The sequence below is a fragment of the Blastomonas sp. genome, assembly GCF_030373265.1.
Classification (GTDB): Bacteria; Pseudomonadota; Alphaproteobacteria; order Sphingomonadales; family Sphingomonadaceae; genus Blastomonas.
The window spans coordinates 57,672-114,089 of the sequence record NZ_JAUCZC010000010.1 but is presented as its reverse complement, the minus strand read 5'-3'; the positions used below and the strand labels follow the sequence as shown (position 1 = coordinate 114,089).

The 56,418-nt window shown below is 62.4% G+C and carries 56 protein-coding genes and 1 tRNA gene (2 of these 57 running past the window's edge); 23 read left to right on the top strand and 34 right to left on the bottom strand.

Annotated elements, in window-relative coordinates:
- The 10 genes from QUV11_RS08255 to QUV11_RS08210 all read left to right on the top strand — a co-directional run.
- On the top strand, window positions 1-150 hold the end of the coding sequence (locus tag QUV11_RS08255) for a curli assembly protein CsgF (protein ID WP_300881506.1). It extends 300 nt beyond the left edge of the window; the window shows 150 of its 450 coding nt (coding positions 301-450); its start codon lies off the left edge, out of view; it ends in the stop codon at window positions 148-150.
- A 29-nt stretch (window positions 151-179) separates the two neighbouring features.
- Window positions 180-1,142, top strand: a complete 963-nt coding sequence (locus tag QUV11_RS08250) for a CsgG/HfaB family protein (protein ID WP_300881504.1) — start codon at window positions 180-182, stop codon at window positions 1,140-1,142.
- A 293-nt stretch (window positions 1,143-1,435) separates the two neighbouring features.
- Window positions 1,436-3,073 carry a Curlin associated protein gene (locus tag QUV11_RS08245; RefSeq protein ID WP_300881502.1) on the top strand — a complete coding sequence of 546 codons (1,638 nt, stop codon included), beginning with the start codon at window positions 1,436-1,438 and terminating at the stop codon, window positions 3,071-3,073.
- Window positions 3,074-3,140: 67 nt separating this feature from the next.
- Window positions 3,141-5,495, top strand: coding sequence for a hypothetical protein (locus QUV11_RS08240; protein WP_300881500.1), 2,355 nt, complete (start codon window positions 3,141-3,143; stop codon window positions 5,493-5,495).
- Between the two features lie 69 nt (window positions 5,496-5,564).
- Window positions 5,565-7,241 carry a hypothetical protein gene (locus QUV11_RS08235; RefSeq protein ID WP_300881498.1) on the top strand — a complete coding sequence of 559 codons (1,677 nt, stop codon included), beginning with the start codon at window positions 5,565-5,567 and terminating at the stop codon, window positions 7,239-7,241.
- Between the two features lie 82 nt (window positions 7,242-7,323).
- Window positions 7,324-8,019 (top strand): hypothetical protein, encoded by a 696-nt coding sequence (locus QUV11_RS08230; protein ID WP_300881496.1) that lies wholly within the window; start codon window positions 7,324-7,326, stop codon window positions 8,017-8,019.
- Complete coding sequence (locus QUV11_RS08225; protein WP_300881494.1) at window positions 8,019-8,768, top strand: hypothetical protein; 750 nt, start codon at window positions 8,019-8,021, stop codon at window positions 8,766-8,768. Before QUV11_RS08230 ends, QUV11_RS08225 begins: the two co-directional genes overlap by 1 nt.
- Window positions 8,749-9,156: a hypothetical protein gene (locus QUV11_RS08220; protein ID WP_300881492.1), complete on the top strand. Its 408-nt coding sequence runs from the start codon at window positions 8,749-8,751 to the stop codon at window positions 9,154-9,156. Before QUV11_RS08225 ends, QUV11_RS08220 begins: the two co-directional genes overlap by 20 nt.
- Window positions 9,110-10,246 carry a hypothetical protein gene (locus QUV11_RS08215; protein WP_300881490.1) on the top strand — a complete coding sequence of 379 codons (1,137 nt, stop codon included), beginning with the start codon at window positions 9,110-9,112 and terminating at the stop codon, window positions 10,244-10,246. Before QUV11_RS08220 ends, QUV11_RS08215 begins: the two co-directional genes overlap by 47 nt.
- A gap of 113 nt (window positions 10,247-10,359) precedes the next feature.
- A complete protein-coding gene (locus tag QUV11_RS08210; RefSeq protein WP_300881489.1) occupies window positions 10,360-11,265 on the top strand; it encodes a haloalkane dehalogenase in 906 nt (301 codons plus the stop codon).
- Between the two features lie 7 nt (window positions 11,266-11,272).
- On the opposite strand, the gene QUV11_RS08205 is transcribed toward QUV11_RS08210, so the two are convergent.
- The 7 genes from QUV11_RS08205 to QUV11_RS08175 form a co-directional block, all read right to left on the bottom strand.
- A complete protein-coding gene (locus QUV11_RS08205) occupies window positions 11,273-11,476 on the bottom strand; it encodes a hypothetical protein (RefSeq protein ID WP_300881487.1) in 204 nt (67 codons plus the stop codon).
- On the bottom strand, window positions 11,476-11,655 hold the full coding sequence (locus tag QUV11_RS08200; RefSeq protein WP_300881485.1) for a DUF4169 family protein: 180 nt from the start codon (window positions 11,653-11,655) through the stop codon (window positions 11,476-11,478). Before QUV11_RS08200 ends, QUV11_RS08205 begins: the two co-directional genes overlap by 1 nt.
- A gap of 2 nt (window positions 11,656-11,657) precedes the next feature.
- Window positions 11,658-11,921: a hypothetical protein gene (locus QUV11_RS08195; RefSeq protein ID WP_300881483.1), complete on the bottom strand. Its 264-nt coding sequence runs from the start codon at window positions 11,919-11,921 to the stop codon at window positions 11,658-11,660.
- Window positions 11,922-11,932: 11 nt separating this feature from the next.
- Entirely contained in the window at window positions 11,933-12,481 is a 549-nt protein-coding gene (locus QUV11_RS08190) for a VOC family protein (RefSeq protein ID WP_300881481.1), read from the bottom strand.
- Window positions 12,478-13,581 (bottom strand): 4-hydroxyphenylpyruvate dioxygenase, encoded by a 1,104-nt coding sequence (gene hppD / locus QUV11_RS08185; protein WP_300881480.1) that lies wholly within the window; start codon window positions 13,579-13,581, stop codon window positions 12,478-12,480. The genes QUV11_RS08190 and hppD overlap by 4 nt, the downstream gene beginning before the upstream one ends.
- Before the next feature lie 162 nt (window positions 13,582-13,743).
- Window positions 13,744-13,820: transfer RNA gene (locus QUV11_RS08180), tRNA-Arg, on the bottom strand.
- Window positions 13,821-13,885: 65 nt separating this feature from the next.
- Window positions 13,886-14,317 (bottom strand): (deoxy)nucleoside triphosphate pyrophosphohydrolase, encoded by a 432-nt coding sequence (locus tag QUV11_RS08175; RefSeq protein WP_300881479.1) that lies wholly within the window; start codon window positions 14,315-14,317, stop codon window positions 13,886-13,888.
- On the opposite strand from QUV11_RS08175, the gene QUV11_RS17185 reads away from it, so the two are divergent.
- Both QUV11_RS17185 and QUV11_RS08165 read left to right on the top strand, forming a co-directional pair.
- Window positions 14,220-14,582, top strand: a complete 363-nt coding sequence (locus QUV11_RS17185) for a Flp family type IVb pilin (protein WP_367279847.1) — start codon at window positions 14,220-14,222, stop codon at window positions 14,580-14,582. The genes QUV11_RS08175 and QUV11_RS17185 overlap by 98 nt on opposite strands.
- A gap of 129 nt (window positions 14,583-14,711) precedes the next feature.
- Complete coding sequence (locus tag QUV11_RS08165; protein ID WP_300881477.1) at window positions 14,712-14,891, top strand: Flp family type IVb pilin; 180 nt, start codon at window positions 14,712-14,714, stop codon at window positions 14,889-14,891.
- 72 nt (window positions 14,892-14,963) lie between these two features.
- Here QUV11_RS08165 and QUV11_RS08160 read toward each other — a convergent pair whose 3' ends face one another.
- From QUV11_RS08160 to QUV11_RS08140, 5 genes are all read right to left on the bottom strand, one after another.
- Window positions 14,964-16,445, bottom strand: a complete 1,482-nt coding sequence (locus QUV11_RS08160; protein ID WP_300881476.1) for a M48 family metalloprotease — start codon at window positions 16,443-16,445, stop codon at window positions 14,964-14,966.
- A 128-nt stretch (window positions 16,446-16,573) separates the two neighbouring features.
- Window positions 16,574-17,521, bottom strand: coding sequence for an acetyl-CoA carboxylase carboxyltransferase subunit alpha (locus QUV11_RS08155; protein WP_300881514.1), 948 nt, complete (start codon window positions 17,519-17,521; stop codon window positions 16,574-16,576).
- An 18-nt stretch (window positions 17,522-17,539) separates the two neighbouring features.
- Window positions 17,540-18,463, bottom strand: a complete 924-nt coding sequence (locus QUV11_RS08150) for a tyrosine recombinase (protein WP_300881475.1) — start codon at window positions 18,461-18,463, stop codon at window positions 17,540-17,542.
- 3 nt (window positions 18,464-18,466) lie between these two features.
- Window positions 18,467-20,293, bottom strand: a complete 1,827-nt coding sequence (locus tag QUV11_RS08145) for a hypothetical protein (protein WP_300881474.1) — start codon at window positions 20,291-20,293, stop codon at window positions 18,467-18,469.
- Between the two features lie 5 nt (window positions 20,294-20,298).
- Window positions 20,299-20,502: a hypothetical protein gene (locus tag QUV11_RS08140; RefSeq protein WP_300881473.1), complete on the bottom strand. Its 204-nt coding sequence runs from the start codon at window positions 20,500-20,502 to the stop codon at window positions 20,299-20,301.
- Window positions 20,503-20,574: 72 nt separating this feature from the next.
- Here QUV11_RS08140 and QUV11_RS08135 point away from each other — a divergent pair, with 72 nt between their 5' ends.
- From QUV11_RS08135 to QUV11_RS08120, 4 genes are all read left to right on the top strand, one after another.
- Complete coding sequence (locus QUV11_RS08135) at window positions 20,575-21,147, top strand: shikimate kinase (RefSeq protein ID WP_300881472.1); 573 nt, start codon at window positions 20,575-20,577, stop codon at window positions 21,145-21,147.
- The gene (gene aroB, locus QUV11_RS08130; protein WP_300881471.1) at window positions 21,135-22,247 is read left to right on the top strand and encodes a 3-dehydroquinate synthase; all 1,113 of its coding nucleotides are present in this window, start codon (window positions 21,135-21,137) and stop codon (window positions 22,245-22,247) included. The genes QUV11_RS08135 and aroB overlap by 13 nt, the downstream gene beginning before the upstream one ends.
- Window positions 22,248-22,381: 134 nt before the next feature.
- Window positions 22,382-23,074 (top strand): hypothetical protein, encoded by a 693-nt coding sequence (locus QUV11_RS08125; RefSeq protein WP_300881470.1) that lies wholly within the window; start codon window positions 22,382-22,384, stop codon window positions 23,072-23,074.
- Between the two features lie 117 nt (window positions 23,075-23,191).
- Entirely contained in the window at window positions 23,192-24,034 is an 843-nt protein-coding gene (locus QUV11_RS08120; RefSeq protein ID WP_300881469.1) for a MoxR family ATPase, read from the top strand.
- Window position 24,035: 1 nt separating this feature from the next.
- Here QUV11_RS08120 and QUV11_RS08115 read toward each other — a convergent pair whose 3' ends face one another.
- Window positions 24,036-24,947: a hypothetical protein gene (locus QUV11_RS08115; RefSeq protein ID WP_300881468.1), complete on the bottom strand. Its 912-nt coding sequence runs from the start codon at window positions 24,945-24,947 to the stop codon at window positions 24,036-24,038.
- Window positions 24,948-25,139: 192 nt separating this feature from the next.
- A complete protein-coding gene (locus tag QUV11_RS08110) occupies window positions 25,140-26,540 on the bottom strand; it encodes a methyl-accepting chemotaxis protein (protein WP_300881467.1) in 1,401 nt (466 codons plus the stop codon).
- A 159-nt stretch (window positions 26,541-26,699) separates the two neighbouring features.
- On the opposite strand from QUV11_RS08110, the gene QUV11_RS08105 reads away from it, so the two are divergent.
- Entirely contained in the window at window positions 26,700-27,887 is a 1,188-nt protein-coding gene (locus QUV11_RS08105) for a VWA domain-containing protein (protein WP_300881466.1), read from the top strand.
- 21 nt (window positions 27,888-27,908) lie between these two features.
- On the opposite strand, the gene pip is transcribed toward QUV11_RS08105, so the two are convergent.
- From pip to QUV11_RS08090, 3 genes are all read right to left on the bottom strand, one after another.
- Window positions 27,909-28,856 carry a prolyl aminopeptidase gene (gene pip / locus QUV11_RS08100; protein WP_300881465.1) on the bottom strand — a complete coding sequence of 316 codons (948 nt, stop codon included), beginning with the start codon at window positions 28,854-28,856 and terminating at the stop codon, window positions 27,909-27,911.
- Window positions 28,857-28,870: 14 nt separating this feature from the next.
- A complete protein-coding gene (locus tag QUV11_RS08095; RefSeq protein ID WP_300881464.1) occupies window positions 28,871-29,206 on the bottom strand; it encodes a hypothetical protein in 336 nt (111 codons plus the stop codon).
- A gap of 101 nt (window positions 29,207-29,307) precedes the next feature.
- On the bottom strand, window positions 29,308-30,612 hold the full coding sequence (locus QUV11_RS08090; RefSeq protein WP_300881463.1) for an amidohydrolase family protein: 1,305 nt from the start codon (window positions 30,610-30,612) through the stop codon (window positions 29,308-29,310).
- Window positions 30,613-30,758: 146 nt separating this feature from the next.
- Between QUV11_RS08090 and QUV11_RS08085 the strand changes: the two genes are divergently transcribed.
- Both QUV11_RS08085 and QUV11_RS08080 read left to right on the top strand, forming a co-directional pair.
- On the top strand, window positions 30,759-31,550 hold the full coding sequence (locus QUV11_RS08085; protein WP_300881462.1) for a DUF4019 domain-containing protein: 792 nt from the start codon (window positions 30,759-30,761) through the stop codon (window positions 31,548-31,550).
- Window positions 31,551-31,702: 152 nt separating this feature from the next.
- The gene (locus QUV11_RS08080) at window positions 31,703-33,073 is read left to right on the top strand and encodes a transglycosylase domain-containing protein (protein WP_300881461.1); all 1,371 of its coding nucleotides are present in this window, start codon (window positions 31,703-31,705) and stop codon (window positions 33,071-33,073) included.
- A 15-nt stretch (window positions 33,074-33,088) separates the two neighbouring features.
- Here the strand turns inward: QUV11_RS08080 and lpdA are convergent, their stop codons facing one another.
- The 4 genes from lpdA to QUV11_RS08060 form a co-directional block, all read right to left on the bottom strand.
- On the bottom strand, window positions 33,089-34,483 hold the full coding sequence (gene lpdA / locus QUV11_RS08075; RefSeq protein WP_289619824.1) for a dihydrolipoyl dehydrogenase: 1,395 nt from the start codon (window positions 34,481-34,483) through the stop codon (window positions 33,089-33,091).
- A complete protein-coding gene (locus QUV11_RS08070; RefSeq protein ID WP_300881460.1) occupies window positions 34,476-34,883 on the bottom strand; it encodes a hypothetical protein in 408 nt (135 codons plus the stop codon). The genes lpdA and QUV11_RS08070 overlap by 8 nt, the downstream gene beginning before the upstream one ends.
- Window positions 34,880-35,347: an endonuclease domain-containing protein gene (locus tag QUV11_RS08065; protein ID WP_289619822.1), complete on the bottom strand. Its 468-nt coding sequence runs from the start codon at window positions 35,345-35,347 to the stop codon at window positions 34,880-34,882. The genes QUV11_RS08070 and QUV11_RS08065 overlap by 4 nt, the downstream gene beginning before the upstream one ends.
- A gap of 95 nt (window positions 35,348-35,442) precedes the next feature.
- Entirely contained in the window at window positions 35,443-36,744 is a 1,302-nt protein-coding gene (locus tag QUV11_RS08060; RefSeq protein WP_300881459.1) for a pyruvate dehydrogenase complex dihydrolipoamide acetyltransferase, read from the bottom strand.
- A 146-nt stretch (window positions 36,745-36,890) separates the two neighbouring features.
- Here QUV11_RS08060 and QUV11_RS08055 point away from each other — a divergent pair, with 146 nt between their 5' ends.
- Window positions 36,891-37,346, top strand: coding sequence for a universal stress protein (locus tag QUV11_RS08055; protein WP_300881458.1), 456 nt, complete (start codon window positions 36,891-36,893; stop codon window positions 37,344-37,346).
- 6 nt (window positions 37,347-37,352) lie between these two features.
- On the opposite strand, the gene rnr is transcribed toward QUV11_RS08055, so the two are convergent.
- The 3 genes from rnr to phaR all read right to left on the bottom strand — a co-directional run bounded on the left by rnr (window position 37,353) and on the right by phaR (window position 41,887).
- The gene (gene rnr / locus QUV11_RS08050; protein WP_300881457.1) at window positions 37,353-39,596 is read right to left on the bottom strand and encodes a ribonuclease R; all 2,244 of its coding nucleotides are present in this window, start codon (window positions 39,594-39,596) and stop codon (window positions 37,353-37,355) included.
- 61 nt (window positions 39,597-39,657) lie between these two features.
- Window positions 39,658-41,190: a proline--tRNA ligase gene (gene proS / locus QUV11_RS08045; RefSeq protein WP_300881456.1), complete on the bottom strand. Its 1,533-nt coding sequence runs from the start codon at window positions 41,188-41,190 to the stop codon at window positions 39,658-39,660.
- Window positions 41,191-41,287: 97 nt separating this feature from the next.
- Window positions 41,288-41,887, bottom strand: a complete 600-nt coding sequence (phaR, locus tag QUV11_RS08040; RefSeq protein WP_300881455.1) for a polyhydroxyalkanoate synthesis repressor PhaR — start codon at window positions 41,885-41,887, stop codon at window positions 41,288-41,290.
- On the opposite strand from phaR, the gene QUV11_RS08035 reads away from it, so the two are divergent.
- The gene (locus QUV11_RS08035) at window positions 41,844-43,001 is read left to right on the top strand and encodes an alpha/beta fold hydrolase (protein ID WP_300881512.1); all 1,158 of its coding nucleotides are present in this window, start codon (window positions 41,844-41,846) and stop codon (window positions 42,999-43,001) included. The genes phaR and QUV11_RS08035 overlap by 44 nt on opposite strands.
- A gap of 50 nt (window positions 43,002-43,051) precedes the next feature.
- A complete protein-coding gene (locus QUV11_RS08030; protein WP_300881454.1) occupies window positions 43,052-44,224 on the top strand; it encodes an acetyl-CoA C-acetyltransferase in 1,173 nt (390 codons plus the stop codon).
- Window positions 44,225-44,287: 63 nt separating this feature from the next.
- Here QUV11_RS08030 and alr read toward each other — a convergent pair whose 3' ends face one another.
- The 10 genes from alr to QUV11_RS07980 form a co-directional block, all read right to left on the bottom strand.
- Window positions 44,288-45,313 (bottom strand): alanine racemase, encoded by a 1,026-nt coding sequence (gene alr, locus QUV11_RS08025; RefSeq protein WP_300881453.1) that lies wholly within the window; start codon window positions 45,311-45,313, stop codon window positions 44,288-44,290.
- 22 nt (window positions 45,314-45,335) lie between these two features.
- Window positions 45,336-46,943, bottom strand: a complete 1,608-nt coding sequence (locus tag QUV11_RS08020; RefSeq protein ID WP_300881452.1) for an MFS transporter — start codon at window positions 46,941-46,943, stop codon at window positions 45,336-45,338.
- A 23-nt stretch (window positions 46,944-46,966) separates the two neighbouring features.
- Window positions 46,967-48,964, bottom strand: coding sequence for an acetyl/propionyl/methylcrotonyl-CoA carboxylase subunit alpha (locus QUV11_RS08015; protein WP_300881451.1), 1,998 nt, complete (start codon window positions 48,962-48,964; stop codon window positions 46,967-46,969).
- Complete coding sequence (locus tag QUV11_RS08010) at window positions 48,943-49,809, bottom strand: alpha/beta hydrolase-fold protein (RefSeq protein ID WP_300881450.1); 867 nt, start codon at window positions 49,807-49,809, stop codon at window positions 48,943-48,945. The genes QUV11_RS08015 and QUV11_RS08010 overlap by 22 nt, the downstream gene beginning before the upstream one ends.
- Window positions 49,806-50,810, bottom strand: a complete 1,005-nt coding sequence (gene bioB, locus QUV11_RS08005) for a biotin synthase BioB (protein ID WP_300881449.1) — start codon at window positions 50,808-50,810, stop codon at window positions 49,806-49,808. Before bioB ends, QUV11_RS08010 begins: the two co-directional genes overlap by 4 nt.
- A 95-nt stretch (window positions 50,811-50,905) precedes the next feature.
- The gene (gene scpA, locus QUV11_RS08000) at window positions 50,906-53,044 is read right to left on the bottom strand and encodes a methylmalonyl-CoA mutase (RefSeq protein WP_300881448.1); all 2,139 of its coding nucleotides are present in this window, start codon (window positions 53,042-53,044) and stop codon (window positions 50,906-50,908) included.
- Window positions 53,045-53,066: 22 nt separating this feature from the next.
- A complete protein-coding gene (locus tag QUV11_RS07995; RefSeq protein ID WP_300881447.1) occupies window positions 53,067-53,849 on the bottom strand; it encodes an enoyl-CoA hydratase-related protein in 783 nt (260 codons plus the stop codon).
- Window positions 53,850-53,996: 147 nt separating this feature from the next.
- Window positions 53,997-54,431, bottom strand: coding sequence for a methylmalonyl-CoA epimerase (gene mce, locus QUV11_RS07990; RefSeq protein ID WP_300881446.1), 435 nt, complete (start codon window positions 54,429-54,431; stop codon window positions 53,997-53,999).
- Complete coding sequence (locus QUV11_RS07985; protein WP_300881445.1) at window positions 54,428-54,688, bottom strand: hypothetical protein; 261 nt, start codon at window positions 54,686-54,688, stop codon at window positions 54,428-54,430. Before QUV11_RS07985 ends, mce begins: the two co-directional genes overlap by 4 nt.
- The gene (locus QUV11_RS07980; RefSeq protein WP_300881444.1) at window positions 54,685-56,211 is read right to left on the bottom strand and encodes an acyl-CoA carboxylase subunit beta; all 1,527 of its coding nucleotides are present in this window, start codon (window positions 56,209-56,211) and stop codon (window positions 54,685-54,687) included. Before QUV11_RS07980 ends, QUV11_RS07985 begins: the two co-directional genes overlap by 4 nt.
- Window positions 56,212-56,322: 111 nt before the next feature.
- Between QUV11_RS07980 and QUV11_RS07975 the strand changes: the two genes are divergently transcribed.
- A protein-coding gene (locus tag QUV11_RS07975) for a short-chain fatty acyl-CoA regulator family protein (RefSeq protein WP_300881443.1) crosses the window boundary here: on the top strand, window positions 56,323-56,418 show its 5' portion. The gene runs 1,305 nt beyond the window's last position; 96 of the gene's 1,401 nt are visible here — the first part of the coding sequence; it begins with the start codon at window positions 56,323-56,325; the stop codon falls past the right edge of the window.

Below are 56,418 nucleotides of genomic sequence, written 5' to 3'. Positions count from 1 at the left end.
GAAGACCCGCAGGAGAGCGGAACGATCAGCTTCGGCGGCCAGACGGTCAACTTCATCCGCTCGCTGAGCGAAGTGACCATCACCATCATCAACGATGACACCGGCGAAGAGACCGTCATCGTCGTGCCAACCTTTATCGACGTGAACTGACCATGATGGGGGGCAAAACCATACGCCTTATGGCGCTGATGACGACCGTGCTGATGGCGGGTTGCACCACGGTTGGTGGTAGCGGCAAGGCATCCATTCCGGAGACGACGACATACGCCTATCTGCCCAATCCGACGCAGACCCAGAACCTGCTGCGGGGCATCCCGGCGCCTTCGCGCCAGGTGGCAGTCGCGGTCTATAACTTCACCGATCAAACCGGTCAGTTCAAGCCCAGCGCGACGGGCCAGACCCTGTCGCGGGCGGTGAGCCAGGGCGGAGCATCGGTGCTGGTCAAGGCGCTGCAGGATGTCGGTGACCGTTCGTGGTTTACCATTGTCGAGCGCGAAAACCTCAAGAACCTGCTCAACGAGCGGCAGATCATCCGCGAGATGCGCGAGCGCTATCTGGGCGAACGCGCGGTCAATCCCGATGCCCTCCCCGCCCTGCTGTTTGCTGGCGTGCTGCTCGAAGGTGGCGTGATCGGCTATGACACCAACACGCTGACCGGCGGTGCCGGCGCCGCGTTCCTCGGCATCGGTGGCCGCACCGAATATCGGCAGGACACGGTGACGGTTTATCTGCGGGCTGTGTCCGTGCGCACAGGTGAGGTTCTGACGACGGTTACAGCATCGAAAACGATTGCTTCACAGTCGATGGGTGCCAGTGCCTTCAAGTTCGTTGCGTTCCGCGAGTTGCTGGAGGCCGAAGCCGGCTTCACCACCAACGAGCCCGATCAGCTCGCGCTGCAACAGGCCATCGAAAAGGCGGTCTATGCGCTGGTGATGGAGGGTGTCGAGCTCAAGCTTTGGGATTTCGCCGACCGCAATGCCGGCATGGCGAAGCTGCTGCAGTACCAGCAGGAGCGCGAAGGCAAGTTTACCCCGGGCCAGGTTCAGCGTGCCGAAGAAAAGGCGCGCAAGCTGGCTCCAATGAAAGTCAAGGAAACACGGAGAAACGGGGAACCAAACAAGGGGAGTCCACAAGCGGACTGAACATTTTCTCCCTGATCGATCGTGCCTCGCGCAGACCGATCAGCAACAACAGGGTCGTGGGCCGGGCTGATCTACAGGCTGGCCAAAACCCGAGGATCGCGGAAGAGAGCTGGAACCGGTCAGGCGGTATTCGGCGATGTAACAAGAGCCTGACAAAACTCACGCACCGGAGGTGCAACTCCGATGCGTGAGCGTGACAACTATGAGTGCGTGTGAAACAATCATGCTGACCCCGATCGCAGTCTGCTTTCGGAGCAGCATGGTTATGACCCTTCGAAAGAGGATTATCAACCATGAAGACCTCCATCTATACCTCCGTCTCGGCGCTTGCGCTGATGATCGCAGCTCCCGCCCTGGCGCAGAGCACTTCCACAATCGACCAGCTTGGAAATGGCAACGGCGCGACGGTTGCTCAGGTCGGCAGCAACTCGTCCGATATTGACCAGGACGGCAATAACAGCGTCGCAAACGTCAACCAGAGCGGGACCGGCAACACCTCGGTTGTCGATCAGGACGCACTTGGCGCGGGCGCATTCGTCACCCAGTCGGGATCGGCCAACAAGTCGACCATTACCCAGGTTGACGCATCGACTAATAACTCGATCAACCTGCCTGAAGATCCTGAATCGACTGTCTCGCAGAATGGCACTGACAACGAATCCATCGTCAACCAGAATGCTGTCGCTCCCGGTTTCAATCTCGTGGGCAACGTTACGCAGACCGGCGGTGATAACTTCTCGAACATCGACCAGGATGCGATGGGCCCCGGATTCACGGGCAGCATCCGCACCAACGTCACCCAGACCGGTGATGCCGATTCGAACATCGTTCAGGTGGCTCAGAACCCAGGCGCTCGCAATATATTTGCAACCGTCAACCAGAACAGCTCTTCGTCGGATATCGATCAAACCGCCTCGGGTGCCAATGCCATCGGACTGACGGCCAATGTGACCCAGCTCAGTGGTTCGACCTCTGACATCGATCAGACTGCTTCGGGCGAAGACTCGGGCGATCTGTTTGCTTCGGTGAACCAGCGCAATGGTGCGACGTCGACCATCACGCAGACCGCTGCTGGCGAAGCTTCGGTCACGCAGGATGCAATTGTCACCCAGAACGGTGCCAGCACCTCCAACATCACGCAGACCTTCAACAATGATGGCTCGAACACCTTCCTCGCTACCGTCAACCAGAATGGCGAAGGCAACCTGTCGAACGTCACCCAGCGTGACCAGGGCTTCGGCACCATCGGAAACGCCGATGGCGGTTTGATTGCCAACGTCAACCAAGTTGGCGACGACAACACCTCCGATCTGGTCCAGGAGAACAAGTCCGCCAACGCCGATATCGACCAGACCGGCGATGGAAACGGGTCGAATGCGTTCCAGGGTACCGCTGGTCAGAACCTGGTCGTGCTGCAGTCGGGTGATGACAACAGCTCGGTCAGCACGCAAACCGGCCTGAACAACTCGGCTGACATCTTGCAGGCTGGCAACGGCACGAAGTCGGTCGTGTCGCAGACCGGCCGCAACGATCTGGCGTTCGTTGATCAGCTGGTGGGTTCGGATGGTTCCACTTCCACCATTGTGCAGACCGGTGCAGGTGGCGCTCGTTCGGAAAACGTCGCCGATGTGACCCAGTCGGGCTTCGACAACACCTCGTTCGTGAGCCAGGACGGCTTCAACAGCACTGCTTTTGCAAACCAGTCGGGTGCGGGCAATACCAGCAACATCATCCAGACTGGAACGGTTGACGGCTTTGGCAACTTCGCCAGTGCCACTCAGTCGGGCAATGGCAACGACTCTGACATTACGCAGAACGGTTCGCTGAACTCGGCCACTCTCACCCAGTCGTCGAACGGCAACGTGTCCGACATCACGCAGTCGGGCAACAACAACACCGCTGTCGTGACCCAGAGCGGCGTAATCAACTAACAGTTCGAACTAACCGGCGCTTCCATTTTGGGGGCGCCGGATTTTCCAGTTTATAAGGAATTCGGTGATGAAAAAGCTTCTTATGATCGGCGTATCGTCGATCGCACTGCTCGCCGCCCCTGCGATGGCGCAGAGCAATACCTCCAATATCGACCAGAGCGGCGCATTTACGAACGCGACCGTGAACCAGTCGGGCAGCAATGCAACTTCGGACATCGATCAGGCTGGCGTCGACACCACGGCCACAAGGCAGGTCTTTGCCAAGGTCACGCAGTCCGGCAACGGTGCTGACTCGACGGTCAGCCAGAGCGGCGAACGCCTTGAAGCAGAAGTCACCCAAGTGGGCGACAACAGCTCCGTCATTAACCAGACGGGTATCTCCAGCGAGGCCGAAGTCCAGCAGACCGGCGAAGGCAACAGCTCTTTGATCAATCAGAATGGCAACAGCAACGGCGTTGGCCAGGCATTTTCCGGTTCACCTCCCGGAATATCCACAGGCGTGAATCAGACTGGCGAAGACAACTTTTCGAGTGTCGATCAGGATCCCGGCACCTTTAACCGGGCAGTCGTTGACCAGTTTGGCGATCGCAACAGCTCGACCATTCAGCAGGAATCGCGCGGCGGCGCCGGCGCAGGTCTGACCCGCGCCGACGTGAACCAGCTCGGCAGCGACAACTCGTCCGTCATCGAGCAGAACAGTGCCGTCCAGCCGGCACGGCAGGAAGCGACCGTCAATCAGGACGGAACATTCAACAGCTCCACGATCGTCCAGACTGGCCAGGACAACGAAGCATCGGTCGATCAGATGGGCGACAACAACATCTCGACGATCGCCCAGTCGGCCGTCAATCCCGGTGCAGTAGCCACTGTAACCCAGGACAGCGACGATAACCTGTCCAACGTTGACCAGTTGTCTGCCGCAACCGCGACCGTGACCCAGGGTGGAAACCAGCCCAACCCCGGCCCGTTCGGCGGTCGTGCCAACAACGTGTCGGATGTCCAGCAGCTCGCAGGCGCCACCGGATCGTCGGCCACTGTGACTCAGGACGGTGTACTCAACCGTTCGGACATCACGCAGGATGCCGCCAACAGCACTGCGATCGTCGACCAGGAAAACATCTACAACACCTCCACCGTGACCCAGACGGGTACCGGCGGCGCGACTGCTGATGTCAGCCAGGGCGGCGGTTATGGCGATAACGTCTCGAACGTTACCCAGACCGGAAACGGATCTGCTACGGTTGTCCAGACTGGCCAGCCTTCGGTCGGTCCGGCATTCACCAACGTGTCTGACATCTCGCAGACCGGCATTGGCGGTGAAGCGTTCGTCACTCAGAACGGTTCCAACAACGACTCCGATGTCATCCAGTCGGGAACCGACGGTGATGCCACGGTGAACCAGGACGGCACCTTCCTGACCTCGACGATTACTCAGTCCAGCACGAATGCAGCTCTGGCGGATGTGTCTCAGACCGGCACGAACAACGCGTCTTCGGTTCTGCAGCAGGACGATGCCGGCGGCTCCGCCTTCGTCGACCAGTCAGGTCAGGATAACGGCTCGACGATCACTCAGACCTCGCTCAACGCGCAGGCTGACGTGACGCAGAGCGGCGTGAACAATGAATCGACGCTGACTCAAGGCCGGAGCAATGGCAACGCCAACCAGACCAACAGCCAGGAAGCGTTGATCGTGCAGTCGGGCGCAGACAACGTGTCTCTCGCTGTTCAGAGCGGTTCAAGCGGCGACCTGAATGTCAACCAGTCGGGTGAACGCAACACCTCTGATGTGCTTCAGTCGGGCTTCGACAACTCGGCAGGCGACAGCGACGTTGCAAGCATGGTGGGCGTGGACCAGAGCGGAAACGATAACACCGCATCTGTTATCCAGTCCGGTCAGCTTTCGAACGCAATGATTGACCAGGTTGGCAGCGACAACCTCGCAACCATCTCGCAAAGCGTCGGCAATGCCCCCAATCCTCCAGGTGGTGCAGACCCCCGGGTGGCCTTGGCGTCGATCGAGCAGATCGGTGACGGTAACACCAGCGCGATCAACCAGTTCGGTGGCAACGCTACTGTCAGCGCCCGCTTGATGAACGCTGTCAGCGTTCAAGGTGGCAACGACAATAACAGCACGATCAGCCAGACGAACAATCTGATCACCGCTGAATCGTCGGGCAACTTTGCCAACGCCGACCAGGGTGGAGACGACAACACGTCGTCGATCGTCCAGAATGGTGCTGAGAACACCGCCGAGCTGACGCAGGACGGTAACTTCAACCTGTCCGAGATCAACCAGAGCGGCTTTGACAACTCGGCAACGGTCTCGCAGTTCTCGAATGGCAACGAATCCTTTGTGAACCAGACGGGCAACGGCAACACCGCAAACGTAACGCAGGGCACCGCGCCTGCCGGACCAATGTAATAGCCCAATCTTCCGGCTGGCACCTTTGACGGGAAGTGCCAGCCGGAACCTTTTTACTGGAACGATGACATGAAAAAGCTTCTTCTTCTCAGCGCCTCGTCGCTGGCACTCCTCACCGCGGTTCCCGCCGTGGCCCAGAACAACACCTCGACCGTCACCCAGACCGGCACCGATGGCGATGCCATCGTCGGCCAGAGCGGCAGCAACGGCCAGTCGACCGTCACCCAGGGCGGCGACAACAACTCGGCGACGCTGAGCCAGGGCGGCGATTTCAACGTCTCCGAAATCGTTCAGGACAACGGCACCGGAAGCAGCGATGACAACAATACTGCCAACGTAACTCAGGTCGGCAGCGCCAACTTCTCGCGCGTCGTCCAGACCAACGACTTCTCGACCGCCACGGTTGCCCAGTCGGCTGCCGGCAATGAATCGCTGGTCACCCAGAGCGGCGACCTCGACAACGCGGACGTCGAACAGAGCGGCAATGACAATGAATCGACGGTTACGCAGTCGGGCAACCTCAACGCTGCGGCGGTGCTCCAGAGTGGCGCTCGCAATGAGTCGATCCTGACCCAGAGCAGCGGCCTTAACCAGGCGATCGTTACCCAGCCGGGTGAAGACAATACGTCGACCCTCATTCAAACCGGCGTCGGTGCCAACGTAGCAAATGTGCTCCAGAATGGTGACCGCAACACGTCGGACATCATCCAGGGTGGCGCTGGCAACGGCGCAGGCACCACGGCTGCCGCGGGTGTCATTCAGGATAGCGATGTCAACCGTGCCACCATCCGTCAGGCTGGCGGCCTGCATGATGCGTTCATCGAGCAGAGGATCGGCAACGACAACATCGCCTCGATCGATCAGGGCGCCAATGCCAGCTCCGACCACACCGCCGACATTCGTCAGGCTGGCTTCGAGAACAACGCTGACATCGTGCAGCGCGGCTTCAATGAAAATGCCGACGTTCTGCAGACCGGTGACGAGAACACCGCCACTGTCGACCAGGGCGGCGGCGTCGGTCGCAACCACAACGCCTTCGTCAACCAGGACGGCAACGAAAACCTGGCCGACATCGCACAGCGCGGTGAAAACCAGACCGCATCGATCACTCAGCCCGGCGACGGCAACGAAGCCGAAGTCGATCAGGGTCGTGACCGGACCGGTTTCCTCGGTGGCGCGTTTGATACCGGCTTTGGTGAAGACCAGGTCGCCAGCATCACGCAGGGAGGCAACGACAACACCGCCAAGACCGAACAGCGTGGCGAAAGCCAGAGCGCAACGATCGAACAGGTCGGTTCGGGCAACATCGGCGATGGCGGCGTCTTCACGTTTGGTGCTGAAATCGTCCAGGGCGGCGACTTCGGCAGCGACAACTCCGCTACGATCATGCAGATCTCCGACGGCAACCGTGCACTGACCAATCAGCAGGGCACCAGCCTCGCTGCCAACGTCTCGCAGGGTGGCAGCGGTGACAACGAAAGCTTGATCATGCAGACCGGCAACGGTGGTGCGGTTCTGCTCAATGCCAACGTGATCCAGAACGGTGCAGGCAACGTTTCCAGCATCGAGCAGGGCGACACCGGTCACACGGCCAACGTCACGCAGCTCGGCAACGACAACCTGTCTGAAATCGCGCAGACCGGTACGGGCCATGTTGCCAACGTCACGCAGAACTCGAGCCTCAACGACTCGTTCATCAACCAGGCTGGCACTGGCCACACCGCCAATGTCACTCAGGGCCTCTAAGCCCTACTGAACTCGCGGCGATCCTGCATCCGGCCTGGCCAGAATGCAGGATCGCCAAAAGTTCGATCAAAGGAGTTTCCTCATGCGCACTTCCATCACAAAGCTGAGCCTGACCGCAGCGGCATTTGTCATCGGAGCGCATGGCGCATGGGCTCAGCAGGCCCAAGGCGGTCCTTGCGATGCGGCTTCATCCGGATCGTGCACCACTGGCCCGATGACCCAGCCAATCGATGTTGCCCGCCCCGCCCCGCTCAGGACCAGCGCCTACATCACCCAGGTTGGCGATCAGAATCGGGCCAACATCAGTCAGAACGCGAGCCAGCAGTTCGCCCGTGTCGCGCAGGATGGCGACGGTCATGCTGCCAACGCGCAACAGATGGGCGAAGGCATCGCGTATCTCGAAGTCGATCAGGCCGGCCTGCTCAACAGTATCGTCGTCAAGCAGGACGCGGCGCAAGGCGGCAGCAACATTGCGGCTGTCGAACAATTCGGCGAAGACAACGTCATATTGCTTGACCAGACTGCCACAGCGGGTAGCCCTAATGGGGCCGTTCTCGCGCAGAATGGTGCAGGCAATCAGATGAACCTTCAGCAGGCAGGATCGGACAACCGCGCAGAGCTGATTCAATTGGGTGACAACAACGCCATGACCGCGACCCAGAACGGATCCGATAACCAGCTGCGGTGGGTGCAGAACGGCAATGGCCTGTCCGACCTTCAGATCGTGCAAAGCGGCAGCCAGGCTATTTCGATCACGCAATCGAACGGGGGCAGTTGATGGCACGCGGGCTTACCGTCCACACCGTTTATGCGCGCCTCCCGACTTTGCGGCAAATCGGGCGTTTTGCCATTTTGGTGGCGTTGGTGCTGGTCGCGGTCGGATTGACCCAGTTGATGCCCGTTGCCTCGGCACAGGAAGCAGACGAGCCCAAACCGGAGTCAAACGCTGCCAGTGATCGCAGCCAGGCGGTGTCCAGTGACCAGGCGATGCCCTCGGACCGCTCCTTGCAAGTGCCGTCTGTCTCCGCGTTCGAGCCGGTAGCAACCCGCGATCTCACCGATACAACTCAGATTACCTTGAGGGCTGGGACGCCCACCCCTGCTCCGCAGCTCACATCACCCGGCCAAGACCGTGGCCAGCTGGCGATCCAGCGGCTTGAAGGCGCGGATGCCTGCGACGCTGACCAGACCGCCAACAGCCCGGACGTCTGCGCCAACCCGCTCGAAAGCCGCGCACGGGATTTTTCGGCCAGATTGCGGCCCCAGCTTTCGGCGGAGCAGCGTCTTCTGGCCCAGCAATATTCCGTGCCGTCGTCCGGGGATGCGCCCGATGGCACCGCAAGACGGCTCGCGTCTGGCCGCACTGGGGAAATGAGCAACGACGACCTCGCCATTGCTGCGGCCATAACATCCGGCCAGGGTGCAGCGCCGGTTCCGCCCGAAGATGACAGCAGCCAGATACCTGCCGACGCGACGGACGCGATCAACGCAATCCTTGGAGTGATCAATGCGCCTGAACCGCGCTAACGGGCGCCGGGCTGCCGGCTTGATGCTGGCAGCCACCTTCAGCGTGGCGACCGCCAATGCCTCCCCTTCCGTCGAGCAGAGTGCCCGTGCCATGACAAGCCAATCAGACCAGCCTGTAACCCTGACCATCGAACAGCATGGCACGCTGGTCGAGGCGAAAGTCATGTCGGCAGCGCCCTGTGATTGTGCGGGACACTTTCGCATCGAATCGCAATCGGGGACGTCCAATCGCACCGCAAATACAAGCTCGTTCCGCAGTCTTGGCGAAGCCGGCCGGGTGCTGAGCAATATCCGGTTCGGGCATGGTGGCGAGTGGGATGTGAAGCTGATCGTCTCCATCGATGGGCGTGAGGATTATACCCTGCATCGTTCTTCCACAGACGAATGACGCTTCACGCATGATTGTTATTGCCAGCGAGTTCGACCGGCTGGACGAGTATATCGCGGAGGCGGCTCTCGGTAACATCAGCTGGTCACAATGCCTCGCCTCTGTCGCCCAGCTGGCTCGCGCCGACGCGATGTCGATGGACCTCATGCTCGGCAGCAACCAGGCCGTCCGGTCCATGGGTGCCCATGGTTTTGACCAGACCATGGTCGATGCCTATTCGGACTATTATTTCCAGATCGATCCCAGGATGGCGTTCATCCAGCAGAACGCGAAGAATGGCGTCATCATCGATGAGGACATCCGCCAATCCAGCATGCCCGGAAGCAATGGTGAATTCTGGTCATGGCTGCAATCGACCGGGGCGCCCCGCCATACCGCTGCGCTGGTCTTGCCCTGTGTCGAAAATGCAAAGATCGTTCTGGCCGTCCACCGCGAAACGGAGGTTTTTCAGTCCAGCGAGCTGACGAACTTTCTGACGAAATTCTACGACAAGTTTACGGCCATCAATTCAATCTTGCGCCGCCAGGCCCGCAAAGAGGGCGACCTGTGCGAGCGCGCGGTTCCCCTCCAGCACATCGGCTCGTTCAAATTCCGCCTGGATGAAAACATGATCGTGTCCCACGCCGATGGCGTGACGCGCTACATGCTGGCGATGACCGGTCTTGCGCGGCTTGGCGACGAGAACCAGCTCGAGCCGTTCGATTCCGATTTCCACACCGCGATCCTGAGTGCCGTGTATGGTCTGCCGCCTCAGGGCGCCATCCAGCTCGCGCATAAGTCGACCATCTGCGATACGCTTGTCAGCATCAGCACCACGTTCAATTCGGTCTCGACAAAGCTCGCCGAAGTCTCGGTCACCTATGTCAAGCATGCGGTGGAGCTGGAAAAGGTGTTCATGGCGGCGTTCGGGCTGACCCAGCGTCAGGCCCAGCTGCTCAAAATCATCCAGCAGACCTATACGCTGGAGGATGCCGCCAGGCTGATGTCGATCACCAAGAACACTGCGCGCGTATTTCTGGGACAGATCTACGATCGCACGGGGGTACACAGCCGGTTTGACCTGCTGCGGTTGACCGAGAAATTCTCTTAAGCCTGATCTCGCGTCACACCTTCCTGCCCGCCTGGTTTCATTCCGGCCATTGCCGACGCCGTCATGTTCTGTCATATTCCATGCCATAATATGGGCTGAGGCGGAGAGTGGACATGCGGGTATTGAGGACGCCGGACAGCCGGTTTGCGGCGCTCGCTGATTTCCCCTTTGCTCCGCACTACGCCGAAATCGCCGATCCCAGTGATGGCACCAGACTGCGCCTGCATTACGTGGATGAAGGTCCACGCGATGCTCCCGTGGTGCTAATGCTGCATGGTGAGCCCAGTTGGAGCTATCTGTACCGGCATATGATCGGACCGGTCGTGGCCGAGGGCCTGAGGGTGATCGCTCCCGATCTGATTGGCTTCGGCAAATCGGACAAGCCTGCGCTCAAGAGCGACTACAGCTATGCCCGGCACGTCGCCTGGATGCGGCGCTGGATCGAGAAGCTCGATCTCACCAACATCACGCTCGCCTGCCAGGATTGGGGATCGCTGATCGGGCTGCGGCTGGTGGCAGAGATGCCCGAACGCTTCAACGGCGTGGTGCTGTCCAATGGCGGCCTGCCTGCGGGTCAGAAGCCGCCCCGCGCCTTTGCCATCTGGCGGGCCTTTTCCAAATGGAGCCCGGTGTTCCCCATCGGCAAGATCATCGCCAAGGGCACCACTCGCACGCTGTCGGAGGCCGAGATCGCAGCCTATGATGCCCCCTTCCCCGATGACGGCTACAAGGCCGGCGCGCGCATCTTCCCCAGCTTCGTTCCGTTCGGATCGAATGTCGCGGTGCCCGATCAGATCAAGGCCTGGTCGATCCTCGAGCGCTGGGAAAAGCCGTTCCTGTGCTGCTTCAGCGACCGCGACCCGATCACGCGCGGCGGCGAGGCGCTGTTCATCGGACGCGTACCCGGTACCGCAGGTCAGAACCATCGCCCGCTCAGCGGGGGCCACTTCATTCAGGAAGATGACCCGAAAGGCTTTATCGGGTGTATCCTGGAGGTCGCGCGCCAGTCGGAGATCTAGTCCCCGCCTATTCCTCGACCAGATCGAGATAGGCGACCACATCATTGTCGGTGGCGATGAACAGCCCTTCCTGCACCTCGGCACTTTGTTGCGCCGCAATGCGCAGCGCTTCCGACAACGGCCCGTAAAACAGGCTGCTGGTTGCGCCGCCTTCGACGTCCCCATCGAGCAGATACAGCCTAACGCTGACCGAGTCAGAGGTCGATCGCATCAGTCGTGCTCCCGCTTTGCCCCGTCGAGCAGCCGCGCCGCCCGTTGGGTCTCGGCCGTCTGCGCATTGCGCTCGGCCTTGGTCTGGCCGAACTTCGCTCGGTTTGCGGATGCTGTCGCGTCAGCCTGTTTGCGTTTTTGCGCCTTGCGCACCTGGCGCAGGTTGATGATCTCGGCCATGGTCAGCTCACCTGCCCGGCCTGTTCCGACATCTCGATGAAATCGCGCGCGAGGTCGCGCTCCGATCGGTCCTCGAACGTCTCGTCGATGTCGGGCGCCTGGCCAAACATGAACAGCATGCACCAAAGGACGAAGCGTTCTCCGGGCACCGTGGCGAGGCCCAGATCGACCTGCATGCGCTCGATAGCCGCCGGCACCGCCTGCGGGGCGATGGTGGCGGGATCGCGGGTTCCGAAATAGCGTTCGAGCTGGTCTTCAAAGGTCATGGGCGGTACCCTTAGGCCGCATCGGGATCCTTGTGCAACCAGTCGGCATGGCGCGGCGCCTTTTTGGTCTGGCTCCACTCATCGAGCATCAGCGGCGCGACGCGTCTGAGCTCGGCATAATGCTCGGGCTTGCCGATGTTGCAGGCGAGCTCGACGCGGTGGCCGTTGGGATCGAAGAAATAGATCGAGCGAAAGATGCCGTGGAACGTCGGGCCAAGCACATCGATACCAAGACCCTCGATATGCGCCTTGGCCGCAGTCAGCGCCTTAAGATCGGCGACCTCGAAGGCGATATGCTGTACCCATTCGGGCGTGTTGGCATCACGGCCCATATCGGGCTGTTCGGGCAGCTCGAAAAACGCCAGCACGTTGCCGCCGCCGCAATCGAGGAACACATGCATATAGGGATCATACGCGCCTGTGGATGGCACATGGTCTTCCGAAAACGCGCTGGTGAAGGTCATCCCCAGAACCTTTTCATACCATTCCACCGTCTGCTTCGCGTCCTTGCAGCGATAGGCAACGTGGTGGATGCGCGAGAGCGCGAACGGCGCGTTCATTCCGCCGGTTCCTGCACCTTGAGCACACCGCGGCGCATCTGGTCTTCTTCCATCGACTTGAACAAGGCGGTGAAGTTGCCGTTGCCGAAGCCCTCGTCCTTCTTGCGCTGGATGAACTCGAAGAACACCGGGCCGATCGTCGGCTGGCCGAAGATCTGCAACAGCAGCCGCGGATCGTTGTTCTCGGTCGATCCGTCGAGCAGGATGCCACGCTGCTGCAATTCCTCGACCGGTTCGCCATGACCCGGGAGGCGCTCTTCCAGCGCCTCGTAATAGGTGCCAGGCGGCGGCGTCATCAGCGGAGCGCCCATCGCCTTGATCGTGTCGAGGCAACCGATCAGGTCATCGCAGATGAACGCGATGTGCTGGATGCCCTCGCCATTGTAGGCTCGCAGGAATTCGTCGATCTGGCCACCACCCTTGGCGCCTTCCTCGTTGAGCGGAATGCGGATACGTCCATCGGGTGCGGTCATCGCGCGGCTGGTGAGGCCGGTGTATTCGCCCTTGATGTCGAAGAAGCGGATCTCGCGGAAGTTGAACACGCGCTCATAGAACTTCGCCCAATGGTCCATGCGACCGCCATAGACATTGTGGGTCAGGTGATCGATCATCTTGAAGCCTGCCCCTACGGGGTGGCGATCGACGCCGGGCAGGTACTCGAAATCGATGTCATAAATCGACAGCGCGTCGGGATTGTCGAGGCTGGCATAGCGATCGACCAGATAGATCATCGCGCCGCCAATGCCACGGATCGCAGGCAGGCGCAGTTCCATCGGGCCGGTGCGGGTCTCGACCGGCTCGGCGCCGCGGTCGAGCGCCTCGCGATAGGCGATCCGGGCATTCTTGACGCGGAACCCCATGCCGCAGGCCGAAGGCCCATGCTCGGCGGCAAAATAGGCCGCGGGGCTGGCCGGTTCATAATTGGCGATCAGGTTGATGTCGCCCTGACGCCACAGATGAACGTCCTTGGAGCGGTGCTGGGCAATGTGGGTGAAGCCCATAGCCGTGAAAACGGGCTCAAGAAGGCCCTTTTCGGGCGCGCAGAATTCGATGAACTCGAAACCGTCGAGACCCAGCGGGTTTTCGAAAAGGTCGGCCATCACGTCATTCTCCTGCGCTGTTGCTATAGCCGCAAGATTAGCGCGCCGGCAAACTGGTGTCAAATGAAACCATATTGGCGTACGCAGCGGGCTAGCCGCCCAAACAGAAAAAGGCGGGCAAGCTGCCCGCCTTTTCAGTCCAATTTTCCGGTTTAGGGAAAATGGTGCGCCCGGAACGATTCGAACGTCCGACCCTCAGATTCGTAGTCTGATGCTCTATCCAGCTGAGCTACGGGCGCGTTGGAGTGGGCGACATAGTCAGCGGCCTTTGAGATGGCAACACCTTTTTAGCCATCCCATCGCTTTATTGTGAATCCGCTCGGTAACGCCGCGATTGCGCAATGGCATCGAGCAGCGGCAAATCGGCTGGCGGCATAGCGAGCAAGTAGAGTTCCTCGATTGTAGCCCAGCGAATCGCAGTGGCATGCAACGCTGTCGGTTCCCCTTGCCAGGCGTTGCAATGATAAAGCAGCAACAGCAGATGGCGCAGGCCGAGCGCTTCGCTAGCAAAGGTGAAGGGTTGAAGATCGGCCGGCAGGACATGGATCCCGAGCTCTTCGGCCAATTCGCGCGCGAGCGCGAGCTCAGGCGTCTCCCCCTGCTCGATCTTGCCGCCGGGGAACTCCCACAATCCGGCCATGGCGGTTCCGGGTGGCCGCTGCTGGACGAGGATCCGGCCTTCCGGGTCTGCGAGCAACGCCGCCACAACGGGGAAAAGTGTCGGAAAAATTTGCATGATGGGTGTCCGATTTAACCTTTTGGAAACGCAGTTTTGCAAAATTGCCAAGGGGGCAAGCGGGTCCCCAGCCAATTGCGGAACCACCATGCGCCATTTCCTTGCCCAATTGGCCAAATCAAAACGTGGCGCAACCGCCATTGAATACGGACTAATTGTCGCCCTCGTGGCGATCGTCTGCATGACCGCCATAAACTCTATGGCTACGCGGACAACCGATATGTGGGATTATGTGCAAACCAACGTAGTTCCAGAGGAAGGCTAAACTGTCGAAATTTTGGACAGCCTCGCAAGCCTTAGGAATATCCTAACTATTTAGTTCTACCCCGGTCCTGTCCAATCCACACTTGTGAAGATGGGACGGGGAAGTGAAGACTTGAACAGGAGACCTGACATGAAGACCATTCGCAACATTCTCGGCAACAAAAAGGGCGCCACCGCCATCGAATATGGCTTGATCGCCGCCCTGATCGCTGTCGCTGCAATCACCGCCATGGGCACGCTGGGCACTGCGCTCAATGGCACGTTCACGCGTGTGAGCGGCGATCTGACTACAGCCAATGCTGCGCCCTAATTCAATTAACAATCGATGAGAGCAAGGGCCGGCGAGCGATCGCTGGCCCTTTTTTTTGTTAAATGATTGGACTCAATAGGTCACGATCTTGATCTTCTGTCCGGGGGTGAGCTGCGCATTCGCCGGCAATCCGTTAAGCGCCAGGAACCGTTCGACCTTCAGATCATCAAAGGCCATGCGACCGGCCAGCGATTGAACGGTATCACCGCGCTGGACACCCACCACCCGCAGGCGCCTGGGACGAATGGCGGATGCTTCGGTGCCGGTCAGGCGACGCACCGACTGATACATCGGCGTGAACGGATTGCTTTGCCCGGCAGGCGTGACCGCAGCGAAGTGATAGGCGCGGTCATTGCCGAAGCTGTAGGCGAAAACGGTAACATCCACCGTCCGACGATCGGCTGTCACACGCGCGGTGGCATAGGCCGCGGGTAGTCCGTTGACCGTGGTGCGCTGGATCTGGCCGTAAGCGAGCTGCTGGTTGCCGCCTATGCTGCGAAAGGCCTGTTCGACATAACGGGTAAGATCGCCGGTAAAGGGCGCCATGCTGAACTGCGCCTGGGCCGACTGACCGCTGATCGACACCGCGCTGGTGCCGTTCTGCATCGCATAGCCCTGCGGCACTGCAAACTTGAGCCCCAGTTCGGGGTGCAGAAACTCCCTGCCCTGCACCAGACCCTGTTTCGGGTCATCCCCGTATAGCAGCCCATCGAGGCGCGACAGGAAGACATCGCGGTTGCGCTGGGTGCCGTTGAACCGGCTCGCCACAGTCGCAGCGCGGGTGACGCGTCGCGCAGGATCGGGGTGGGTGCTGGCCCAGGCGGGAACCGAGCGCGCATCGCCCCCTTGTGACCGGGTGTCGATCGCCTGCTGGGCTGCCAGCGAGGCGAGCATCGAGGACAACGCCCTGGGATCATAGCCCGCGCTGCTAAGATAACGCACCCCAAGATCGTCGGCCTCTTCCTCCTGCTTGCGCGAATATTTGAGCGTCAAAAGCTGCGTGCCCGTGCCGAATACCTGCTGGCCGAGTTGGCCGGCGGCGGTGTCGCCCAGCAAAACCGCAGCGCCGATCTGGCCAAGCACCCCGAGGATGCTGTTGCGCTGAGAGGCTCGCTGCCGCTTTTCGGAATGCCGCGCCGCGACATGGCCAACCTCGTGCCCCAGAACACCGGCCAGTTCGGCCTCGTCGTTCATCAGCGCCAGCAACTGGCGAGTGACATAGACATAGCCACCGGGGATCGCGAAGGCGTTGTTGACCGGGGAGTTGAGGAGCGTGACGGTAAAGTCGTCGCGGGCATTGCCCAGCCCGGATTGCACCGCAATGCCCTTGCCGACCTGCACCACATAGGATGTTTGCGGAACCTGATAGGCGCCACCGAACTCTTCGAGCAGCTTGGGATGCACCTCTGCGCCCTGGCGCTTTTCGGAAGCGGTAATCGACTGGGCCTGCGCCACCAGCGCTTCGGCGGATGGCGTCAGCGCGCCGCTGACCAGTGCGGTCGTCGCCAATACTGTCGCGGCTGAAAACGCAAAAACCCTGACCCGTCTTGCCATCGGACTCTCCTTATCGGCGAATTGTCGGTGCCGTTGGTCGCATGATGCCCCGAGTGGGCATCCGGATCAAATGGCCATGTCGGCACAACGATGCAGCCGCGCCAGGGTTGCGCGATTTTACAGCGGTATCAGAGCGATCCGATGGCCAGGAAGCGGGCTTCGCGCGCCGCGCGCAGTTCGATGGGATTCAGTTTCTTGAGCATCTCGAGCTCTTCGCGCACCGCCTTGGCCAATTCCTTGATCGCCTGCGCCGAGTCACGGTGTGCGCCGCCGACCGGTTCCTTGACGATCCGGTCGATCACGTTGAGCCGCTTGAGATCCGCCGCCGTCACCTGCATCGCCTCGGCAGCGTCGGCCGCGCGATCGGCCGTGCGCCAAAGGATGGAGGCGCAGCCTTCGGGCGAGATCACCGAATAGACCGCATGCTCGAACATCAACACCCGCTCGGCAGACGCCAGCGCGACCGCGCCGCCCGATCCGCCCTCGCCGACGATCGCCGACACCATCGGCACACCCAGCGACAGGCAGCGCTCGGTCGACCGGGCGATCGCTTCCGCCTGGCCGCGCTCCTCGGCCTGAACCCCTGGAAACGCGCCCGAAGTATCGACCAGGGTCACGACAGGAAGCCCGAACCGGTCGGCCAGATCCATCAGACGGATCGCCTTGCGATAGCCCTCGGGCTTGCCCATGCCAAAATTGTGGCGGATGCGGCTTTCGGTGTTGTCGCCCTTTTCGTGCCCGATGACGACCAGCCTTTGCTCGCCCATGCGGGCAAAGCCGCCCATGATCGCCTTGTCATCGCCAAACGCACGGTCGCCTGCCAGCGGCAGGAACTCGTCGAACATGCCCGCGACATAATGCTTGAAATGCGGCCGCGCCGGGTGGCGCGCAACCAGCGTCTTCTGCCACGGGGTCAGCCCGGCATATGTCGAGGCCAGCAGCTTGCGCGACTTGGCGGCGAGCCGTTCGATTTCGCTTTCGATATCGATTTCGCCGTTATCGGCGGTCTCGCGTAGCTCGGCGATGCGCGCATCGAGCGCGGCGATCGGCTTTTCGAATTCCAGATAGCTTGTCATGGTCATGATTCTGCTCTGCTAGCTATGCCGCTGCCTGTCGGCAAGGTTCATCTGCGCCAGCGGATGGCGGCGATTGACCAGCTCGACCAGCCTTTTGCTGTCGACATGGGTATAGATCTGGGTGGTGGCGATGTCGGCGTGGCCCAGAAAGGTCTGCAATGTCCGCAGATCCGCGCCGCCTTCGAGCAGATGGGTCGCGAAGGCATGGCGCAACACATGCGGACTGACCCGCGCAGGATCGATCCCGGCGCTGGCAGCGAATTCCTTGACCAGCTGATACAGCCGGATGCGGCTTATATGCCCGGTACGCGACGGAAACAGCCAGCGCGTCTCGCCCGGGCTGACCGTCAGCCAGCGTGCCAGCGCATCGCGCGCGCGGCCCGAGATCGGCACCAGCCGCTGCTTGTCGCCCTTGCCGGTGATCGCGAGCAACGGACGGCCGATGCTCGCGGCCGCGCGCGGCAGGCTGACCAGCTCGCTGGCCCGCAGCCCCGAGCCATACAGCAGCTCGATCAGCGCAAGCAGTCGCAGATCCTGCGGCCGCGCCTCAGCCGCGGAAGCACGCTCTTCGGCCAGCGCGAACAGCCGGCCGATATCCTCATGGGTCAGAATCTTGGGCAGAGGCCGCTGCAGGCGAGGACGCGCGGGCGCCTTGGGGGCCCTGCCAGCGTCCGCTGCGACCAGCCCTTCATCTTCCAGGAAGGCGAAAAAGCCGCGCAGCGCGGATGATTTGCGCGCCACGGTGCTGGACGCCAGATCGCGCCAGTGGTGGTCCAGTCGGCCAAGACCCGCCTCCCCTGCCTGGGCAAGCGCGCCTGCCAGCGCCTCGGAGGCCTGTTCAAGATCACGTCGATACGCAGCCAGCGTGTTGACCGCCGCGCCGCGCTCGGCTGCCATCATTTCCAGAAACCGCTCGATCAGACGGGCGTCGTCGCCTGTCATCGGTCAGGCGCGGCTGACGGCTTCTGCTGCGATCATCCGGGCTTCTGCCTGACGACCGACAATGCGCAACGCCGAAACGACATGATACAGCTGACGCGGCGTCATCGCCGACCAGTCATTGCCCTGCATGCCCATCGCCGCCAGAAGCGTCACCAGCCCGTCATTGCCTTGCGAGGCGGCCGAGCGGATCGCTCGCGTCCAGCGGTTCTCGCCGCCCAGCCGGATGCCGAGATCACTGGCCAGGGAATCGCGGTCGCCGTCGCTGATCCGGTTGAGCCCGGCAAGGCCCGCGACCAGAAACGCGCTCTTGCGCGCATCGGCGCTGTTGTCGTTGTCGAAGAAGCCGCTGATCTGCGATGACGAGAATCGCGAGCGCTGGATGGGCGCGGCCAGGCTCAGCACCGCCCAGCCCAGGCTGCCTTCGGGAACGACACTGGCCCAGCGCGCGGCGCTGGTGTCGAATCCGGCCGACACCATCGAGACTATGAGATCATCGCTGGCGGCAGCCAGGTCCGCGGACGGAACGACGCGGGCTGCGGCGTGCGCGGTCAGGATATGCGAGGAATAACGGGCAAAGGCATTGTCGGAACGGGTCCACAACGCCTGCATAGCGCGCAAACGATCATCGACATCCGCCGCCACATAGGCCGTGCGCAGCAGCGCCATGCGGTCGCGCAGCGGTTCTTCGGTGCCAGGATCGTCGAAAGTCGCGCCATACAGGTCGATCATGTCGCTGCTGGAAAGAATGCCCATGGCAGCGGCCATATCGGCTGCCTGCACCCGCGATGCCAGAGGGGCCATCGGCGCACGGGCGCGCCAGGCCTGGAAATTACGGTCGGCGCTGGCATACAGGGCTTCGGGTGGTTCGAGCCCCGCCGTGAGCGCGAGGCCGAAGCGCCAGCGGGTCAGCTGATCCACATCGTCCCATTGCACGCTGACTGCGCGCCTGCCGTTCTGGCTGGCACCCACGATCTTTTCCGCGAGCAGCACATCGATCCGGGTCATGTCGCCCTGCCGCCGTGTCCGGTCGATCTGCTCGCGTGCCGCGCTGCCCTCGCCCGAAAAGCCGGAGCACATCGCACGGATCAGCTGCCACTCATTGCCCTTGGCAGTCTCGCCAGCAAAGGGCAGCAGCGGGCACATGCCCAGCGGATCGGCCGCAGCGACATAGCTGCTCAACGCCACATTCAGCAGGCGCGGCGTTGCCGCGGGAGGGTCGATCGCCTGCACCATGCGCACCGCGCCATCGGCGGAGCCGATCCGCAGCAGCAGCGCCGCGCGTTCGGCTGCAAAGTTGGCGCCATTGATGCCCTGCGGCGTCGCCAGTTCGCTCAGCAGCAGCTTCTGAAGCCCCAGCGAAGCCCAGCGCGACACGATCCGCCCGCTGGTGCGCTGAACCAATGTCTGCGCATAGCGCCCGCCGATATTGCCGAGCGAGGATGCGGCGTATCCACCATTCGCTTCGGTGAGCGGGCCGATCCGATCCAGCGAGCGGCGCGCACTCGGCGGCAGCGCCTGGCTGAGCGCAAGCTGCTCGGCCATTTGCTCCTGCAGCGCGGCGAGCTCCTCGCTCAGCGCCTCATCAAGCTCTTCCTGCCCGGCCAACGATGGCAAGGGCACCACCGGAACGGAAGTGACAGGCGGTGGGATCGGCAGCGTGCGCCCGGGTTCGGGCGGCGCAGACGGCTCGGACTGCGATGGCGCTGGCGCGGGATCATTGAAACCGGGAGGCAGCAGCGATTCCGGCGCATCGTTTTGGCCGATGACCGGCGCAGATACGAACGCCACCGCCATCAAGCTGGCACAGGCCAGCAGCATGCCCCGCCGCATCAGGGTCAGCCTTCCGGCTGCGCCATGCCGCCATCGGATGTGGCGGCGCTGGGCATGGCAATCTGCTTTTCCACCCGTGCGGTTGGAACCTCTCCGCCACGGGAATACGCAAACACCAGAAACGCAACGATCAGCACTGCCAGCACGATCAGAATCAACGGGCCCATCGGGCGCCTGCGCTGCCGGTAATTCTGTCCCAAAATGGCCATGGCCGAGATATGCTCCGTGATGTGTCTAGAAAACTTGCGCCATCGCCTAGCCTATTTATAGGCTGCGCGGCAATGCTGCAGAACCGAAAATCCGACCCCGCGAGGCTTGCAGGCGACATCATGCAGTGGCTGGACCGCCCACTGGTGCTCGTCGGGCTGATGGGTGTCGGCAAGTCCACGGTCGGCAAGAGGCTCGCAACCGATCTGGGCATCAGCTTTGTGGATGCCGATGAGGAGATCGAAACCGCAGCGCAAATGAGTATAGCGGAAATCTTCGAGCGCTTTGGTGAGCCTTATTTCCGAGATGGCGAGCGCCGGGTGATATCGCGCCTCATCGATGGAGTCCCGCGGGTGATCGCAACGGGGGGTGGCGCGTTCATGAGCGACCAGACCCGAACGCTGATCCTTGAGGGCGCGATCGCAATCTGGCTGGACGCCGACATTGCCACATTGGTCGAACGCGTCAGCCGCCGCAATACCCGCCCGCTGCTTCGCAATGGCGATCCCGGTGAAGTGTTGACCCGGCTCGCCGCGGTACGCAACCCGGTCTATGCGCAGGCTCAGATCCATGTGCGCAGCAAGGATGGTCCGCATCACCGCACCGTACTCACAATCCTGGAGGCACTCGCCCGATGGCACGCCTGACTATCGCGCTGGGCCAGCGCAGTTACGAGATTGCCGTGGAAGCCGGCGCACTGGACGGTGTCGCCGACCATGTCGCGCCCTGGATCAAGCGAAACCGCAGCCTGTGGGTCAGCGACAGCACCGTTGCCGAGCGCCACTGGCCCAGGATCGCCGCCCAGCTTGAAGCCGCCGGGGTCGCGGCGGCATTGCACATCGTTCCCGCCGGCGAAGCGAGCAAGAGCTGGGCAGAGCTCGCTCGGCTGACCGACTGGCTGCTGGCCGAGGGGGTCGAACGCAGCGATACCGTTTTTGCACTGGGTGGCGGCATGATCGGCGACCTGACCGGCTTTGCTGCCTCGATCGTCAAGCGCGGCTGTGACTTCGTCCAGGTGCCCACCACACTGCTGGCGCAGGTCGACAGTTCGGTGGGCGGCAAGACCGCGATCAACACGGCGGCTGGCAAGAACCTTATCGGCGCATTCTACCAGCCGCGCTTCGTGCTGATCGATCCGCAGGTGCTCTCCACCCTGCCCCCGCGCGAGATGCGCGCAGGCTATGCCGAGGTGGTGAAATACGGTCTGATCGACGATGCCGCCTTCTTCGAGTGGTGCGAAGCCCATGGCGCCGATGTGCTGGCTGGTCATCCAGATGCGTTACACCATGCCATCACCACGAGCGTGGCGGCAAAGGCGCGGATCGTCGGGGAGGACGAGCGCGAAACCAAAGACCGCCGCGCGCTACTCAACCTGGGCCATACCTTTGGCCACGCGCTCGAGGCCGACACCGGCTTTGGCGAGCGACTTCTGCACGGCGAAGCGGTGGGTGTCGGCATGGTACTGGCCTTGCACTATTCGGCGCGGCGGGGGCTGTGCGCTTCCAGGGATGCCGACCGGCTTGCGGCGCATTTTCAGGCGTGTTCGATGCCGGTTACCCTGCAAGATGCGGGGGTTACCGCAGATGGCGCCGAATTGGTCGATCACATGCGCCACGACAAGAAGATGGCAGGCGGCACGCTGCCCTTCCTGCTCGCGCGCGGAATCGGCCAGACTTTCTTGTGCCACGATGTCGATCTGGACGATGTTGCGGCGTTTCTCGACGAAGCGCATGCCGACGCGCGATAAACTTGCGGCTGCGTAAACTTTCTCTTTAGGACGATGCGCTAGGTTGCTCCTGTGGAGGCAGGCGCGACCCGCTTGCCTGCCACACCGGTCTGCCGTTGTGCAGATCAGGCCAGACAGATCAGGAAAGCCGCCTCGTGTCCATTGTTCAGCCCGGAGCCTTTGATCGCGCTCAGCCCGACGCAGCGCCGCCGCGTTCGCTGGATGCCTCGCTGGCGCAAGGGACCAGCGCAGGCCATGACTTCACCGGTGTCCTGATCGACAAAGCCACCCCCGCGCGCGCGGTCGACCTGGCCGATGCTGCGCACTATCTGTGCCTGCTGCACGGCCGCTATCCCGGATTGATCGATTACGCCGCCACCCGGACTGCAGATCCATATGTCGGAAAATGGCTCGCGCAGGCGTGCGAAGCGTTTGTCGGCGAGCGCGCCCTGCTCACCCGGCTGACTGTCGCGGCTGGACCGATTACCAGCACGCCGGGCCAGGACCGGTGCACGCCTGCGATCATCAACCTGCGCGGCGCGCTCAACGCATTGTCGCAATCCGACCGGCAGGGGTGCGCCATTGGCGCGGCGTTTGCGCTGGTGCTGGACTGGATCGGTATCCGCGATGTTCTTGATGTCATCGCGACGCGCACCGGGCTTGCCGTCCGCCAGTCCACGCTTCCCTCGGCGGCCGATACGCGCCAGCTGGCGGCCGAGCTCAGCACTGACCGCATGATCGGCCGAGCAATCGGCTTTGGCGCATCGCAGATGCTGCAACAGCATCGGCACTTCTGGGACATGCTCGAAGAACGTGCCGAACTGCGCCGTGCCCAGGACGGCATCTAGCGCAAAATCGCAACGCCTTACGGAAACGTAAAGCAGAATGGCTCTGCCCGCTTGCCAAGGTGGCCCAAGCGCCCTATCGCTTAACCACCCAGTTAACAGCGGCAGGAAGGCCATCCCATGCGCTTTGAAGGCACCAGCGAATATGTTGCAACCGACGACCTGAAGGTGGCGGTCAACGCCGCCGTCGCGCTGCGTCGGCCCCTGCTGGTGAAGGGCGAGCCAGGCACCGGCAAGACCGTTCTGGCGCATCAGATCGCCCAGGCCGCCAAGGCGCCGCTGATCGAATGGAACATCAAATCGACCACCAAGGCGCAGCAAGGCCTCTATGAATACGATGCGGTGGCGCGTCTGCGCGACGGCCAGCTGGGCGACGAGCGCGTCCACGACATCGGCAACTACATCAAGAAGGGCAAATTGTGGGAAGCGTTCACCGCGCCCGAGTTGCCCGTGCTGCTGATCGACGAGATCGACAAGGCCGATATCGAGTTTCCCAACGACCTGTTGCAGGAACTCGATCGCATGGAGTTCTATGTCTACGAGACCAAGGAACTGGTGAAGGCCAAGGACCGCCCGATCGTCGTCATCACCTCGAACAACGAGAAGGAACTGCCCGACGCGTTCCTGCGCCGCTGCTTCTTCCACTATATCAAGTTCCCCAATCGCGAGACGATGCAGGCGATCATCGACGTGCACTTCCCCGGAATCCAGAAGATCCTCGTGCAGAAGGCGCTCGAGATTTTCTACGACGTGCGCGAAGTCCCCGGCCTCAAGAAGAAGCCCTCGACCAGCGAACTGCTCGACTGGCTCAAGCTGCTGCTGCACGAGGACATGCCACTCGAAGTGCTGCAGTCGCGTGACCCCAGCAAGGCGATCCCGCCGCTGCATGGCGCATTGCTCAAGAACGAGCAGGACGTGATGCTGTTCGAACGCCTCGCCTTCATGTCGCGCCGCAACAGCTGAGCTATTTTTTGAGCTGCATCCGGCAGCTGTCCTGTTGGTCTTCGCACTGCTGGGCGAACCCTGCGAGCACGGCGCCTGGCACGCGCGATCGCAGGGCTCCGGCTTCGAGCGTGTATAAGCCCTTGAGATACGCCCTGTCGAACTGGGTCAGTTCGGATGGCGCGGCCTCGGGCCCCTGCGCGAACAGGCTGAGCAGCGATGGCACCGCGACGCTGTCGAAATCGATCTGCCGCCGCGGCGAGCCGAGCAGATGCAGCGCTGCGTAATCAGCCAACTGGTCGAGCGTCACATCCTTGATCCGGGTGGAATCAAACAGCACGACGGATAGAGATTTGGGCCGGTAGAAATTGGACGTCAGGCGGCTGGCCGAGATCGATGTCGCAATCACAAAGCCTTCACCGTCTTGCGTTGCGCCATTGCTGTTGGCCAGGTTGGAGAGGTTCCATGCTACCGCAGGCTTGCGGGCGCGCAGTTCGTCGCGCAGCTGGCGGGTCTGCACATCGCGCATTTCGGCGATTCCGACGATGCCGCGCCGGCGCGTCAGCATCTTCTCGAACAGCGCGCGGGGATCATCGACCACCACCACTAGCGCATTGGCCCTGCAGTTCGGCTTTGCCGGATCGAGTCCGACGTCGAGCGCGGTCCGGTTGATGCGGTCGGACACAATCGCGCTGGCGTCGGGCGCCATTCCCACCACCTGTAGGCAAAGCGGCTGAAAGAATTTCGGGATGACATCGAACAGGGGAATCGGCGCCATCAATTCGCGGAGATTGTCCTTGAGAACCTTTTTCGCAACTTCGCGCTGGCCGAGCACCTCAATTCCATCGCGGAACGGATCGGTGGCTTCTTCTGCGGTCGGCTGCGCTCCAGCTGCCGCGGGCACGGCCAAAAGTGCAACGACTGCAATAACCATCTGGAATGTTCGACCACGCATGACTGTCTCTCGTCACCTTCGCCGTATTGCCGAAGTATAAATGCCGAAAAACCAGAGATCACGCAAGGTGGAACGCTTTATGTCTGGCGGCAGCCCGACTGCCGATAGCCCCACGCTCCAGCGGCGCCAGTGTCACGCATTGCGAGCGGATGCGCAGCGTTCCGAACGAACTCAGCGAATATAGGCCAGCTCGAAATTGCCCCAGTAGCGGCCCCTGATCCACAAGGGGACGAAGATATTGCGCAGGATCCTGATCTCGCCCGGGTGCGGCTCGAAGCGATAGACCGCGGCGTAATAGTCGTCGTTCTTGTGTGCGATCGCCTCGCTGGTGGTGCGGTCGAGCACGATCATCCGGCTGCGGCAGTGGGCGGCGTCGTGCGCCTTGTCCCCTGTCGGCGCATGCGACCGTTCGGAGATATGGGTGGGCAGATAGCCGTCCTGGTTCGAGACCACCGATCCGAAGGTCGTCAGGCCCGGACCCCAGAACCGGTCAAGCACCGGCCGGATATGGCTGTCAGCAAAATCGTTGAACCCGTTGTCAAAGCGGGTCAGTCCTGGCTCGCCGCGCGGACGATAGATCCGGTCGAACACCTGCGCCTCGGTCAGTTCGCCGCGGGCCAGAGATGTCTCGATTACGTCGCGGATTTCACTGCCGGTCTCCAGCGCGGTCTCGACATACGGATTGTCGCGATGCGATAGTCCGGTGTGCACCAACTGGTTGAACATGACGTTAGAAATCGTCTCGAGCTCGGTGGTCTGATGCAAGGCATCTTCAAGCTGATCGCTGCATCCAGCAACATCGCCCATGAAAACGAACAGATTGTCACACAGCTCGCCCGTGTCCGAACGCACGCCATTGCTCGAATCGGCGATGGCGTCAGCCTTGCTGGCGACGTCGCGGATGATTTCGCCGGCCTGCTGGATGGCGGCATCGATCGTTTCGAAGTGACGCTGCGCATTGCGGCTCTGCTCGACGCCCTTTTCAACCTGCGCCATGAAATGCCCCGCCTCGATGCCGAGCGAATGCATGGTGCCTGAGATCTTGTCGGTCGCCTGGCGCGTATCCTGGGCCAGCTTCTTCACTTCAGCGGCGACGACAGCAAAAGTGGCTCCGGCGGCCCCGGCACGCTCGGCTTCTATTGCGGCGTTGAGCGCCAGCATGTTGGTGGAGCGCGCAATGGAATCGATGGTCTGACTCGCGGTCACCACATCGGCCATGGCATTGGCGAAGCGTTTGACATCCTCGCCCAGTCCCTGGATCAGCGCGATCAGATCGTGCAGCTCCAGCGCGGACACCTGCATCGTCTGCGAGCTTTCGGCCAGATTGCGAAAAGCCGCCTGGCTCATCTGCCGGGCGCTGTCGGTGGCGATAACCACCTGCTCCTGCTCGCTGGCGAGGCTGCGCGCGATCTGTTCGAGATAGGACCGTTTTTCGCCGAGCATGGCCATGCGCTGCCGCACGGTCTCGACGATCCCGCCGACCTGGCTCGAGCAGATGACGGAATCGCCACAGCTTTCGGCCATCTGCTGGATGGCATCGCTTTCAGGCTTGATGATGCGATGCTGCTGCATGAAGACCCCGTTCAATCTGCTGGTCGGGACCCTAGCCGATGGTGGTTAACGGGTTGTAAAATACGATCGCATTCCCCTTCGGCCTTGCCAGAATGGGCGGGAATCGCCATCGTACCGACTGACGCAAACGTAAAGCGACAGACACAAGGGCCGTCACCAATGTTCTTCTCGTTCATGGATGAATTGCGCAGCGCCGGTATATCGGTGTCTCTCAAGGAGCACCTGATTCTGCTCGAGGCGCTGCACAGCGAAGTGATCGACCGCACCCCCGAGGAGTTCTACTACCTCTCGCGCGCGACGCTGGTGAAGGACGAAGGGCTGCTCGACCGGTTCGACCAAGTGTTCGCCAAGGTGTTCAAGGGCCTGGAGATGACGTTCCAGGGCAACGACAGCGCGGAGATCCCCGAAGACTGGCTGAAGGCGGTCGCCGAGAAGTTCCTCTCCGACGAGGAGATGGAAAAGATCAAGGCGCTGGGCTCGTGGGAAGAGATCATGGAGACGCTCAAGAAGCGGCTCGAGGAGCAGGAAAAGCGCCACCAGGGTGGCAACAAGTGGATCGGTACCGGCGGCACCAGCCCGTTCGGCAATTCGGGCTATAATCCCGAAGGCGTGCGCATCGGCGGCGAGAGCAAGCACAAACGCGCGGTCAAGGTCTGGGAAAAGCGCGAGTTCCAGAATCTCGACGACACCCGGCAGCTCGGCACCCGCAACATCAAGGTTGCGCTTCGCCGGCTGCGTCGCTTCGCGCGCGAAGGCAATGCCGACGAACTCGATATCGACGGCACCATCGACGGCACCGCGCGTCAGGGCTGGCTCGACATCCGCATGCGCCCCGAGCGGCACAATGCGGTCAAACTGCTGCTGTTCCTCGATGTCGGCGGATCGATGGACCCGTTCATCAAGCTGTGCGAGGAGCTGTTTTCGGCAGCCAAGACCGAGTTCAAGAACCTCGAATTCTTCTATTTCCACAACTGCCTGTACGAAGGCGTGTGGAAGGACAACAGCCGCCGCTTCACCGAGCGCACCAACACCTGGGACATCCTCCACAAATACGGGCATGACTATAAGGTGATCTTCGTCGGCGATGCCTCGATGAGCCCCTATGAGATCAGCCATCCCGGCGGCTCGGTCGAGCATTTCAACGACGAGGCAGGCGCAGTGTGGATGAACCGCGTGACCAACACTTATCCCGCGGCTGCGTGGCTGAACCCGGTGCCCGAGAACCAGTGGGGCTATTCGCAGTCGGTGCGGATGGTCAAGGATCTGATGAACGACCGCATGTATCCCCTGACCATCGAGGGTCTGGACGATGCCATGCGCGAACTGGTTCGCAAGCACGGCCATTGATGCCGGGCGGCGCCGGCGGGGTCAGGCCTTGCCGGCGTAGCGATCGGTTGCCTCGACCAGCCGGTTCAGGATGCCGGGCTCCGAATAGGCGTGCCCTGCCCCTTCCACCAGATGGAAATCCATATGCGGCAACGCCTTGTGCAGCGCCCAGGCGTAATGCGCAGGGCACGGCATGTCGTAACGGCCGTGCACAATAGTGCCTGGAATGCCCGCCAGCCGCGGCGCATTGCGCAGCAGCTGCTCGGGCTCGAGCCAGCAGCCATTGACGAAATAATGCGTCTCGATCCGCGCGAAGGCGAGGGCGAAATGCCCGTCATCATGCTGCTCGCTGATCCGCGGGTCAGGCAGCAACGTCACCGTCTCGCCCTCGTACAGGCTCCACGCGCGCGCGGCTGCGACCTGGAGCTCAGGATCTTCCCCGGTCAGCCGCCGGTAATACGCGCCGGGCATGTCGCCGCGCTCGTCCTCGGGGATCAGCGCCTGAAAGCGCTCCCATTTGTCCGGAAACATCTGCGACACGCCGAACTGGTAGAACCAGTCGAGCTCCGGCTGGGTGCAGGTGTATATCCCGCGCAGCACCAGTTGCGAGACACGCGTCGGGTGCGTCTGCGCATAAGCGAGCGCCAGCGTCGATCCCCACGACCCGCCGAACACCAGCCAGTCCGCGACCCCCGCCAGTTCGCGCAGCCGTTCGATATCGGCGACCAGATGCCAGGTGGTGTTCGCGTCGAGCGAGGCATGCGGCGCCGAGCGCCCGCAGCCGCGCTGGTCGAACAGCATGACGTCGTACAGCGCCGGATCGAACAATCGCCGGTGATCGGGCGAGCAGCCGCCACCCGGGCCGCCGTGCAGGAACACCGCGGGCTTGGCCCCCGGCGTCCCCACGCGCTCATAATAGACCCGATGCCCGTCCCCGGTATCCAGCGTGCCGGTGGCGTAGGGCTCGATCGCAGGATAGAGGCTTCGCACCGGCTCCGCCCGCCTTACTGACCGTGGCGGGTGCTGCTGGAGAGGTAATCGCCATAGCTGCCGACATAGCTGTCGACGATCATCTGCGCTTCCTCGCTGGCATAGCTTTCAGCCTCGGCCTTCTTGCCGCCGTACTGCATCTCGGACTTGACCATCGCCTCGACGAACGTCGTCTTTTCAGCCTTGCAAGCGTCGCTGGCCTGCTTGGTGAACTCGCCCGGTGCCGTCTTGGCGTCGAGCGCTGCGTTGGTGTAGGTCGTAAGGCACGCGTTCAGCCCCCTGCGCGCCGTTTCAACCGGATCGCCCTGCGCCATCGACATGGCAAACGCCACAAACAAAGTGAGACTCATCTTACTCTCCCCAAGTAGATCGGACGCGGCAATTATCACATTCCGCTTGGATGGGGGAAGCACAATCCCACCAATGTTGCGGCAGTTTACCGCGCAGCATTTCAGCGGATCCGAACACCGCCCTGCACCACCGCATCGACGCTCTCGAGCTCGCGCACATCGGCCAGCGGATCGCCATCGACCGCGATGATATCGGCATAGCGTCCCACCGCGATCGCGCCGACATCCTGCGTCCGTCCCAGCGCCTCGGCGGCGTTGACGGTAGCCGCGCGGATCGCCTCGAGTGGGGTCATGCCGTATTCGACCATCACCTTGAACTGGCCGCCGACCTGCCCGTGCGGCATCACGCCGGCATCGCTGGCGAACACCATCCGAACGCCCGCCTTGTGTGCCTTGCGGAAGTTGTCCCGCTGGATCTGCGCGATCTCGCGGTCCTTGCGCAGGTTGTCTTCCATCACGCCGTTGTTGGCGCCTTCGGCCTGGGTGTAATCGGTGTTGAAGATGTCCATCGAGAACCACACCGGCTGCTTGCGCTCGGCCGCGAGTTTGATTCCCTCGTCATCGACCAGGCTGGCATGCTCGATGGTGTCGATGCCTGCGCGGATCGCCGCCTTGATCCCCGCCCCGCCATGCGCGTGCGCGGCGACCTTGAGGCCCCATTGGTGCGCCTCGTCGGCAATCGCGCGCAGTTCCTCTTCGGAGAGCTGCTGCTGGCCGGGCTCGGTGTTGCGCGAGAACACCCCGCCGGTGGCGCACACCTTGATGACTTCGGCGCCATATTTGCGCTGCTCGCGCACCTTGTGGCGCAGTTCGACCGGGCCATCGCCGACCGCAGGCGATTTCGCTGCGAACGAGGGCGGAAGATAGGTCTGGTCGCAATGGCCACCGGTCGCGCCGATGGAATAGGCGGCGGGCACGATCCGCGGGCCCGTCGCCCACCCCTCGGCAATCGCCTGCTTCAATGCGACATCGTTATAGCCCTCCGAGCCGACATTGCGCACCGTAGTGAACCCGGCATCGAGCATCGCGCGCGCGTTCGATGCTGCGACGAAGCTCCAGAAGCGGTCGGTGAACTGCAGGTTGGTGTAGCCGCCATAGGTGGGCGAGCTGTCGAGATGGACGTGCATGTCGATCAGCCCGGGCAGCAGCGTCTTGCCCGACAGGTCAATATGCGTGACGTCATCGCCCCAGCGCACGATCCGCGCATCGGCGACTGCGGTGATCCGCCCGTTCTCGGTGAAGATCGCGGGGAACTCGGTGACCTTGCCGGTGGCGACGTCGATCATCTTGGCCGCAGTGATCACCGTGCAGGTGGGCGCCTGCTCAGGTGTCTCTTGGGCCGAGGCCGTAACCGTGAGCGCGGACGCGGCGAGCGCCGCCGAGATCAAACGTGCAAAGCTTTTCATGATGTTCCCCTGACCGGCGCACCCGGCTTGTTCTGCCCCAACGATTACAGCGACATGGCTCTCAGGCAAGCGAAACCGGATGGCCTGGTGCGACCCCTAATTATTTGGGGTGGGCGCGGGGCCCGGCTCGGCCTAGCATCGCAGCCATGGCAACATCGATGACCGACGGCCTGCGGGCCCTGACCGAGAAGGAAAAGCAGACGCTGCGGCTGATCGTGTGCGGGCACGACGCCAAGTCGATCGCGCGCACGCTCGACCTTTCGGTGCACACGATCAACGAGCGGCTGCGCGATGCGCGGCGCAAGATGGCGGTCTCGAGCAGCCGCGAGGCGGCGCGGATGCTGCTCGAGGCCGAGGGCGGCACTGTTACCCCCCAATATGTTGGGGACAGCTCAATCGGGGATGATGTTCGCGCGCCAACCGCCGATCAGGAGAGGGCGCCGCCCCCCGGCGCGGAGCGAAACCGCTCTCTGATCCTGACAGGAGTTCTTATGACCCTCGCCCTCGCCCTGCTGGCCCTCACCGCACTGCCGTTCACCAATACGGCCCCCACCACCGTCACCCCCGCCCCGACCCAGGTCGCGTTTCAGGATGCCGAGAGCGACCCGGTGAACCCCGAAGTCGTCACCGCCGCCCGCGCGTTCCTTTCGCTGATCGAACAGAAACGCTGGGAAGACAGCTACGCCGCCACCGGCACCGCCTTCCGCAAGCTCAACACGCTGCAGGTCTGGACCCAGGTCTCCGAAGACGTCCACGCCCGCTACGGCAGCACCGTCTCACGCACCCTGCTCAGCCAGCAAAACCTCCCCGCCCCGCCCGCGGGCTACGAAGTCGTCAAGTTCCGCACGGTCTATGCGAACAAGCAGCAGGCAGTGGAAACAGTGACGCTGGATCGCGAGGATGGCAAGTGGGTCGTGGTGGGGGTTACGGTGGGGTAGTCAACGCAATTGAGCATCGAAACTGATTACGGCGCCACATAGCTATTGCGCCCTACCGAAATTCAATTAGCCTATTTCAGCTCAGGTGCTGTTCCATTATTCTGTAAGGCTGGACCAATTTTAAGCTGAGTTGTTGCAGGGAGGCTCCGCAAATGGATCATAAAATTGCGGCTCAGCAGTATTTTCCGCATTATAAAATTGATGAGAAGAACATAGACATTGCACTTCGCGAGTATGATCTATCTGCAAAGGCGCTTGAAGCTGATCAAAAAAGTCTCACCGCTGCAGCAGGTATCGCTCTTTTTTTCGCAGGAACTGTCACAACGTTGGCAGGTGCTGCAGCAGGGAGCAACACAGCTTTAGACAGAATTGAAAACCTCCTCGATACGGCTGGCATTGGCCTAGAGCTTACATTTATATCGTCAATATTCTTAATTGCTTTCTTTGTTATACGATATTTTGCTTTGCTACAACAATCAGCTACATTTGCGTCCCGAAAGATCATAGTTTTACGACGTTTACTTGGGATAGATTATGGCAAGATAGAAACTGTTTTACCTTCCGATAGCTTGGAGGGAGCAAACGAGCCCTTCGCTATAACAATGTTCCCGGGCTGGAGGTCTCTGCCAGCCCTGCCGGTCATAGCGGTCTCAATCCTTACGGGAGGTGCAATCGGAGGAATATTCAATTTGATTCGGTTTCTTGAAGGTGAGACAGCATATACCTTTCTCGGCATTAACTTCCCAAGTTACACGCATTTCGCCTTTCTACTTGGAAGCTTGACATCGATTTGCCTGCTATCCAATTATCGGCTTTCGCTGCTCGACAGTTTCGAAAACTACAGACTTATTGTCGCAATAAATGTGAGCCGCTGGATACAATGTCCACTCAAACGAAGAATCGGTCATATAATTTATCGCATGAAATTATCAGTTTTTGAGGCCAAAAGGATCGGCATCGACCTAAGATCTTTTCATGATATTTTAATATGGATTGAAGATAAAAACTATCATAGACACAACGGCAACAGTTTGATGGCTGCAATAAAAGCTTTTTATCGTTGGCATAAGTATAAAAAACGCTCTGGAGCATCAACTATACTCCAACAACTAGCTAGATCAAACTTCATAACTAGATTTGATTCACCAGTTCGAAGAAAGATAATAGAGTGGATGTTAGCTCCATGGCTAAATAAAATCTTCTCCAAAGAAGACAATCTAAATCTGTATCTATGTTCGGTCAGATATGGACATAGAGTGATTGGCGTAGCGGCAGCCATCGAATACTATTTCCCTAATCATAATCCAAAAAATTCGCTATGTCCTGCGCAAATATTTTTTCTTATCGAGCGCCTTTCGAATGTAAGTGCAACCTTTCCGCTAGTTCGGATAAAAAAACTGGTGAGTGACGCAATAAAAAATGGCGTTATCAATACAAGCGATGCGACTGACCTTGAAGTCCTATACATTCAAGCGGGCAGGGATACGCGGCTAGACCTAGGGGGGCAGACGCCAAAGTTCTAAAATGTGCTCACCCCCTCAAAAATGCACCGCCCGCCCATACGCTGACAACACACCTTCGTGCATCATCTCGCTCAGCGTCGGGTGCGCGAACACCGTGTGCATCAGCTCTTCCTCGGTCGTTTCGAGCTGGCGGGCGATGACATAGCCCTGGATGAGTTCGGTCACTTCCGCGCCGATCATGTGTGCGCCCAGCAGTTCGCCGGTCTTGGCGTCGAACACGGTTTTGATGAAGCCTTCGGCCTCGCCCAGCGCGATCGCCTTGCCGTTGCCGATGAAGGGGAAGTTGCCGACCTTGACCTCGTGGCCCGCCTCTTTCGCCTTGGCCTCGGTGAGGCCGACGCTGGCCACCTGCGGACGCGAATAGGTGCAGCCGGGGATGTTCCAGGTTTCGAACGGGTGCGGGTTCTTGCCTGCGATATGTTCGACCGCGATGATGCCCTCGTGGCTCGCCTTGTGCGCCAGCCAGGGCGGGCCGGTGACATCGCCGATCGCGCGGATGCCGGGAACGTTGGTCTGGCCGAAGCCGTCGACGACGATATGGCCGCGCTCGGTCTTCACGCCCAATGCCTCGAGCCCGATATCCTCGGTGTTGGGCACGATGCCGATCGCGACGATCGCGTGGCTGAACTGGTGTTCCTCGCTCTTGCCGTCCCTGGTCTTGATCTTGGCGGTAACCCCCTTCCCGGCGTCGGTCAGCGCCTCGACACCCGCGCCGGTGAGGATCGTCATCTTCTGCTTCTTGAGCGCCTTTTCCATGAACGCGCTGACATCGGCGTCTTCCACCGGCAGCACGCGGTCGAGCATCTCGACGATGGTGACGTCCGCGCCCATGTCGGAGTAGAAGCTGGCGAACTCGACGCCGATCGCGCCCGATCCGATGACCAGCAGTTTGCTCGGCATTTCCGTCGGGGTCATCGCGTGGCGATAGGTCCAGATGTGCTTGCCATCGGCCTTGGCGAACGGCAGGTCGCGCGCGCGCGCTCCGGTGGCGACGATGATCTCCTTGGCCTCGAGCTCGCGGGTCTGGTCGCCCTGGGTGACGCTGAGCTTGCCCTTGGCGGTGAGCTTGCCGGTGCCTTCGACGACCGCGATCTTGTTCTTCTTCATCAGTCCCTTGACGCCGGCGTTGAGCTGGCCCGAGACCTGACGGCTGCGCGCGACGATCTTATCGAGCTCATAGCCCACCTTGTCGGCGGTGAGGCCGTAATTGCCCGCGTGGGTCATGTAGTGGAAGATTTCCGAGGTGCGCAGCAGCGCCTTGGTGGGGATACAGCCCCAGTTGAGGCAGATGCCGCCCAGTTTCTCGCGCTCTACGATCGCGACCTTGAGGCCAAGCTGCGCCGCGCGGATCGCCGAGACATAGCCGCCGGGGCCCGAGCCCAATACGATGAGGTCAAAGGTTTCAGCCATGAACGGTCTTTCTCTTTCGGCGTTTCAACAGGTCAAGATTGCAGAGCATCCACACGATGCAGCATGCCACTGCGGGCGCATAGACAAGCTCAGCATAAGCGACAACCTCGGTGAGATACAGCACCAGCGCGAACCCGCTGCCCGCGGCGGTGGCGAGCAGGATGGGCACGCGGATCAGCGGGTGCAGGTTCAGCCGCGCCAGCCCCAGCGCGACGAGCGCGGTCGCGAGCAGGATCGCGAACACCATCACCACGGTGTAGAACGCGTCCGCAGCATCGAAGAACGTCTCAGAGACGTTGAGCGATCCGGTCTGCGCGAGGTTGAACGCGAAACGCCCGACGAGCGTCGCGATCGCGGTGGGCAGCAGCAGCCGGCGGAAGAGGAAGATGAGGATGGTCATGCGCCTAACCCCTCTCCCCCTGAGGGAGAGGGGTTGGGGAAAGGGAGCGCGACGCCGTTGTCCCCCTCTCCCCTTGAGGGAGAGGGAGGGGCCCGCCGCGCAGCGGTGGGAGGGTGAGGGCCTGATAGCACCCGCAAAATCTCTTCCCCCACAGCATCGATGCTGCCCAATATGTCGCTGTTCCAGAACCGCATCACACGATAGCCCTTGGCGCGCAGCAAGGCGTCGCGCTTCACGTCAGTTTCACTTTCGCAATGCTGCGAACCATCCGCTTCGATGATCAGCCGTTGCTGCTGGCAAACGAAATCCACGATGAATGGTCCTATCGGCTGCTGACGGCGAAATTTGGCGCCATCCAGTTGGCCACCCCGCAGGATCGACCACAGTTTGATCTCCGCATCGGTCATGTCGCGGCGTAGGGATTGGGCTCGGGTCAGGGTCTTGTAGGTATATTTCGGCTTCATGCCCTCACCCTCCCATCGCTTGCGCGATGGGCCCCTCCCTCTCCCTCGAGGGGAGAGGGGCTGGGTGCCCGCCGCTCGCCCATCCCGCAAGGACCTTACGCCAGCATCCCCAGCGGGTTTTCGCACAGTTCCTTGAACGCCTGCATCAGCTGCGCGCCATCCGCGCCGTCGATGGCGCGGTGGTCGAAGCTGCCGGTGGCGCTCATTACCGTCGCGATGCCGAGCGCCTCGTCGACCAGATAGGGGCGCTTTTCGCCCGCGCCGATTGCCATGATCATGCCCTGCGGCGGGTTGATCACCGCTTCGAAGTGCTTGATGCCGAACATGCCCATGTTGGAGAGGCTCGCGGTGCCGCCCTGGTACTCATGCGGCTGGAGTTTGCCCTCCTTGGCGCGGCCGGCGAGTTCCTTCATCTCGGTGGAGATCGCGCCCACCGCCTTGGTTTCGGCGCCGACGATGATCGGGGTGATCAGGCCCGCAGGCGTGCTGACTGCGACCGAGATGTCGGCGCGGCTATAGCTGATCAGCGTGTTGCCCGCGAAGCTGACGTTGCACTTGGGCACCTGGATCAGCGCCTTGGCAAGCGCCTTGATCAGCAGATCGTTGACCGAGAGCTTGACGCCCTGCGCCTCGAGCGCCTTGTTGAGCTCGCCGCGCAGCTTGAGCAGTTTGTCGAGCTGGATATCGAGTGTGAGGTAGATGTGCGGGATCGTCTGCTTGGCTTCGGTCAGGCGGCGCGCGATCGTCTTGCGCATGTTGGAGAGCTTGGCCTCCTCGTGCGGGATATCGGTGGTGAACGGCGCAGCGGTTGCAGCCGGCGCAGGTGCGGCGGATGCTTCCGGTGCGGCAGCCGGCGCGGGCGCCGCAGCCTTGGCCTCGCCGGGCTTGGCATCCTCGACATCGGCCTTGACGATGCGTCCGCCCGGGCCGGTGCCCGTGATCGTCGCCAGATCGATGCCCTTGGCAGCAGCGATCCGCTTGGCGAGCGGGCTGGCCTTGATGCGGTCATCGTCCGACGCAGCGGGTGCGGGGGACGGAGCGGGAGCTGGCGCTGCCTTGGAGTCTTCCTTGGCTTCCTCCTTCGGGGCGGGGGCAGGCGATGGCGCCGGCGCCTTTGAGGAAGGTGCGTCGGCAGCCGCATCGCCGGCATCTTCGCCATCGGCGGCCATGATCGCGATGATCTCGCCGACCTTCACATTGTCGGTGCCTTCGGGAATGACGATCTTGGCGATCACGCCCTCGTCGACCGCTTCGAATTCCATCGTCGCCTTGTCGGTTTCGATCTCCGCGAGCAGGTCACCCGAGGCCACGGTGTCGCCTTCCTTGACCAGCCATTTGGCGAGGGTGCCCTCCTCCATCGTCGGGGAGAGCGCGGGCATTTTCAGATTGATAGGCATTGGGTTCATTTCCCCCGATTCAGGTGCGCCAATTCGATAACGGTGGCCGTTCTCGACGCTTAGGTCCGTAGGGTCAAGGGGGCACGCCCTTGCCACACCTATCATTTTGGCGCAGTCTTAAGGACAGCAAACGGGGCAGCAATTTTATGCGGGTATATCTGGTCATCATGGACGAAACGAGCGAGGCGCTGACCGCGCTGCGCTTTGCTTCGCGGCGCGCGCAGCACACCGGCGGGCAGGTGCACATCCTGGCGCTGGTGCCCAAGCAGGACTTCGTCGCCTGGGGCGGCGTGCAGGCGACCATCGAGGATGAAGCGCGCAGCCGCGCCGAAACTCTGGTCGCGGACGCTGCCGGAACCCTGTTCGACGAGATGGGGCAGCGTCCGGTGATCACCGTGCGGATGGGCGATGCGACGCGGGAAATCCGCAATTACATGCAGGAATGCCCGGACCTTGCGATGCTGGTGCTGGGGGCTGCGGCAAGCGGCGCGCCGGGGCCGCTGATCACGCACTTTGCAGGCGCCGATGCTGGCGCCCTGCCCTGCCCGCTGACGATCGTGCCAGGCAGCCTGACCGACGAGGAAATCGACCGGATGAGCTGAGCCGGTCTAGCGGCTCTGGTGGCGGATGTTGCCGGGCCGTCCACGGCGTTTGATCGGCGGGCGCTTGGGCTTGCCATCGTTGCGTCCACGGTAGGGCTCGCGCACGAAGTTGCCCCCCTCGGGAAGCTCGAACTTGATCGCCCCGGTGATGGGGTCCGCCTCGACCAGGCGCAGTTCGAGCCGCTGGCCAACAGCATATTGCTCGCCGGTGGCCTCGCCGGTCAGCGTCTGCGCCTTTTCGTCATACCAGAAGCGCTCGGCGCCCAGCGTCGAGACCGGCACCAGCCCGTCGCCACCGAACTCCTCGATCGTCGCAAAGAATCCGAAATTCTGCACCCCGGTGATCCGCACCTTGTGCACCTCGCCGATGCGGGTGGCGAGAAAGGCTGCGACATAGCGATCGACGGTCTCGCGCTCGGCCTCCATAGCGCGCCGCTCGAAGCTGCTGATCAATTGGCAAATGCGATCCAGCGAGGCGGCGTCGACATCGCTGAGGCCTGTCGACGGCGGCAGATCGCTCTTGGGCGCGGGCTGCTCGAGCTTGTAGGCATCGACCAATGCGCGATGGAGCAGCAGATCGGCATAGCGCCGGATCGGGCTGGTGAAATGGCCATAGGACCCCAGCGACAGCCCGAAATGCCCCATGTTGCGCGGGCCATAATAGGCCTGGGTCTGGCTGCGCAGCACCTGCTCCATCACCATCGGCTTGATCGTCTCGTCGGTCACCTTGGCGAGGATCGCGTTGAAGGTCTTGGGCCGCACGACCTGGCCGAGCGCGAAGGATATCTCGAAGGTCTCGAGATAATCCTTGAGCGCGACCAGCTTCTCGCGCGAAGGCGGTTCGTGGACGCGGTAGACCACCGGTGCCTTTTTGCCCTCGAGCGCCTTGGCGGCGGCGACGTTGGCGGCGATCATGAAATCCTCGACCAGCCGGTGCGCGTCGAGGCGCTCGCGGGTGGCAACGCTGACGATGCGGCCAGCGTCGTCGAGCACGATCCGCCGCTCGGGCAGATCCAGATCAAGCGGTTCGCGGTCGCCGCGCGCTTTGTAGAGCAGCTTCCAGCATGCCCAGAGCGGGCGCAGCGCGGTTTCGGTCAGCGCGTGCGGCTTGGTGCCGTCGATCGCGGCCTGCGCATCTTCATAAGCGATGTTGGCCGCGAGCCGGACGAGAGCACGGCTGAAGCGCCAGTCCTTGAGCTTGCCGCTCGCGTCGATCACCAGATGGCAGACCATCGCCGCGCGGTCCTGGTCGGCCTTGAGCGAGCACATGTCCGCCGACAGGATCTCGGGCAGCATCGGCACGACGCGGTCGGGGAAGTAGACGCTGTTGCCGCGCTTGCGCGCCGAACGGTCGATCGCGCCGCCAGGACGGACGTAATAGGAGACATCGGCGATCGCGACGATTGCCTTGAAGCCGCCGGGATTGGCAGGGTTGTCATCAGGCTCGGCCCAGATCGCATCATCATGGTCGCGCGCATCGACGGGATCGATCGCGACGATCGGCAGATGGCGCAGGTCTTCACGCGCTTCGGTGGTCAGTGGCAGCTTCGATGCAAGCTCTGCCTCGGTGATTGCCTCGGCGGAAAATTCGACGGGAATCCCGAACTTGTGGATCGCAACCATGCTGAACGAGCGCGGCGCGAAGGGCTCACCCAACACCTCGGTCACCTTGGCGGACACCCGGTCGCGCAGCCCGCTCTGCTCGGCCATAACAAGCTGGCCGACCTCGGCCTTGCCGGGATCGGAGATCGGCACCAGACGGCGGATGCGCTTGTCGACCGGCTTGAGCCACAGTTTGCCGTTGCCCTCGTCGCGCTGGACCACGCCGAGCAATTGCTCCCCTGCGCGTTGCAGCTTCTTCATCACGAAGGCGCGATAGCCGCCGCCGGCCTCTTCGGTGCGCGCGAGCACACGGTCGCCGACAGCCAGCGCGCCCGAACGTCCGCGCTCGGAAATCCGGACCTTGGGCGCGGGCATCCCTTCGGCCTGCCAGTTGTCGGGCACCCCGATCAGCTCGCGGCCATCAACCTCGATGATCTTGAGCACGGTGACCTTGGGCAACCCGCCCATCTTGTGGAAGGCGCGGCCCGGTGCGCTGTCGATCAGGCCTTCATCGGCCATATCCTTAAGCAGCGCCTTGAGCGCGATCTTCTCGGCGCCGCTCAGCTTGAAATGCTTGGCGATCTCGCGTTTTCCGGCGGGCTCGTAGGACTCGGTGATGAACTTCAGGATCGCGTCGCGGTCGGGCATACCGCCAGCGTGGGCTCGCGACCCTTTGGGCTTGCCAGGACGATCCTGCGCCACCCGCCGCTCAATACGCCCGGGCGAGCAGGATGCGCTCGACCGCAGCGCCGCCTGTGAAGAAGCAGGTTTCTCCAGCGGGTGCGGAATTTTCCGGCGTGTTGCGGATGGTCAGTTTCAGCGCCTTCAATTGCTCGACCACCTTGTCCAAAGCCTCGCCAGTCGGGCGGCACCAGTCCACCGCGACCCAGCCGGGGTACTTGCTGCCATCGAAATGGGCCTTGAGCTCGTCCATGGTCGTAACATCGCTACGCACCTGGGCATCGAGGCGTTGCTTGGCAGCGCAGAACATCAAGGTCTGGATCTGGTCGAGCAATGCCGGCGCCTGGCCGACAAACGATTCCCAGTGCATCGCCTGGTTGGCGAGCTTGCCATCCTCGTCGTAGAGCGAATCGCGGCGCAGCATCGTCACCTGCTCGCCGGCAGCATCGCGGCCACCGATTTCCAGGATGATCGGCGCGCCCTTCTTGACCCAACCCCAGCGCTTGGGACCGGGCTTGCCCGCCTTCTTGTCGATCAGCACGCGCAAGGGTTCGCCGAATGCACTGGAATCGATCAGCGCGGTGCGGATCTTGGCGCAATAAGCGAGCAGCGCCTCGTCTTCGGGCGTCTCGCGCAGCATCGGCACGATCACGATCTGGTGCGGCGCGATCTGCGGCGGCACCTTGAGGCCGTCGTCATCGCCGTGCGTCATGATGACACCGCCGACCATGCGCGTCGAAACGCCCCAGCTGGTGGTGTGCGCGAACTGGAACTGGCCTTCGCGGTCCTGGAAACGGATGTTCTGCGCGTGCGCAAAATTCTGGCCGAGATAATGCGAAGTCCCCGCCTGCAGCGCCTTGCCGTCCTGCATCATCGCTTCGATCGAATAAGTTGCGACAGCCCCAGGAAAACGCTCGTTCTCGGGCTTTTCACCCGCGATCACCGGCATGGCCAGCGGGCCCTGCGCGAAGTCACGATACATCGCGAGGATGGTCAGCGTCTCGGCCATCGCGTCGGCTTCGTTCTCGTGCGCGGTGTGCCCTTCCTGCCAGAGGAATTCGGAGGTGCGCAGGAACATGCGGGTGCGCATTTCCCAGCGCACGACATTGGCCCATTGGTTGACCATGATCGGCAGATCGCGCCAGCTCTGCAGCCAGCGCGAAAACGCGGTGCCGATCATCGTTTCGGATGTCGGACGGATGACCAAGGGTTCTTCGAGCTTGGCTTCGGGATCGACGACGAGCGCGCCGTCGTGCATCTTCAACCGGTGGTGGGTGACCACCGCCATTTCCTTGGCGAAGCCATCGACGTGCTCGGCTTCCTTGGCGAAGTAGCTCAAGGGGATGAACAGCGGGAAATAGCAGTTCTCGTGGCCCGTTTCCTTGATCTGCCGGTCGAGCAGCATCTGGATGCGCTCCCAGATGCCGTAGCCCCACGGACGCATGATCATGCAGCCGCGCACACCCGATTCCTCGGCGAGATCGGCTTCCTGGATCACCGCCTGGTACCATGCGGCAAAATCTTCCTGCCGGGTGACGGGCAGCGCGTTCTTCTTGGTCACTGTAAGCTCGATCCTGATGCACTCAAACAAGGCCCGCGTGCCTAGGCCAGTGCGACCATATGCGCAATCACCCGTTTGGACGCAGGCGCTGCAGGGATTATTTCTTGTCGACGAGATCGTCGATCTTGCGCTGCATGGCCGAAAGCTGGGCCTTCAGCGCTGCGATCTCATCGTCCGATGACGAGGCGGGCGTCGGTGCGGTCATGGCTTGGCCCGGCTGGCCTGGGGTGCCTGCGGCCTTGTCCTTGCGCGGAGTGAAGGCGCTGGAAGCAGCCTCGAACATCGCGAGGTTCTGGCGGGCGAGCTGGGCGAACGGGCTGTTCTTGATGCTGCCTTCCATCGCGCTATGAAACTTTTCCTGGTTCTTGCGGAAAGCGTCCATCGACGCTTCCAGATATTGCGGAATCATCGACTGCATCGAATTGCCATACATCGAGATCAGTTCGCGCAGGAACCCGACGGGCAGCATCTGCTGGCCGCTCGATTCCTCTTCCATGATAATCTGGGTGAGGATGTTGTGGGTGATGTCATCGCCGGACTTGGCATCGACGACCTGGAAATCCTTGCCTTCGCGCGTCAGCTTGGCCAAGAAGTCGAGCGTGATGTAGCTCGACGACCGGGTGTTATACAGACGGCGATTGGCGTATTTTTTGATGATGATGACATCATCCGAATCCGAGGTGCCAGACTTGGCCATGCGTGCATCTCCCGATAAAAGCCCCAGCACTGTAGCACCGCATCATAGTGCACTGCAACATGCGCCCCGCCCGCTGCCGCTTTTCCTGGCCCTGGCACGTCAGCAGCTCGCCGACGACCCCGATCGCCTGCTGTTGCTGATGCAGGCGCTTGAGCGCTATCGCCGCGCCGACCGCAGTTTCATGCGCCCCCCGGGCGCGGTTTTGCTGCACCACGGCAAGACCATGCTGCGCAGCGTCATAACCGGGAAGCCGAACGATGTGTCTCCCCACGGGACGCCTGATGTCGTGTTCGTGCCATCCCCGATCAACGCACCGCATATCCTGGATATGGATGCGGAGTGCTCGCTGATGGGTTGGCTGGCGGATCACGGCCTGGCCTGCGCGCTGGTAGACTGGGGCCAAACGGCCGCCTGTGATCGTGCGGACACGCTCGACACGCTGGTGACCGACCGCCTGCGGCCCCTGCTGGAGCGATTGCCCGGGCCGGTGCATCTGGTAGGCTATTGCCTTGGTGGACTGATCGCGATGGCCGCCGCCTGCCATGCCGAAGTGCGCAGCCTGACATTGATTGCGACTCCGTGGAACTTCAGCGGTTATCCGGCAGCGCGCCGCAATGAGCTTGGACGCATGTGGGCGCACCATCGGCCGACCTGCGCGCGGATGGGACTGGTGCCAATGGAGGTGATGCAGCACGGTTTCTGGACACTCTCGCCCGAAAAACTGGTCGAGAAATATCTTACGTTCGGAGCGATGGAAGCCGGGAGCGCCGCGGCGCGGCGATTCGTCGCGATCGAGGACTGGGCCAATGGCGGCGAGCCCCTGCCCTTTGCGCTGGGCGAGCAGCTTTTCGAAAGCCTTTATGGAGCGGACATCACCGGACGCGGGGAATGGAGTGTAGGCGGCATCCAGGTCAGCCTGGCCAAGGTGCGCGGCCCGGCGAAGGAATTCGCCTCGGCCAGCGATGCCATCGTGCCTTTGGCATGCTCCCCCGATCTGCCCGGCAGGGAGGTGCTGGCCTCGGGCCATGTCGGCATGGTCGTCGGCAGCAGCGGGCCAAAACGGCTTTGGCCGATGCTGAAAGATTGGATTCTGTCCCACGAAGCGCCTAACTAGGGGGCATTCCTTCCGCCCCAGCGCATTTCTGTCAGATGGAGACTTCTCTCATGTCCAGCATCGTCATCACCGCCGCCAAGCGCACTCCGGTCGGCAGCTTCCTCGGAGCCTATGCCGCCACGCCCGCTCACGAACTCGGCCGCATCGCGATCGAAGCGGCGCTGGCACAGTCTGGCATCACCGGCGAGGACGTCTCCGAGGTTATCCTGGGCCAGGTGCTCACCGCCGGCCAGGGCCAGAACCCGGCGCGCCAGGCGTCGATCAACGCGGGCATTCCCAAGGAAGTGCCAGCCTATGGCGTCAACCAGGTCTGCGGATCGGGTCTGCGCGCGGTAGCACTGGGTTTCCAGTCGATCGCCAATGGCGATGCCGATATGATCGTCGCCGGCGGGCAGGAGAACATGTCGATGTCTCCGCATGCCCAGATGATGCGCGCCGGCCAGAAAATGGGCGACATGAAGCTGGTCGACACCATGGTCTATGATGGCCTGACCGATGTGTTCAACCAGTATCACATGGGCATCACCGCCGAGAACCTTGCGGAGAAGTTCCAGATCAGCCGCGAGGCGCAGGACCGGTTCGCCGTCCGCTCGCAGAACCTGGCCGAACATGCACGCGCCGATGGTCGCTTCATGGACGAGATCGCGCCGGTGACGATCAAGGGTCGCAAGGGCGATGTCACGGTCACCGATGACGAGTACATCCGCGCCGGGGCGACCTATGAGAGCGTCGCTGGCCTCAAGCCCGCCTTCAAGAAGGATGGCACCGTTACCGCAGCCAACGCCAGCGGCCTCAACGACGGCGCGGCCGCTCTGGTGCTGATGCGCGAAGAAGATGCGGCCAGGCGCGGCCTGACCCCGCTGGGCCGGATCGCCAGCTGGGCCTCGATGGGAGTCGACCCCTCGATCATGGGGATCGGGCCGGTCTCCGCCAGCCGCCGCGCGCTCGCCAAGGCAGGCTGGAGCGTCGAGGACCTCGACCTCATCGAATCGAACGAGGCGTTTGCCGCGCAGGCGCTGTCGGTGACTCAGGAAATGGGCTGGGATCCCGAAAAGGTGAACGTCAACGGCGGAGCGATCGCCATCGGCCATCCGATCGGCGCGAGCGGGGCGCGCGTGTTGACGACTTTGCTCTACGAAATGGGGCGTCGCGACGCGAAGCGGGGTCTGGCCACCCTGTGCATCGGCGGCGGCATGGGCATCGCGGTGTGCATCGAACGGTAAGCCAGTTCTGAAACCGTCGTCATTCCCGCGAAAGCGGGGGTGACGACAAAGTATTCAGGCGGCTCAGTCCACCCACACGCGGTCAAACCGCCGTCCGATCTGGGTCAGCCATTCATACTGGCTGATCCCGGTCGCGGCTTCCACTTGGCGAAGATCGAGTTCGGCAGCGATCCAGTCGCCTTCGCGCAAGGTCGGCGCGGCGCTGATGTCGATGCAGGTGAGATCCATCGAGACACGCCCCAGCAGCGGCAACCGCGTACCGTTGTGGGTAAACCCACCGATGCCGGACAGCGCGCGCTTGAACCCATCGGCATAGCCCAGCGCCAGCGTGGCGGTGCGCATCGCGGCAGGCGCGGTGAAGGTTGCGCCGTATCCGATGCTATCGCCCGCCTGCATCTGCCGAACCTGCAACACCCGCGTCTCGATCCGCATGACGGGTCGAATGACATCGGCCAGCGCCGCACAGGGCACGCCGCCATAAAGCGCCAGGCCAGGCCGGGTGCAATCAAGGTGATAGTCGCGGCCGAGTCCGATCCCGGCGCTGTTGGCGAGGCTGTAGCGGCGCGCGTTCACTCCGCTGCGGACCTGATCGAACCGCTGCCGCTGCGTTTCGTTCTGCGCGCTGTCCTCGTCAGCCGATGCCAGATGGCTCATGCACAGATCGATATCGAGGCCCGCGCACAATCCCGCGACATCGTCGCGCCAGTCGATCCCGAGCCGGCCCATCCCGCTATCGATCATCACATGGCAGGTGCCGCCCCCGACGCTGCGCCAGCGCGCGATCTGATCGGCGCTGTTGAGCACCGGAACCGCGCCGACCGCTAGCGCCAGTGCTTCCTCGCCCGGCGCGATTCCATGCAGCACTGCGATACGCGCAGGGTCGACAAGCCCGGCCAGCGCTTTCGCTTCGGCCCAGTGCGCCACGAAAAAGTCCCGACAGCCTGCCGCGGACAGCCGGGTCACGACATCCGCCGCGCCCAGGCCATAGCCATCAGCCTTCACCGCAGCGCCTGCCGAGGCGTTCCCGCTCAGCCTGTCCAGCGCCCGCCAGTTTGCAACCAGCGCGGCGCCATCGAGTACAAGCCGCATGTTCGCGTTAATGTGCGATGGGTCAGGGATGCTCCGGCTCCACTCCGGGCTTATGGGTTTCCTGCAGCCAGACCATGCTGACCACGAATGCCATGAGCACCACGCCCCAGGTGTACCACAATCCGGAATAGGGATTGCCGGTCTTGGCGATGATGAAGCTGGCGATGAACGGCAGGAAACCGCCGAAATAACCGGTGCCGAAATGATAGGGGATCGACATCGAACTGTAGCGGATACGCGGCGGGAACATCTCCGAAAGCAGCGCGGCGACCGGACCATAGGTCGCGGCGGACAGGGCCCCGAGCCCTGCCAGCGCTGCGACGATCACCGCTATGCTCGCCATCGGCGGGACGCGCGGCGTGAAGTCGTACCCGGCGGCCAGCAGCGCGGCATCGACGCCCTCGCTGCTGATATCGGAAACCACGGTATCGCCGATCTTGACCGCGACGCGAGGCCCCTCGCTCAGCGTGTAGCCCACGCCCTTGGCGGTGAATTGCGCAAGCAACTTGCCGCAGTCGCCTGTCTGTTCCTTGGCGAAGGGCGAATAGTCGCAATTGGGTCCGGAGATCACCACCGGCGCGCGCTCCATCGCGGCGTTGAGCGCCGGGTTGGCGACGCTCCCGATCAGCCAGAACAAGGGGAACACCAATACCAGCGTCAGCGCATAGCCCCACACGATCGGCTTCTTGCGGCCAAGCTTGTCAGAAAGCGATCCGAAATAAATGTAGAACATCATAGAGATGCACGCCGAGGCGCCGACGATGATCTCGGCCGCAGTATCGTCGACCCGCATCGGTCCCTTCAGGAACGACAGCGCCGAGAACATCGCGGTGTACCAGATCACGGTAAGCCCCGCAGCGATCCCGAACAGCGCCACGAACAGGCGCTTCTTGTTGCCGGGATAGGTGAAGCTTTCGACGAACGGATTGCCGGCGAGTTCGCCATCAGCCTTCATCGCCTTGAACACCGGGCTTTCGGACAGCTTGAGCCGCATCCACAGCGACACCGCGAGCAGCAGCAGCGACAGCAGGAACGGCACGCGCCAGCCCCACTCGTTCCACACCGCATCGCTCATGATCGCCTTGCAGCCGAGCACGACGACAAGGCTGAGCACGAAGCCGCCGACGACGCTCGCCTGGATGAAGCTGGTATAGAATCCGCGCTTTTCGGGTGGGGCGTGTTCGGACACATAGATTGCAGCGCCGCCATATTCGCCACCCAGCGCCAGCCCCTGCAGGATGCGCAACAGGATGATGATGATCGGCGCGGCAATGCCGATGGTGTCCGCCGACGGGATCAGGCCGACACCCGCGGTGGCGACGCCCATCAGCGTCACCGTCACCAGGAACGTGTACTTGCGCCCCAGCCGATCACCCAGAAAGCCGAACAGGATCGCGCCCAAGGGCCGAAAGCCGAATCCCACGGCAAAGCCCGCCCAGACCAGCAGCGTCTCGAGCGTGACATTGCCGCTGGGAAAGAACGTCCGCCCGATGATCGCGGCGAGCGTGCCGTAGATAAAAAAGTCGTACCATTCGAAAATGGTGCCAAGCGATGATGCGCCGATGACCAGCCGAATATCCGACTTGCTCGGCGTGATGGTGTCCCCGTTTGCTGCGACCGTTGCGGCCATCCAGCATCTCCCCAAATACGTCCCTATTCGAGTTCGAGTATCACCGCATCGACGGCAAGGCTATCCCCTTCGGCAGCGCTGATCGTCTTGACCGTGGCGGCCTTTTCAGCGCGCAGGATGTTCTCCATCTTCATCGCTTCGACGATCGCCAGCGGCTGGCCCGGCTGCACCTTGTCGCCCTCGGCGACGTGCAGCTTCACCAGAAGGCCGGGCATCGGGCAGAGCAGGAAGCGCGACAGATCGGGCGGCACCTTCTCGATCATGTGGCGGGCATGCTGCGCAACATGCGCGGGCAACACCTCGAACCGATGCGTGGCGCCGCGCGCGGTGAGCGCAAAGCCGGTGCGGGTGCGCTGGACCTTGACCGCAAGCTCGTCGGATACGTCCTCGTCGCCGAAGTCCGCGATCGCCATGCGGTCACCGGGGGTATAGCCCATGGCCATGTCGACGACCTCGCCATCGACCACGATCGCGTCTTCGCTGACCGAGACCTCCATCGCGACATCCCCATGCCGCACACGCCATTCGGATGGTGGGGTCAAGCGGTTGCCGAGCTGCCCGCTGACCCGCAAGCTGCGATCGGCCTCTGCTGTCGCGATGAACGCCGCGATCGCTGCGAGCCGCTGGAGCAGCTCGGGCGACGCCGGAGCGCCGTGGAAACCGTCGGGATATTCCTCGGCGATGAAGCCGGTGGTGATGTTGCCCGAGCGGAAGCGGGGGTGCTGCATCAGCGCCGAGACGAAATCGAGATTATGTCCGGGGCCTTCGAGCTCGAACCGGTCGATCGCCAGGATCTGCCGGTCGATCGCCTCGATGCGCGTATCGCCATAGGTGATCAGCTTGGCGATCATCGGATCGTAATGGATCGAGACCTCGCCGCCCTCTTCGACGCCGTCATCGACGCGCACGCCCTTCTTCTGCTTGGGCGGGTTGTAGCGCACCAGACGGCCGATCGACGGCAGGAAACCGCGATAGGGGTCTTCGGCATAGACGCGGTTCTCGACTGCCCAGCCGGTCAGCTTGACGTCGTCCTGGGTGAAGCCGAGCGGCTCGCCATTGGCGACGCGGATCATCTGCTCGACAAGGTCCAGCCCGGTGACCAGTTCGGTCACGGGGTGTTCGACCTGAAGCCGGGTGTTCATCTCGAGGAAGTAGAAGCCCTCGCCGGTGGTGTCGGCGCCCGAGACGATCAGCTCGACCGTGCCTGCGCTGTAATAGCCGACGGCCCGCGCCAGCGCGACCGCCTGCTCGCCCATCTTCTTGCGCATTTCGGGGGTGACGAACGGCGATGGCGCTTCTTCGACCACCTTCTGGTGGCGGCGCTGGATCGAGCATTCGCGTTCGCCGAGATAGACGATGTTGCCATGCTGGTCGCCGAGCACCTGGATTTCGATGTGGCGCGGCTGGAGGATGAACTTCTCGATGAACACGCGGTCGTCGCCAAAGCTGGCAAGGCCTTCGCGCTTGGTCGCCTCGAAGCCCTCGCGCACGTCCTGCTCGGTATAGGCCAGCCGCATGCCCTTGCCGCCACCGCCGGCTGACGCCTTCATCATCACCGGATAGCCGATCTCGCCCGCAATCCGCACGGCATGCTCGGTATCGTCGATCTCGCCGACAAAGCCCGGCACGACGTTAACGCCCGCTTCCAAGGCCAGTTTCTTGGACTCGATCTTGTCGCCCATCGCGGCGATCGCGCCGGGAGGTGGGCCGATAAAGGTGATGCCCGCTGCCTTCAGCGCCTCGGCAAAGCTGGTGCGCTCCGAGAGAAAACCATAGCCGGGGTGTACCGCATCCGCGCCGGTGGCCTTGCACACCTCGATGATCTTGTCGGCAAGCAGATAGGACTGCGCGGCGGGCGACGGGCCGATGTGCACCGCTTCATCCGCCATCTCGACATGCGGGCTGCGCGCGTCGGCATCCGAATAGACGGCCACCGTCTTGATACCCATCTTGCGGGCGGTGCGGATGACGCGGCAGGCGATCTCGCCGCGGTTGGCAATCAGGATTTTGGTGATTGGCATGATAGGTCAAATCCACTTTTTGGGTCTTGCTCGACCGAAGTTGGGAAGAGGAACTGGAGCGCCTCGGATGAGACGGTGTGATAAATCGTCGCGTGGGTCAGATCGGGGCGTGGCGCATAGCACCAGGTCTGATCCGCACGCTTGCGGGCGGCCAGTGCCGCGGTCAGCCGGTCGACCCCGGTCTGCATCTCGCGGCCTTCGTTGGCGATCGTGAGGTACAGCCGGTGCGGCTTGGCAGAAGGTTTGGCGAGCAGAGCGCCCGAAGCCTTGGCCAGCCGCTCGTCGTCCCACCACAGGCTCGGGCTGATCGCAGCATAGTGATCGAACAGGTCGGGCTCGGTGAGATAGGTCTCGACGATGAACAGCCCGGCGAGCGATTCCCCGATCACGCCGGTTTGCCCCGAGATGCGATAGCTCTTGGCGACCATCGGCATGACTTCATCACGGATAAAGGCGCGAAAAGCTGCCGAGCCTCCCGCGGTCGGAAACTCCTTGAGCAGCGCGGGGTCGCTGGTCGGCCCTGTCAGTTCGCGCCTGCGGTCCTTCGTGGCAACGCCGACCACGATCACATCCTGCGACCGCGCCCACAACGCGCCGAGCGCAGACGTGCCCGCGATATGCAAAAAGTCCTGGTCCAGCCCGCCATCGATGAGATAGAGCACCGGGTAGGTCTTGCCCGATGTCGCGTAATCGGCAGGCAGATAGACGTTGACCACCCGCTCCTGCGCCAACGGGTTCGACGCCAGCGTGTGCGTCTCGCCGATGGTGATCGGCACAGGCTGCGCATGGGCGGTCGTCACGCCGACAAACGACAGCAAGAGCAGGAACAGCAAGCGCAAGCTCACTCCGCTGCCTCGAGATGCCCATGCGGCTGTGCGGCCATCGCCTTCATGCCGAGTTTGCTCAGCAGCGCGCCATCCTTGTCGTCGCCGGCATTGGGCGCGGTGAGCAGCTTGTCGCCGGTGAAGATGCTGTTCGCGCCCGCCATGAAGCACAGAGCCTGGCAGCTTTCGGACATACTCTCGCGGCCCGCGCTCAGCCGTACCATCGAGCGCGGCATGGTGATGCGCGCGACCGCCACCGTGCGAACGAACTCGATCTCGTCGATCTTGGCGAGCGGCGTGTCGGCGAGCATGTCGCCCAGCACCGTGCCCTTGACCGGGACGAGCGCGTTGATCGGCACGCTTTCCGGGTGCGGCATGGTGGCAAGCGCGTGGATGAAGCCGATGCGGTCGGAGCGCGTCTCGCCCATGCCAACGATGCCGCCGCAGCACACGTTGATGCCTGCCGAACGCACGTTGTCCAATGTCTCCATCCGGTCCTCGAAGGTGCGGGTGGTGATGACGTTGGCGTAGTTCTCGGGCGCGGTGTCGATGTTGTGGTTGTAGTAATCGAGCCCAGCATCGGCGAGCTGCTTGGCCTGGCTCGCGGTGAGCATGCCCAGCGTCATGCAGGTTTCCATGCCCATCTCGCGCACGCCCTTGACCATCGCGGCGAGCTTGGGGATGTCGCGATCCTTGGGGTTGCGCCACGCCGCGCCCATGCAGAACCGGCCCGAGCCGTGGTCCTTGGCCTGTGCCGCGGCCTGCAGCACCGCCTGCACGTCGAGCAGCTTGGTCGCCTTGACCCCGCTTTCGGCCGCAGTCGATTGGCTGCAATAGCCGCAATCCTCGGGGCAACCGCCGGTTTTGATCGACAGCAAGGTCGAGAGCTGGACTTCGTTGCGCGGGAAATTGGTGCGGTGGATGGTCTGCGCCTCGAACATCAGGTCGTTGAACGGCAGATCGAACAGCGCAGTGATTTCATCGCGGCTCCAGTCTGTCCTTGCGGTTCCCTGCGCAGGCATGGGCCCATCTCCTGAGCGTCCGGCTGGCGCAGCATGATTTGGAGAGACCAGGCGATGGGCCCCTGCCTGCGCAGGGGACCGGGTAGTAAGATCATTCATTCTGCAGCTTCCTGAACTGGGGGCATGTTGTGGCCGAGCAGACGCAGAACGTCCGCAGCGCATTCTACGACGTTCGATCCGGGGCCGTAGATGCCCTGGACGCCGGCATCGCGGAGGAAGTCGTAATCCTGCGGCGGGATGACGCCGCCGACGATCACCTTGATGTCGTTGCGCCCGGCTTCCTTGAGGCCCGCGATCAGCTCGGGGATCAACGTCTTGTGCCCGGCGGCCAGCGACGAAGCGCCGACGACATCGACATCGCTCTCGAGCGCGAGCACCACGGTCTCTTCGGGTGTCTGGAACAGCGGCCCCGAGACGATCTCGAAGCCGAGGTCGCCAAAGGCCGAGGCGATCACGTTCGCGCCGCGATCATGGCCGTCCTGGCCCATCTTGGCGACGAGCAGCTTGGGCTTGCGGCCCAGACGGCGTTCGACGGCCTTGACGCCCTCGACCACCTGCGCCCAGCGGCCGTCATCGACATACGGCGCGCTGTAGACGCCCTTCACCGGGGTCGGCACGGTCGCATAGCGCCCGAACACATCCTCCATCGCCTGGCTGATCTCGCCCAATGTCGCGCGCGCACGCGCGGCATCGACCGCGAGCGCGAGCAGATTGCCGTCGCCCCTCGCGCCTTCGCGCAAAGCATCGAGCGCAGCCTGGCAGGCAGCGCCATCGCGCGACGCCTTGACCGACGCGATCCGGGCCACCTGGCCTTCGCGCACCTTGGCGTTGTCGACGTTGAGCGTCTCGAGATGGTCCTCGGTCGGCAGGCGATACTTGTTCACGCCGACCACGACATCCTCGGCGCGATCGACCCGAGCCTGGCGTCCGGCAGCGGCTTCCTCGATCATCGCCTTGGGCCAGCCCGCCGCCACGGCCTTGGCCATGCCGCCTTCGCTTTCGACACGCTCGATGATCTCCCACGCCTTGTCGACCAGTTCCTGCGTCAGGCTTTCGATATAGTAACTGCCCCCCAGCGGATCGACCACGTTGGTCATCCCGGTTTCTTCCTGGATCACCAGCTGGGTGTTGCGGGCGATGCGTGCGGAGAAATCGGTGGGCAGTGCGATCGCTTCATCAAGCGCATTGGTGTGCAGCGACTGCGTTCCGCCCAGCATCGCGGCCATTGCCTCGATCGTGGTGCGGATCACGTTGTTGTACGGGTCCTGCTCGGTCAGCGACACGCCCGAGGTCTGGCAGTGGGTGCGCAGCATCTTCGAGCGCTCGTCCTGCGCGCCCAACTGGGTCATCACCCGATGCCACAGCACGCGCGCGGCGCGCAATTTGGCGATTTCCATGAAGAAGTTCATGCCGATGGCGAAGAAGAACGAGAGGCGCCCGGCGAACTTGTCGATGTCGAGGCCCGAGGCGACACCGTATTTCACATATTCCATGCCGTCGGCGATGGTGAAGGCGAGCTCCTGCACCTGCGTCGCGCCGGCTTCCTGCATGTGATAGCCGGAGATCGAGATGCTGTTGAACTTGGGCATCTCGCGGCTGGTATAGCCGAAGATGTCCGAGATGATCCGCATCGAAGGCTCGGGCGGATAGATATACGTGTTGCGGACCATGAACTCCTTGAGGATGTCGTTCTGGATGGTCCCGTCGAGCAGTTTGCGATCCACCCCCTGCTCTTCGCCTGCGACGATGAAGAACGCGAGGATCGGGATCACCGCGCCGTTCATCGTCATGCTGACCGACATCTTGTCGAGCGGGATACCGTCGAACAGGATCTTCATGTCCTCGACGCTGTCGATCGCCACGCCCGCCTTCCCGACATCGCCGGTGACGCGCGGGTGGTCGCTGTCATAACCGCGGTGGGTGGCGAGATCGAACGCGACCGAAAGCCCCTTCTGCCCGGCTGCAAGGTTGCGGCGATAGAAAGCGTTCGATTCCTCGGCGGTGGAGAAACCCGCGTACTGGCGAATCGTCCACGGCCGGCCCGCATACATGCTGGCGCGTACCCCGCGGGTGAACGGCGCAAAGCCCGGAAGGCCGGGATCGACCGACACATCGTCCGCGGTATACAGCGGCTTGACCGCGATCCCCTCGGGCGTCTGCCAGGTGAGATCGCGTCCCTTGACCTCCTTTTCGGCCAGAGCCTGCCAGTCGGCGATTTTGGGTGTGTCGGTCATGCTGTCGGTCCCGTGTGTGTGATCAGCTGCCGGTGAAGTTCGGCTTGCGCTTCTGCAGGAAGGAGATTGCGCCTTCGCGCGCATCGTTGGTGTCGCCGGCGATCTTCTGGCCTTCGGCCTCGCGGGTCAGCGCGGTGGCGAAGTCGCATTCGAGCGCTTCGACCAGGTTCTTGCGCATGATGCCGAGCGCCACGGTGGGCATCGCGGCCAGCCGCGCGGCCAGCGCCATCGCCTCGTCGATCAGGCTGTCGTGCTCGACCACCTTGTAGACCATGCCCCAGTCGTGCGCCTTGGCGGCGGGGATCTTTTCGCCCAGCATCATCATCTCGGTCGCGCGCGCCTTGCCGATCAACCGGGTGAGCATCCAGCTCGCGCCGCCATCGGGCACCAGACCGATGTTGACGAACGCCTGCAGGAAATAGGCCTTTTCGCTCGCCACGACGAAATCGGGCGCGAGGCCGATCGAGCAACCGACGCCTGCGGCAGGGCCATTGACTGCGCTGATTGTCGGGATGTGCAGACGGTGCAGCTTGAGCAGCATCGGATTGTAGTGCTGGGTCAGCGCCTTGTAGCTGCCCTGCCCGCCCGAAATCGAGCTGTCACGCCCGCCGGTCAGATCCGCCCCCGAGCAGAAACCCTTGCCCGCGCCGGTGATGACCAGCGCGCGTGCATCACCCAGGTGATCGAGCGCATCGTTGATCTCGCCCGCCATCGGCAGCGAACAGGCATTCAGCCGCTCGGGCACGTTCAGCGTGATGGTGGCAATCTGGTCGGCGATCTCGAGCTTTATGGTTTCGTAGGTCATGACGGCATTCTTCTCCCTTAAAGCCCTCTCTCCTTCAGGGGAGAGGGTTGGGAGAGGGGCAGTCGCCCAACGTTGGCGGGACGTCCGATCCCCCTCTCCCTTCGCCACTTCGTGGCTCTTCCCTCTCCCCTCAAGGGGAGAGGGCGTCTAATGCTTCGGCGTCTCCATGATCTCGGTCAGCACCCCGCCCATATCCCTGGGATGCACGAAGAAGATCAACGTCCCGTGCGCGCCAATCCGAGGCTCACCCAATACCCGCTTGCCCAGCGCCTCGAACTCCGCTTTCGCTGCATGAATATCGGGCACCTCATAGCACATATGATGCTGCCCCCCGGCCGGGTTCTTCTCGAGAAACGAGCCGATCGAGGCATTGCCCGGCAGCGGCTCGATCAGTTCGATCTGCGTGCCATTGAGCGCGCCATCCGCGCCCGGCGTATCGACAAAGCACACCTTCACCCCCTGTTCGGGCAGGTCGAACGGATCATGGATCTTGGTCGCGCCCATGACATCGCGGTAGAACACGATGGCATCCGCGATCGAGGGCGTGGCGACGCCAATATGATTGAGACGGCCTAGCTTCATTGTCCGTTCCTATGAATGTTCATCACTTTCTCAGCGATTTGGCTGTGAACACCTGTCGGGTTCAAGCCCATGTTTTCTTGCTCGGCCCATTTTAAGAATGCTTCAATGTCCTGAAGTCCAGCTCCGGCATGGAGCATTTGAAAAAGCTGAAAGGCATAGCTGTCATATTCGTCTTTAGCGCTCGCAAACTGGTTCACCCCTATAGGGTCCCACTCTTCCCAAAGAAGCGCCTTGAGCTTTTCGAGTTCAATGATCACAACGGAATATTGTCATGCTTCTTCCAGGGATTTTCCAGCTGCTTGTTGCGCAGCTTGCGCAAGCCCAGCGCGATCCGCCGCCTTGTCGAATGCGGCATGATCACCTCGTCGATAAAGCCCTTGGAGGCCGCGACGAACGGGTTGGCGAAGCGGGCTTCGTATTCCTTGGTGCGTTCGGCGATCTCGTCCGCTGTACGCCCACGGAAGATGATCTCGACCGCGCCCTTGGCGCCCATCACCGCGATTTCGGCGGTGGGCCAGGCGTAGTTGAGGTCGCCGCGCAGGTGCTTTGACGCCATCACGTCGTACGCGCCGCCATAGGCCTTGCGGGTGATGACGGTGATCTTCGGGACCGTCGCCTCGGCATAGGCATAGAGCAATTTCGCGCCGTGCTTGATGATGCCGCTGTGTTCCTGCGCCACGCCGGGCAGGAAGCCGGGGACGTCGACAAAGGTGATGATCGGGATCTCGAAGCAATCGCAGAAGCGCACAAAGCGCGCGGCTTTCTTGGACGAGTTGATGTCGAGACATCCCGCTAGCACCATCGGCTGGTTGGCGACGACGCCCACCGTACGGCCTTCGATCCGGCCGAAGCCGGTGATGATGTTGCCCGCGTGGGTCGGCTGGATCTCGAAGAACTCGCCCTCGTCGAGCGTCTTCCTGATCAGCTCGTGCATGTCATAGGGCATGTTCGGGTTGGCCGGGATCAGCGTGTCGAGGCTGTTCTCGATCCGGTCGAACGGGTCCGCGGTCGGGCGCTCGGGCAGATCCTCGCGGTTCGACAGCGGCAGATAATCGATCAGATCGCGCGCGGCGAGCAGCGCCTCGATGTCGTTGTCGAACGCGACATCGGCGACGCCCGACTTGGCGGTGTGCGTGACGGCACCGCCGAGCTCCTCCTGCGTCACCACCTCGTTGGTCACGGTCTTGACCACATCGGGGCCGGTGACGAACATGTAGCTCGAATCCTTCACCATGAAGATGAAGTCGGTCATCGCGGGGCTGTAGACCGCGCCGCCAGCGCAAGGCCCCATGATCAGGCTGAGCTGCGGCACCACGCCCGATGCCAGCACGTTGCGCTGGAACACCTCGGCATAACCGCCGAGTGACGCCACGCCTTCCTGGATGCGCGCGCCGCCCGAATCGTTGAGGCCGATCACCGGCGCGCCGACCTTGAGCGCCATGTCCATGATCTTGCAGATCTTCTGCGCGTGGCGCTCCGAGAGCGATCCGCCGAACACGGTGAAGTCCTGGCTGAACACGAAGACGAGGCGGCCGTTGACCGTGCCCGATCCGGTGACAACGCCGTCGCCGGGGATGATCTGGTCCTGCATGCCGAAGTCGGTGCAGTTGTGCTCGACGTACATGTCGAGCTCCTCGAAACTGCCCGGATCGAGCAGCACGTCGATGCGTTCGCGCGCGGTCAGCTTGCCCTTGCTATGCTGGGCTGCGATGCGCTTTTCGCCGCCGCCCAGATGCGCTTTCTCGCGCCGCTCGGCGAGTTCTTCCAATATGGCCTGCATCGCATCCCTCTTGTCTGAATTTCGGACCGCATCCTTTTCAGCCTTTGAAGGCAGGCGCAAATGTTAAATTGCAAACTTGCAAAGCGCATGTTTGCAAACTAGCGATGAGGCATGTCGACCCGCAAGCGCCTCTATGCCGGATCCCGCGTTCGCGCATCCCGCCGCCGCAGTGGTCTCAACCAGGCAGCGATGGCCGAGGCCTTGGGG

Coding starts and splice junctions, on each gene's coding strand:
- QUV11_RS08060 (WP_300881459.1), bottom strand. CDS start 36,744: ATGCCTATCAATCTGAAAATGCCCGCGCTCTCCCCGACGATGGAGGAG.
- mce (WP_300881446.1), bottom strand. CDS start 54,431: ATGAAGCTAGGCCGTCTCAATCATATTGGCGTCGCCACGCCCTCGATC.
- QUV11_RS08070 (WP_300881460.1), bottom strand. CDS start 34,883: ATGACCATCCTCATCTTCCTCTTCCGCCGGCTGCTGCTGCCCACCGCG.
- QUV11_RS08155 (WP_300881514.1), bottom strand. CDS start 17,521: ATGACAAGCTATCTGGAATTCGAAAAGCCGATCGCCGCGCTCGATGCG.
- QUV11_RS08030 (WP_300881454.1), top strand. CDS start 43,052: ATGTCCAGCATCGTCATCACCGCCGCCAAGCGCACTCCGGTCGGCAGC.
- QUV11_RS08205 (WP_300881487.1), bottom strand. CDS start 11,476: ATGCGATCGACCTCTGACTCGGTCAGCGTTAGGCTGTATCTGCTCGAT.
- QUV11_RS08105 (WP_300881466.1), top strand. CDS start 26,700: ATGTTCTTCTCGTTCATGGATGAATTGCGCAGCGCCGGTATATCGGTG.
- lpdA (WP_289619824.1), bottom strand. CDS start 34,483: ATGGCTGAAACCTTTGACCTCATCGTATTGGGCTCGGGCCCCGGCGGC.
- QUV11_RS07995 (WP_300881447.1), bottom strand. CDS start 53,849: ATGACCTACGAAACCATAAAGCTCGAGATCGCCGACCAGATTGCCACC.
- QUV11_RS08195 (WP_300881483.1), bottom strand. CDS start 11,921: ATGACCTTTGAAGACCAGCTCGAACGCTATTTCGGAACCCGCGATCCC.
- QUV11_RS08110 (WP_300881467.1), bottom strand. CDS start 26,540: ATGCAGCAGCATCGCATCATCAAGCCTGAAAGCGATGCCATCCAGCAG.
- QUV11_RS08245 (WP_300881502.1), top strand. CDS start 1,436: ATGAAGACCTCCATCTATACCTCCGTCTCGGCGCTTGCGCTGATGATC.
- QUV11_RS08090 (WP_300881463.1), bottom strand. CDS start 30,612: ATGAAAAGCTTTGCACGTTTGATCTCGGCGGCGCTCGCCGCGTCCGCG.
- QUV11_RS08055 (WP_300881458.1), top strand. CDS start 36,891: ATGCGGGTATATCTGGTCATCATGGACGAAACGAGCGAGGCGCTGACC.
- QUV11_RS08165 (WP_300881477.1), top strand. CDS start 14,712: ATGAAGACCATTCGCAACATTCTCGGCAACAAAAAGGGCGCCACCGCC.
- QUV11_RS07980 (WP_300881444.1), bottom strand. CDS start 56,211: ATGCAGGCCATATTGGAAGAACTCGCCGAGCGGCGCGAGAAAGCGCAT.
- QUV11_RS08095 (WP_300881464.1), bottom strand. CDS start 29,206: ATGAGTCTCACTTTGTTTGTGGCGTTTGCCATGTCGATGGCGCAGGGC.
- QUV11_RS08080 (WP_300881461.1), top strand. CDS start 31,703: ATGGATCATAAAATTGCGGCTCAGCAGTATTTTCCGCATTATAAAATT.
- QUV11_RS08160 (WP_300881476.1), bottom strand. CDS start 16,445: ATGGCAAGACGGGTCAGGGTTTTTGCGTTTTCAGCCGCGACAGTATTG.
- QUV11_RS08115 (WP_300881468.1), bottom strand. CDS start 24,947: ATGGTTATTGCAGTCGTTGCACTTTTGGCCGTGCCCGCGGCAGCTGGA.
- QUV11_RS08145 (WP_300881474.1), bottom strand. CDS start 20,293: ATGCGGCGGGGCATGCTGCTGGCCTGTGCCAGCTTGATGGCGGTGGCG.
- hppD (WP_300881480.1), bottom strand. CDS start 13,581: ATGGCCGACCTTTTCGAAAACCCGCTGGGTCTCGACGGTTTCGAGTTC.
- QUV11_RS08230 (WP_300881496.1), top strand. CDS start 7,324: ATGCGCACTTCCATCACAAAGCTGAGCCTGACCGCAGCGGCATTTGTC.
- QUV11_RS17185 (WP_367279847.1), top strand. CDS start 14,220: ATGGCGGTTCCGGGTGGCCGCTGCTGGACGAGGATCCGGCCTTCCGGG.
- aroB (WP_300881471.1), top strand. CDS start 21,135: ATGGCACGCCTGACTATCGCGCTGGGCCAGCGCAGTTACGAGATTGCC.
- bioB (WP_300881449.1), bottom strand. CDS start 50,810: ATGCCTGCGCAGGGAACCGCAAGGACAGACTGGAGCCGCGATGAAATC.
- alr (WP_300881453.1), bottom strand. CDS start 45,313: ATGCGGCTTGTACTCGATGGCGCCGCGCTGGTTGCAAACTGGCGGGCG.
- QUV11_RS08120 (WP_300881469.1), top strand. CDS start 23,192: ATGCGCTTTGAAGGCACCAGCGAATATGTTGCAACCGACGACCTGAAG.
- QUV11_RS08250 (WP_300881504.1), top strand. CDS start 180: ATGGCGCTGATGACGACCGTGCTGATGGCGGGTTGCACCACGGTTGGT.
- QUV11_RS08210 (WP_300881489.1), top strand. CDS start 10,360: ATGCGGGTATTGAGGACGCCGGACAGCCGGTTTGCGGCGCTCGCTGAT.
- QUV11_RS08035 (WP_300881512.1), top strand. CDS start 41,844: ATGATGATGACATCATCCGAATCCGAGGTGCCAGACTTGGCCATGCGT.
- scpA (WP_300881448.1), bottom strand. CDS start 53,044: ATGACCGACACACCCAAAATCGCCGACTGGCAGGCTCTGGCCGAAAAG.
- QUV11_RS08150 (WP_300881475.1), bottom strand. CDS start 18,463: ATGACAGGCGACGACGCCCGTCTGATCGAGCGGTTTCTGGAAATGATG.
- QUV11_RS08020 (WP_300881452.1), bottom strand. CDS start 46,943: ATGGCCGCAACGGTCGCAGCAAACGGGGACACCATCACGCCGAGCAAG.
- QUV11_RS08065 (WP_289619822.1), bottom strand. CDS start 35,347: ATGAAGCCGAAATATACCTACAAGACCCTGACCCGAGCCCAATCCCTA.
- QUV11_RS08200 (WP_300881485.1), bottom strand. CDS start 11,655: ATGGCCGAGATCATCAACCTGCGCCAGGTGCGCAAGGCGCAAAAACGC.
- QUV11_RS08140 (WP_300881473.1), bottom strand. CDS start 20,502: ATGGCCATTTTGGGACAGAATTACCGGCAGCGCAGGCGCCCGATGGGC.
- phaR (WP_300881455.1), bottom strand. CDS start 41,887: ATGGCCAAGTCTGGCACCTCGGATTCGGATGATGTCATCATCATCAAA.
- QUV11_RS08225 (WP_300881494.1), top strand. CDS start 8,019: ATGGCACGCGGGCTTACCGTCCACACCGTTTATGCGCGCCTCCCGACT.
- rnr (WP_300881457.1), bottom strand. CDS start 39,596: ATGCCCGACCGCGACGCGATCCTGAAGTTCATCACCGAGTCCTACGAG.
- QUV11_RS08240 (WP_300881500.1), top strand. CDS start 3,141: ATGAAAAAGCTTCTTATGATCGGCGTATCGTCGATCGCACTGCTCGCC.
- QUV11_RS08085 (WP_300881462.1), top strand. CDS start 30,759: ATGGCAACATCGATGACCGACGGCCTGCGGGCCCTGACCGAGAAGGAA.
- QUV11_RS08220 (WP_300881492.1), top strand. CDS start 8,749: ATGCGCCTGAACCGCGCTAACGGGCGCCGGGCTGCCGGCTTGATGCTG.
- QUV11_RS08215 (WP_300881490.1), top strand. CDS start 9,110: ATGGGCGTGAGGATTATACCCTGCATCGTTCTTCCACAGACGAATGAC.
- QUV11_RS08235 (WP_300881498.1), top strand. CDS start 5,565: ATGAAAAAGCTTCTTCTTCTCAGCGCCTCGTCGCTGGCACTCCTCACC.
- QUV11_RS08190 (WP_300881481.1), bottom strand. CDS start 12,481: ATGAACGCGCCGTTCGCGCTCTCGCGCATCCACCACGTTGCCTATCGC.
- QUV11_RS08175 (WP_300881479.1), bottom strand. CDS start 14,317: ATGCAAATTTTTCCGACACTTTTCCCCGTTGTGGCGGCGTTGCTCGCA.
- QUV11_RS08015 (WP_300881451.1), bottom strand. CDS start 48,964: ATGCCAATCACCAAAATCCTGATTGCCAACCGCGGCGAGATCGCCTGC.
- QUV11_RS08135 (WP_300881472.1), top strand. CDS start 20,575: ATGCTGCAGAACCGAAAATCCGACCCCGCGAGGCTTGCAGGCGACATC.